Genomic DNA, 57,671 nt, shown 5'->3' with positions numbered 1-57,671 from the left:
ACCAGCCGTTGCTGCAGGGCATGGTGACGGACTGCCTGATCGACGGGAAGCCGATCGACGGCGAGTTCCGGATCATCCGGACGGACGGCACGGTCCGCACCGTCCACATGACGGGCGAGCCCGTCCTCGACGCCGACGGCTGCACCGCCTCCATGTGGGCCGTCCTCCGCGACGTCAGCGAACTCCGGCGCAGCCAGCGCGCGGTCCGGGAGAGCCGGGACACCCTGGAGCTCAGCCGCCACATCGAGCAGACCGAGCGGCGGGTCGCCGTCGAGCTCCAGGAGGCCGTTCTGCCGCCGTGGCGCGGCTCGCTGCGGTTCGCGCACGACGGCCCCGCCCCGCTGGACGTCGCCGCCCACTACCTCCCGGCCGCCACCACCAGTCTGATCGGTGGCGACTGGTACGACGCCCTGGCCCTGCCCGACGGGGACGCACTGCTCACCGTCGGTGACCTGACGGGCCACGGGGTCGCCGCGACCTCGTCGATGGCGATGCTCCTCGGCGCGCTGCGTGGCATGGCCGTCGCCGGGATCCGCCCCGCCGCGCTCATGGGGCATCTGAACCAGCTCCTGGAGACCGCCGCGCAGCCCGCGCTCGGGAGCGCGATGTGCTGCCGGTACGACCCGGTGGCCCAGACCCTCGCCTGGTCGCAGTCCGGTCACCCCGCCCCGCTGCTGTTCCGCGACGGGACGGGGCACGTCCTCCGGCGCCCCGAAGGCGTCCTGCTCGGGGCGACGACCGGCGCTGTGTACGGCGAGGCAGAGACCCGGCTGCTCCCCGGGGACGTCCTCGTCCTGCACACCGACGGCCTGACCCGCGGCAGGGCAACGGACGACGACACCGGCGCGCGGCGGCTGCTCGCTCTCGGGCACCGGCTCGCCGACGCACGGGACGCCCAGGACGGGGTCCGCGCCGTGGTCGAGGAGTTCGGCGAGGAAGAGCGCGAGGACGACGCCTGCGTGATGGTGGTACGGGTCGGTTGAGGACGGCACGGATCGGTTGAGGGCGGGCACGCCCGTACTCGACAGGCCCGGCCCCTCAGGCCTCGCCCGTCCTCGGCCGGTTGACCGGGGACATCGGCAGGACCTCCTCCATCTCCTCGCGCAGACCGTCGATCGTCGTGTACCCGGCGTACTGCCCGGTGAGCCGGTACATCTCCCGGAGCCGGTCCCAGGTCCGGTGCGACGAGGTCTTCCCCATCGAGATCAGGGCCAGCCTGGCGTAGCGGTCGGCCTGCTCCGGGTCGTCGGCGATGAAGCAGGCCGAAGCCATCGAGATGTGGTCGAAGAGCTTCGAGCGGTCGTGGCCGCCGCGCCGCAGTTCCAGCGCCAGCTTGGCATGCTGCTGGGCCGGCACCGCGGCGGTCGCGTCGTGATCCGCGAGGGTGCGGTAGGCGAGGGCCTGCATCCCGTGCATGTCCGCCTCGTCGAAGTTCTGCATCCAGCTCGGCGTCTTCTCGTCGTGCCGGTCGGAGACGAACAGCTCCTCGGCCTCGCCGAGGGTGCGGCGCATCGCCTGCCCGCGGCCCATCGAGGCCTGCGCCCAGGCCTCGATCGTGTGGAACATGGCCTGGGTGCGGGGCAGCACCCGCTCACCCGAACCGTCCTTGGCGAGCTTCATGAGGTCGAGGGCGTCGTCGGGACGGCCCAGGTGCACCATCTGCCGGGCCGCCCTGGAGAGCGCCTCGCCGGCCCGGGGCCGGTCGCCGCCCTCGCGGGCCGCGTGGGCGGCGATCACGAAGTACTTCTGGGCCGTGGGTTCGAGGCCCACGTCGTGGGACATCCAGCCCGCGAGGACCGCCAGGTTGGCGGCGACGCCCCACAGGCGCCGCTGGAGGTGGTCGGCGTGGCGATAGGCGAGCATGCCGCCCACCTCGTTGAGCTGGCCCACCACGGCCTTGCGCTGGAGACCGCCGCCCCGGGAGGCGTCCCAGGCGCGGAACACCTCCACCGAGTGCTCCAGGGCCTCGATCTCCTGCGACCCGATGGGGGCCGCCTCGTAGCGGTCGAACCCGGCGGGGTCGGCGTGCAGGGGATCGGTGGCCCGCTGAGGGGAGGACTGGCGTGCGGGGTCGTTCTGCAGCCAGTCGTGCATGGCGTTGCTGAGTACGGAGCCGGCGGCAAGCGCGGCACCCGCGCCCACCAGGCCGCGTCGGTTGAGCATGAGGTCCATTCCCGTGAATTCGGTGAGGACCGCCGCCGTACGATCGGGTGCCCAGGGCAGCCCGTCAGGGTTGTCCGTCTTCCTGACGTCCTGCTGCTTTCCGCTGCGCCCGTGTCGTACGAACCCGAGGTCCTCGATGGTCACGACACGGCCGAGTCGCTCGGTGAACAGTGCAGCCAGCACCCGGGGCACGGGATCGCGCGGGGTCTCGCCCCGGTCGATCCACCGCCGCACCCGCGAGGTGTCCGTCGCCAGCTGGGGGTGGCCCATGGCCGCCGCCTGCCGGTTGACGAGCCTCGCGAGCTCGCCCTTGGACCATCCGGCGAGGCCGAACAGGTCTGCAAGGCGGGTGTTGGTTTGTCCGGTCACGTCTAAGCCCCCAGGTTCTCGGCTGAGTTGACAGTAACCCGCTGTCATAGGCCTGGCGACAATTCGCCAGGGTTCGCCAGGGTGCGCCGGATGTTCCGCCACCCGCGCGCGGGTGTCAGGTAGGAACGCGCCACCCCGCCCCGCCGACCGGCCCTCATTCCCCAGGGTGCGGACCCGGGGGCGGGCGGGGCGACGCACGCAACTCGTCGGCACACGAAGGGATCTGTCACCTCCATGTACACAGCATCGTCCTCCGTGTCCGCCCCGCCCCGGCCGCAGCACCGCATCCTCCCGGCCGGCGCCGGTCCGTACCTCGCCCCCGCCCCGCAGGCCGTCCGGCCGCGGCGCTGGGCCGGCGGCACGGGCACCCAGCCGATCAGCGGGAGACTCGACCTGTCCGGCCCTCAGGGCGCGCAGCTGAAGATGGCGATCGCCTCGGTCCACCGGATCTGCCCGGAGTTCAATCCGGTGCAGGTGCTGCGGCGCAGCGGGCGTTCCGTACTCATCGTCGGGACGACCGGGCGGACCACGGCGGTCGCGAAGTGTTTACTGGACCACTCCCCGGCCTGGGTCGAGCGGTTCCGGCACGAGATAGCGTCCTACCGCTCCTTCGTCCGCCACCGTCCGCCCGTGCGGGCGCCGCGGCTGATCGCGGCGGACCCGGAGAACTGCACGCTGGTGATCGAGCGGATGCCCGGACGGGCGGCGGCGCTCTCGCGCCACCCCGTCGAGGCGCCGCCCCGGGCCGATGTGCGCGCCGCGCTCGGGGCCATCGCCCGGCTCAACGCCTGGCGCCCGCCGGCCGGGACCTTCGACGCGCCGCTCGACTACGGGACGCGGATCGCGCGCTTCCACGAGCTCGGGCTGTTCACGGACCGCGACCGGGACGATCTACAGAAGCTGCTGCACGGTCTGGCGCAGGCGGGCGGCCGTCAGGGCATGGGCCAGTTCTGTCACGGTGACGCCCTGCTCTCCAACATCCTCCTCTCCCCCGCCGGACCGGTCCTCGTCGACTGGGAGCACGCGGGCTGGTACCTGCCCGGCTACGACCTGGCGACGCTGTGGGCGGTGCTCGGTGACGCTCCGCTGGCCCGCCGCCAGATCAGCCAGCTCGCCCAGCAGGCGGGTCCCGCCTCCCGGGACGCCTTCCTGGTGAACCTGATGATCGTCCTGACGCGGGAGATCCGTACCTACGAGACGGCGGTGCAGCGCACCATGAAGGAGGCTCCGCCGGCGGGTTCCGTGCCGGTGCCGACGGGTGCGCTCGCGCCCGGTGAGGAACAGCGGCTGCTCCTGAGGCGGCTGCACGACGACTGCGCCATGGCACGGCGGGCCGTGCGCGCGGCGGTCGGGACGCGCTGAGGCGCGGGAACCGACCGACGACACGGGGGTGGGTGCGCCGTGCGCCCGGTGCCGACACACCGGGCGCACGGCGCATCGTCGCGTCCGCCGTCGAACCGCCGCCGTGACGGAGCCAATGGTCCACTCCACTGACGCGTCCCAGGCCCGGGACCCGTCTCCGCGAAACTCCGCCGGATGGCCTCCATTCCCGCTCTGACGTGGGAACTTCCATGAATGCAGGCGTGATTGACGGATCGTTCGGGAGCCGATACCCCTGTACGGGTTCGGTCCCGCACGCCCCCGTGTCACCCCCTGCCTCTGGAGGCTGCCTTGCTCCGTCCCTCGACCACGAGACGTACGCCGTCTCCCCGTGTCCCGAGGGCGGTGGGCGCGTTCGCGTCCGCCGCCCTACTGCTCCCGCTGCTCTCCGCCGCCCCGCCGGCCGGTGCCGAGGCACCCGAGGCGGGTGTGCTCCAGGGGCAGTTCGCCCGGGCTGCCGCCCACCACGGCGTACCCGAGAGCGTGCTGCTCGCCGTCTCCTACCTCCAGTCCCGCTGGGACACCCACGGTGGTGCGCCGAGCGTGACCGGCGGCTACGGGCCGATGCACCTGACGGACGCGGTGACGGCGCTGGCCTCGGTCGCCCCGCACCACTCGGAGGGCGAGGAGGACGCGCGCGGCGACGACTCCCGTGCCCTGCGCCCTGCGGCCTCCGGCGACCGGGCCGCTCCGGCCGCCTCGGCCTCCTCGCCGGCCCCGGCGTCGCTGCCCCCGCGGCTGCGGACCCTGGAGCGTGCGTCGGAGCTGTCCGGCATTCCGGCCGAGGAGCTGCGCACCGGCACGGAGGCGAACATCGAGGGTGGTGCGGCGCTGCTCGCGGCGGCTCAGCGGGAGTCCGGGCTTCCGGCGAGCCCGGATCCGGCCGACTGGTACGGGGCCGTGGCCCGGTACTCCGGCGCTGACGACTCGGCGACGGCGGCCACGTACGCGAACGACGTCTTCGACGTGATCAGGACCGGGGAGTCCCGGACCACGGACAGCGGTCAGCTGGTGACGCTGCCGGCCGCGCCGTCGGTCGCGCCGGCCACGGAGCAGATGACGGCCCTGGGGCTGCGCCGGCCGGCCGGCGGCCCGGTGGAGTGCCCGCCCACGATCGCGTGCGAGTGGGTCCCGGCGCCGTACGAGGAGTTCGGCGACGGCGACTACGGCAACCACGACAAGGCGAACCGCCCGGCCTCGCAGTCGATCGACTACATCGTCATCCATGACACCGAGGCCGACTGGGGCACCACCCTGAGGCTGGTGCAGGACCCGACGTACGTCTCGTGGCAGTACTCGCTGCGCTCCTCCGACGGGCACGTCGCCCAGCACCTGTCGCTCAAGGACGTCGGCTGGCACGCGGGCAACTGGTTCGTGAACGCCAAGTCGGTGGGGCTGGAGCACGAGGGCTTCCTGACCTCGCCGGACTCCTGGTACACGGAGGCCATGTACCGGTCGTCGGCGCGGCTGGTGCGGTACCTCGCCGCCCGGTACCGCATCCCGCTGGACCGGCAGCACATCCTGGGTCACGACAACGTCCCGGGCACGGTCTCGTCCTCGATCAAGGGCATGCACACGGACCCGGGTCCGTACTGGGACTGGGCGCACTACTTCCGGCTGCTCGGCCGGCCGATCACGCCCAGCGCGGGCCCGGACGCCGGGGTGGTGACGATCCGGCCGGAGTACAGCGGCCACCAGCCGGTCTACACGGGCTGCACGACGGCCGGCACCGCGTGCGTGCCGCACGGCAGCGGGGCGGTGCGGCTGCACACCGCGCCGAGCGCTGACGCGCCCCTGGTGAAGGACATCGGCCTGCGGCCCGGCGGGCAGGACTCGACCACCGGGGTCAACGACACCGGGGCGCGTGCCTCGACCGGGCAGAGCTACGCGGTGGCGGAGCGCCGGGGTGACTGGACGGCGATCTGGTACCTCGGGCAGAAGGCCTGGTTCCACAACCCCGCGAAGGAGCCGGCCGCGGTGAACGCGCGGGGGCTGGTCCTGACGCCCCGCGAGGGTCTGGCGGAGGTGCCGGTGTACGGGCGGGCGTACCCGGAGGCCTCGGCGTACCCGGCGGGCGTGCCGGTGCAGTCGGTGTCGCCGCTGCCGTACAAGCTGCTCGCCGGGCAGCGGTACGTGGTGGGCGACCGGACCCCGGGCGAGTACTTCTTCGCGCCGGTGTTCGATGTCAGTGCGCACCGAGTGGTGCGCGGCCAGGAGGAGTACTACGAGATCCAGTTCGGCCATCGCGTGGCCTTTGTGAAGGCCGCTGACGTGCGGGTTTCCCGGGCCTGACGGGGAGCTGACCGAAAGGCGCGGGGTGGTGCCGGACATCGGGTCCGGCACCACCCCTTCGGCGTTCATAGGACTATTCAGGAGATCGCGTGCGCCGTACGGGCGACGGGTAAAGGTGGGCCGGACAACCTGCGTTCTGCTCACCGGAAGGCCCTTCAGCGCATGCCTCAGCCCTTCGTTATGCCGGATTTCTATGTTCCGTATCCGGCACGGCTCAATCCCCATGTGGAGACCGCCCGCACCCATACCCGGGACTGGGCGCGGGTGATGGGGATGCTGGAGGGCTCGGGGGTCTGGGAGCAGGAGGACCTCGATTCCCATGACTACGCCCTGCTGTGCGCGTACACCCACCCGGACTGCGACGCGGAGGCCCTGGACCTCGTCACGGACTGGTACACGTGGGTGTTCTTCTTCGACGACCACTTCCTGGAGGTCTTCAAGCGCACCCAGGACCGGGCCGGCGGCAAGGCGTATCTGGACCGGCTGCCGACGTTCATGCCGGCGGACCCGGCGGAGGGCATGCCCGAGCCCACCAACCCGGTCGAGGCGGGTCTCGCCGACCTCTGGAGGCGGACCGTTCCCTCGATGTCGGAGGGCTGGCGGGTGCGGTTCGCGGAGGCGACCGAGCACCTGCTCAACGAGTCGCTCTGGGAGCTGGACAACATCAACGAGGGGCGCGTCGCGAACCCCGTCGAGTACATCGAGATGCGGCGCAAGGTGGGCGGAGCACCCTGGTCGGCCGGGCTCGTCGAGTACGCGGCGGGCGCGGAGGTCCCCGGACAGGTGGCGCACTCGCGCCCGTTGCGGGTCCTCAGGGACGCCTTCTCCGACGCCGTGCACCTGCGCAACGACCTCTTCTCCTACCAGCGGGAGGTGGAGGACGAGGGCGAGAACAGCAACGGCGTGCTGGTCCTGGAGCGCTTCCTCGGTTGTACGACGCAGGAGGCGGCCGACGCCGTCAACGATCTGCTGACCTCGCGGATCCAGCAGTTCGAGAACACCGCCCTGACCGAGGTGCCGCCGCTCGCCGTCGAGAAGGGCCTCGGTCCGGACGAGGTCGCGGCCGTCGCGGCGTACGCCAAGGGGCTCCAGGACTGGCAGTCCGGCGGCCACGAGTGGCACATGCGCTCCAGCCGGTACATGAACGAGGGCATGGTCGCCGGGCCCTCGCGGCTCGACGGTGTGATCGGCACCTCCGCGCTCGACATCCGCACCCTCTTCGGCCGCCCCGCCGCGTCCCGGCTGCGGACGCTCACCCACACGCCCCGGTACGTCGGGCCCTCCCTGCTGCCGGAGTTCGACCTGCCGTACCCGCTGGCGCTCAGCCCCCACCACCAGGAGGCGCGGCGGCGCTCCCTGGACTGGGCCGAGCACTGGGGCCTCCTGGACGACATCTGGGACCGGCCGATGGCCGAGGGCTTCGACCTCGCGCTCTGCTCGGCGGGGCTCGACCCGGACGCCACGCCGGAGGAGCTGGAGCTCAACGCCGAGTGGCTGACCTGGGGGACGTACGGGGACGACTACTACCCCTTCGTCTTCGGACGCTCGCGCGACCTCCGGGGGGCCAAGGAGCAGACCGAGCGCTTCAAGACCTGTATGCCGCTGGAGGACACGGCCGCAGGGTCGGCGCTCGCCGTGAACCCGATGGAGCGGTCGCTCGCCGACCTCTGGCACCGCACCGCCGGCCCCATGCCTCCCGAGGCCCGCGCCCGGCTGCGCACGGCCCTCGACGCCATGCTGGACAGCTGGCTGTGGGAACTGCACAACCAGGCGCAGCACCGGGTGCCCGACCCCGTCGACTACATCGAGATGCGCCGGACCACCTTCGGTTCGGAGCTGACGATGCTGCTGTGCCGGCTGCGGCACAGCGGGGCGCTGCCGCCCGAGATCTACCGCACCGGCACCGTCCAGGCCCTTGAGCACTCGGTCATGGACTACGCGACGCTCCTCAACGACCTGTTCTCGTACCAGAAGGAGATCGAGGTCGAGGGCGAGGTGCACAACGGCGTGCTCGTCCTGCAGAAGTTCTTCGACTGCGACTACCCGACGGCGGTGGCGATGGTCGACGACCTGATCCGGGGCCGGCTGCGCCAGTACGAGCACCTGAAGAAGAACGAAGTGCCGCTGCTCTACGCCGACTTCGGGCTGGACCGGGCGGGCCGGGCGGCCTTCGAGGCGTATCTGCGGGAGCTGGAGGACTGGCTCGCGGGAATCCTCAACTGGCACCGGAGCGTACGGCGTTACGGCGCCGAGGATGTCCACGCGGGCAGTGGGACCGCACTGCTGCGGCACGGTCCGACGGGGTTGGGCACCTCGGCCGCGCGGCTGTCCGGGCTGCTCGGCGCCGGGGCGCGCTGACACGGCGGAGGGCCGCCGCCGGGAACTCCCGGCAGCGGCCCTCGTACCCGCAGGGACGGATCGTACGGGTCAGGCGCGGCGGCCTCGCAGGTCGTCGAGTTCGCGCCGGTCGCGCTTGGTGGGGCGGCCGGCTCCCCGGTCGCGCACGGCGGCGACGGCGACGTGCTCACGCGGCGGCGGGGGCGGACTGTTGTCCACATAGGCCTCGGCGGCCACGGGCGGGCCGACCCGCTTGGTGTGGAGTTCCTTGACCTCGACGATCCGCTCCCGGCCGCCGTGGAAGAGCCTGACCTCGTCGCCGGGCTTCACCGGCTGGGCGGGTTTGGCCCGCTCGCCGTTGACCTTGACGTGCCCGGCGCGGCAGGCCGCGGCGGACTGGGAGCGGGTCTTGGTGAGACGGACCGCCCAGATCCAGCTGTCGACGCGCGCGCTCATCGGCCCCGCCCCTCCCTCAGCCCTGCTGGAACAGCTCGGCGGGCAGCGGCTTGAGCAGCGCGTACAGGTCGTCGGTGATCGGCCGGTCCCAACTGGCGATCGTCACGAGGACGTTGTCGCTGCGGTCGAACTGGACGCAGGAGATGCGGCTCTCGGAGAGCTTGAGGCGACGGACGATGAGGAGGTTGTCGCCCTGCATCACGGGGACGTCCTCGGCGTCGAGGACCTCGACCGGCTCGTCGTTCTCGAGGGCGGCGAGGAGCTGGGCCACCTCGAAGGGGATCTGGCCGTCCGCGAGCTCGCGCGCCGGGGAGCCCTCCGGGAGATTGCCGATGATCATCGCGGGTCCGCGTCCGCCGAAGAGGTCGTAGCGGAGGAAGACGCCCTGGCAGGAGCCGTCGGGCGCGGGCAGCAGACCGGCGCCGAGGTTGCCGGGCCAGTCCCCCGGATCCATGGCCAGGACGTCGAAGTCCGGGCCCGCGGGTGTGGCGGCGCTGCGGCGGCGGAGGAAGGACATACGGCCATGGTACGTGGCCCGGCGCGCCCCGCGACGCGCCGGGCGGATCCGGCCGGTCAGTCCTGTCCGGCGCGGTCGTCGGGGTCCCGTCCCGTGTTCCGCAGGGCCTGGGCGAGGCCCGTGCGGTCGGTGCCCAGCTTGCGGTAGACGGCGGAGAGGAGCCGGCCGACCGCGGTCGCGTCGACGCCGAGGACGGCTGCCGCGTTCTGGTCGCGGACGGTGAGATCCGCGGCGGCACGCTCACGGGCGGTGAGCGTGTCCGTGCCCGCCGGGTGGAGGGCGCGGGGCCGCAGCCCGGCCGCCGCGAGCTCGGCCCGCGCGACCTCGGCGAGGGCGTCCGCGCCACAGTCCTGGGCGGCCTCGAGGCCCCGGTAGAGGTGCTCGGCGGCCTCCGCCGCGCGCTCGGTGCGGCGCAGTGCCACACCGAGGGCGACGAGGGAGCGGGCCAGCTCGTACGCGGCGGGTGACTGGTCGAGCCAGCCGACGGACTCCTCCAGGAGCTTCACCCGCTCGGAGGGGTCGGACACCTCGGCGGTCACCCGGAGCGCCTGGCCGATCGCGGAGGGCGCGCCGTACTGGCGGGCGCGGGCGACGGCCTCGTGGGCGATGGCCACCGCCTTCGCCGGGGAGGTCTCCGCCTCGGCGAGCGCGAGGTGGAGCTGCCAGGGGCAGCAGGAGGGGTTGCGCTTGCCGCGCGGGTCGAGGCGCCTGCCGACGGCGGCGAGTTCCTCGGCGGCCTCCTTGGTCCGGCCCGTGGCGAGCAGCAGTTCGGCGTGGACGGTCTCGCAGTCGGGGATGGTGACGGCGGCCGGGAACGGTTCGCCGAACTCGTGGTCGCGGGCGACCTGCACGGCCTCTTCGGTACGGCCGCGGGCGATGAGGACCTCGATCATGACGCCGGTCGCGTACCAGAGGGCAGGGGTGCGGGCGCCGACGCGCTCGGCGAGGCGGAGTCCGGAGCGGGCGAAGTCCTCGGCCTCCATCAGACGGCCGCGGCGGAAGCGTATGTAGCCGATGAGGGTGTACGCGAAGGCGAGGTGGGCCCCGCGCCAGCCCTGCTTCTCGAACTCGGCGGTTCCGGCGGCGAAGAGCTCCTCGGCGCGGCCGGGTCGGTCGGCGTAGAGGTGGAGCAGGGCCACGAGGACCGGCACCTCGAAGCCCCGGCTCTCATCGGCCCAGGTCAGGCCGCCTTCGAGGGCGCGCTCGGCATGCTTGAGGGCGACGGAGGCGGGTTCGGCGCGCAGGGTGGCGTCCCAGGCGCGGAGTCCGATGATGTACCGCTCGGTCACGTCCCGGCCGGTGAGCCGGTCGGCGAGGGCCGCGAGGCGCCGGGATCGGGCGGGCGATTCGGGTTCGTCTGCGCGCAGGGCGTCCCACATGAACTTCTCGGCCTGCATCCGCAGCCTGCTGCGGGCGTCGGGGGCCTGCCGGGCCTCGCGGCCGAGGAGTTCGGAGGCCTCCACGAGACGGTCGCTGTGGGCGAGGACCTGGGAGAGGCGGTAGACGATGCCGTGGCGCAGGGCGGGGTCGCTGACGGGCTCTTCCAGGGCGGCGCGCAGATGGTTGACGGTGGTGGCGGGTTCGGTCAGGAGCGAGGAGCAGCCGAGTTCGAAGAGGACGGCGGCCCGGTCGTCGTCGGCGGGCGGTTCGCGCAAGGCGCGGGCGAGGAAGCGGCGGGCGGCGTCGGGGGCTCCGGCGCGGAGGTTCTCGCCGGCGGCGGCGCGCAGCTGGTGCACGACCCAGGGGTCGCTCTCGGGGTGGGTCTCCAGGAGGTGGCGGGCCGCGGCGGTGGGTCCGAGGCCCGCGTCGACGACGCACCAGGCGGCCTGGCCGTGCAGGGCGACGCGGGTGCCGGCCGGGATGGAGCGGTAGACGGTGGTGGCGATGAGGGGGTGGACGAACTGGAGCGGTTCGTCCGGCTCTTCGGCCTCGGCGAGGACGCGGGCCTCGCGGAGTCGGGCGGCGCACTCGGCGACCGCCTCGCTGCCGAGACCGGCGACGGCGCCCGCGAGCTGGGGCGAGATCTCGGTGCCGAGGACGGCGCAGGCCCAGGCGAGCCGGACGGTGGGTGAGCCCAGGCGTTCGAGCCGGGCGACGAGGCCGGTGCCCTTGAGGGCGGCGGCGAGGTCGCGGAGTTCGTGGGCGCCGTCGGCGGTGGGTTCGAGTCCCCGGTCTCGGACCTTGGCGGCGAGTTCGACCGCTTCGAAGGGGTTGCCGGAGGTGACGGTCCAGAAGTCGTGGCAGAAGGTGTCGTCGGCCTGGGTGCCGACGCGGTCGCGGACGAGCCGGGCGACGGCTTCGGAGGTGAGCGGCGCGAGCCCGTGGGGGCGGTGTCCGGACCGGTGGCCGGTGAACTCGGCTCCTTCGTCCGGGAGTTCGTCGGGCCGGTAGGCGACGACGAGGAGCATGGGCAGTTCCTCGGCGCGCGGGGCGAACGCGGCGAGCCAGCCGAGCGATTCGGGGTCGGCCCAGTGGGCGTCGTCGAGGACGACGACCAGCGGTGCGCGGCGTACGGCGAGATGGGTCAGGACCCAGTCGAGTCCGTCACGCAGGCCCTGGGGGTCGGGCGGCGAGCCCTCGGCGGAGGCGCGCAGGCCGAGGGCGGGGCCGACGATGTCGTACCAGGAGCCGAGCCGGTCGCGGAGTTCGGCGTCGGTGGCGTGGGCCAGTTGGGGCTGGAGGAGCTGACGGGCGACGTGGAAGGCGACCCGCTGTTCCTGGTCGCCACCGCGTGCGGAGAGCACGGTGCAGCCCCGGCCGACGGCGCGGCGACGGATCTCGGCGAGCAGTGTGGTCTTGCCGAGCCCGGCGGGAGCGGCGTAGGCGAGGATGCCGCCGCGCGGGACGGACGGGGGACGGTCGCCGTCCTCGGCGGCGAAGCCGCCGGACACGCTGCCGTCGGCGCGGGCGACGCCGAGGTGTCCCCCGTTGGCGAGGCGTACGGGATGCCGGCCGTCGGCGGGCTGCGGGACGTCCGGCCCTCCGCGGCCGGGCAGCGCGACGAGGCGGGGGCCGGGGCGCTCGCGGGGTGCGGAGAAGCGGTCGGGCCACAGGGAATCGTCGGCGAGGCCCGTCAGGAGGTCGAGGGCCTCCTCGGCCGCGCCGATGGCGGCCTCTCGCTCGAAGAGGCCGAAACCCTGACGTGCCGTCCGGCCGTCGTGCTGTGCCACACTCCACCCCCACACCGGGGGCGCACGCCGGGCGCACGATCAGGGCGTCCGGCGGGAGGCCCCGCGAAAACCCCAGCGTACGCCCGATGGAGTGAGCTGTGGCGGCCAAACGTCCAGCTACCTTCACGCGTCTCCGTACCCCGGCGGCGTCCGGCTCAACCCGACGGCGGCGTGTCCCCCACGAGCCACATGGAGAAGAACTGCGCTCCACCCCCGTACGCGTGGCCGAGCGCCCGGCGGGCGCCGTCCACCTGGTGCTCCCCCGCCTCCCCCCGTACCTGGAGGGCCGCTTCGGCGAAGCGGATCATTCCGGAGGCGCCGATGGGGTTGGTGGAGAGCACCCCGCCGGAGGGGTTCACGGGCAGATCCCCGTCGAGTTCGGTCACCCCGGCCTCGGTGAGCTTCCAGCCCTCGCCCTCCTCGGCGAAGCCCAGGTTCTCCAGCCACATGGGTTCGTACCAGGAGAACGGCACGTACATCTCCACCGCGTCGATCTCCCGCCGGGGGTCGGTGATGCCGGCCTGCCGGTAGACGTCGGCGGCGCAGTCCCGGCCCGCGCGGGGCGAGACGAAGTCCTTGCCGGCGAAGAGGGTGGGTTCGCTGCGCATCGCCCCGCCGTGCACCCAGGCGGGCGGGCGGGGCGAACGGGCCGCGCCCGCGCGGTCGGTGAGGACCATGGCGCAGGCTCCGTCCGAGGACGGGCAGGTCTCCGAGTAGCGGATCGGGTCCCAGAGCATCGGGGAGGCCTGCACCTTCTCCAGGGTGAGGTCGTGCTCGTGGAGATGGGCGTACGGGTTCTTCAGCGCGTTGCGCCGGTCCTTGTACGCGACGAGGGAGCCGATGGTGTCGGGGGCGCCGGTGCGGTGCATATAGGCCCGGACGTGCGGGGCGAAGAAGCCCCCGGCGCCGGCGAGCAGCGGCTGCGTGAACGGCACGGGCAGCGAGAGCCCCCACATGGCGTTGGACTCGGACTGCTTCTCGAACGCGAGGGTGAGGACGGTCCCGTGGACGCGCGCGGCGACCAGGTTGGCGGCGACGAGGGCGGTGGAACCGCCGACGGAGCCGGCCGTGTGCACCCGGATCATGGGTTTGCCGACCGCGCCGAGCGCGTCGGCGAGGTACAGCTCCGGCATCATCACGCCCTCGAAGAAGTCGGGGGCCTTGCCGATGACGACGGCGTCGATGTCCGCCCAGGTCAGCTCGGCGTCCGCCAGGGCGCGGAGGGCGGCCTCGCGGACGAGCCCGGCGATCGAGACGTCCCTGCGGGCGGCGACGTGCTTGGTCTGGCCGATCCCGACGACGGCGACGCACTCCTTGGATGTCACGGCCTTAGCCACGGGGCTCCCCTTCCAGGACGGCGACGAGGTTCTGTTGGAGGCAGGGGCCCGAGGTGGCGTGGGCGAGGGCCCGGTCGGAGTCCCCGCGGTGGATGCGGGCGGCGGCCTCGCCGAGCCGGATGAGGCCGGCGGCCATGACGGGGTTGGCGGCGAGCGCTCCGCCGGACGGGTTGACCCTCACGCTCCCGTCGAGGTCGAGGGCCTTGCGCAGGACGACTTCCTGGGAGCTGAAGGGCGCGTGGAGTTCGGCGGTGTCGACGGGCCGCTCGAAGGCTCCGGCCCGTTCGGCGGCGAGGCGGGTGGAGGGCGAGTCGGTGAGGTCGCGGACGCCGAGGGAGTGGGCCTCGATGCGGTGGTCCATCCCGCGGATCCAGGCGGGGCGGGCACAGAGTTCGCGGGCCCGGTCGCCGGCGGCGAGGATCACGGCGGCGGCGCCGTCGCCGACGGGCGGGCAGTCGCCGGTGCGCAGCGGCCGGACGACGTACTCGCCCTGGGGGCGGGCGCCGGGCAGCTGGGCGTGCGGGTTCGCGGCGGCGTCCTCGCGGCTGCGGGCGGCGATCGCGGCGAGGGCGGGTTCGTCGGTGGCCCCGGCGTCGACGAGGGCCTGCGCCTGGAGGGCGGCGAGCGACACGGAGTCGGGCCAGAGCGGGGCGAGGTAGTAGGGGTCGAGCTGGCGGGTGAGGACGTCGCGTACGGAGCCGGGCGAGGACTTGCCGTAGGAGTAGACGAGGGCGGTGTCGGCCTCGCCGGTGAGGATCTTCACCCAGGCCTCGTACAGCGCCCAGGCGCCGTCGGCCTCGACGTGGGACTCGGAGATCGGCGGCCAGGCGCCGACGCCGTCGAGGGCCATCGTGAAGGAGAAGGCGCGCCCGGCCAGGTAGTCGGACGAGCCGGAGCAGGTGAAGCCGATGTCGGCGGTCTTGAGTCCGGTCTGCCGCAGGACGTCGTGGAGGACGGGCATGACCATCTCGACCTCGGAGAGGTCGTCGGTGTTCCGTCGGTGGTCGCTCTGGGCGAAGGCGACGATCGCCACCTCTCGGTCGGGCCTCACAGCAGCTCCTTGAAGGTGTCGTAGTCGGCGTCGGGTTCGCCCGTGGGCCGGTAGTGGTCGGGGTACCGCCCGCCCTCGGTCCACACCGGTTCGACCCGCAGGCCCATCCGGACCTCGTCGTACGGGATGCCCGCGATGCGGCCGTGCAGGGCGAGTCCGGCGCCGTCCAGGGCGATGTGGGCGTAGACGTACGGGACCTCGATCTCGGCGTTCCGTGCCTTGATGTTGACGATGCAGAAGGTGGTGACGGTGCCCTTGGGGCCGACCTCGACCCGGTCGGTGGTGGCGACGCCGCAGGTGGGGCAGGCGCCGCGGGGCGGCACGTACACCTTGGTGCAGGAGGGGCAGCGCTCGCCGACGGTCCTGCGCTCGGCGAGCGCCTGGAGGTAGCGGGTCTGGGCGCCGCCCGGACTGTAGGTGTAGTCGAGGCGGGCGGGGGCGACGATGCCGGTCACGGGCTCGTCGAAGCGGCCGTCGTGCGGGACGGGTTCGTGCTCCGCCGCGCTCTCGTACGGTTCGAAGCAGGCGATGTCCGTGATGGCGCCGGAGCGTTCCGCGGCCCAGCGGACGCGGACCCGCAGTCCGGTGTGGACGGCTTCGGGGCCGGGGGCGTCCAGGGCGTGCAGGAGGGCGGTGTCGGCGCCGTCCAGACGGACGAGCACCCAGGCGAAGGGGGTGTCGAGGGGCTGGCCGGCGCGGGGCTCGGGGTTCCAGGCCCAGGTGGTGACGGTGCCGGTGGCGGCGACCTCGACGAGCTCGCTCAGCTCGGCGGCGGTGACGGGGTCGTACTCGACGGGCGGGACGAGCACGTCGCCGGTCCCGGTACGGACGCCGAGCAGGGTGCGCTCGCGGAGTCCGGTGAGGAAGGCGGACTGGATGGGGCCGAGGGAGCGGGTGAAGGGGAATTCTACGACCAGGGGGGCGCGGAGGGCCTCCGGCGGGGGTGCGGCGGCGGTCATGGGACGGCTCCTTCGTGGTGGGTGAGCGGAGGGCGGGCGGGGGCCGCTGCGCGGGGCTGTCCTCCACCCCGCCCCGGGAAGGGGCGGGGTGGGGAAAGGTCACTCCCGGCGGTACTCCGCCGGCCTCTTCTCGGCGAACGCTCGTGCCCCCTCCTTCGCGTCCGCCGTGTCGAAGATCGGCCAGCCCCGCTTCAGTTCGGCGGCCAGCCCCTCCGTCTCGGTCAGTTCGGCCGTCTCGTAGACGGAGGCCTTGACGGCCTCGACGGCGAGCGGGCCGCAGGCGTTGACGCGTTCGGCGAGGTCGAGGGCCGCGTCGAGGGCGGTGCCGTCGGGCACGACCCGGCCGACGAGTCCGATGCGGGCGGCTTCCTCGGCGGTGTACGGGCGGCCGGTGAGGAGCATTTCGAGGGCGTGGGTGCGGGCGATCTGGCGGGGCAGCCGGACGGTGGAGCCGCCGATGGGGAAGAGCCCGCGCCGGACCTCGAAGAGGCCGAAGGTGGCGGAGGCGCCCGCGACCCTGATGTCGGTGCCCTGGAGGATCTCCGTACCGCCGGCGACGCAGTACCCCTCGACGGCGGCGATGACGGGTTTGCGCGGGCGGTGGTGGCGCAGCATGGCCTTCCAGTGCAGGTCGGGGTCGGCCTTGAGCCGGTCCCGGTACCGCTCGCCCTCCATGCCCTTGCCGGCCAGGGCCTTGAGGTCCATGCCGGCGCAGAAGGATCCTCCCGCGCCGGTGAGGACGACGGAGCGGACGCTGTCGTCCGCGTCGGCCTCCAGCCAGCCGTCGTAGAGGCCGACGAGCATCGGCAGCGAGAGGGCGTTCTTGGCCTCGGGCCGGTTCAAGGTGAGGACGAGCGTGGCGCCTTCGCGCCGCACGCTGAGGTGTTCGGTGCCGCCCATGGGGGTCTCCCGTCTCCAGTTCTGGAACAGGTTGCAGGAGTGGGGGGTCCAGTTCAATAGTTTTCTGACACTCAGTCAGATTCTTCTGCTCACCCTCTTCCCCCTGTCGGCGGACGGCGCTCTAATGACCGCCGAGCCAGTGCGCACCCGTACGAGTCGGTACCAGCCGGGATCTGGAGGAACGGTGGAGTACAACCTTGCCGACCTGTTCGAATCGGTCGTCGACGTGGTCCCCGACCGCGAGGCGCTGGTGTACGTCGATCATCCGGGCACGGGCGAGGAACGCCGGCTCACCTACGCCGCACTCGACGAGGCGGCCAACCGCCTCGCCCACCACCTCGTCGACTCCGGGCTCCGGCCCGGCGAACACCTCGGGCTCCACCTGTACAACGGGGTCGAGTACCTGCAGACCGTCCTCGCCTGCCTCAAGGCGCGGCTCGTACCGGTGAACGTCAACTACCGTTACGTCGAGGAGGAGTTGGTCTACCTCTACCGGGACGCCGACCTGGCCGCGCTCGTCTTCGACGCCGAGTTCACCGACCGGGTCGCGGCGGCACTGCCGCAGACGGAGAAGCTACGGCACCTCGTGCGGGTGGGGACCCCGCCCGAGGACGCGGTCCCCCTGGACTGCGTGCCCTTCACCGAGGCGGAGGCCGCCGGATCGCCGGAGCGCGGCTTCGGACCGCGCTCCGCCGACGACCTCTTCATCATCTACACCGGCGGCACGACCGGGATGCCCAAGGGCGTCCTGTGGCGCCAGGAGGACCTGTTCTTCGCGGGGCTCTTCGGGGGCGACCCGTCGGGCGAGCCGGTGAAGCGCCCCGAGGAACTGGCCGAGCGGGTCGCGGCCGGCGGCGCCGGGATCACCTTCTTCCCCGCGCCTCCCCTGATGCACGGCACGTCCACGCTGACCGCGTTCATCGCCTTCGACTACGGCCAGCGGGTCGTCCTGCACCGCAAGTACGTGCCGGAGGAGGTGCTGCGCACCCTGGAGAAGGAGAAGGTCTCCAGCATCTCCCTCGTCGGGGACGCGATGCTGCGCCCGCTGGTGGACGCGCTGCGCGGGCCGCAGAAGGACACGGACCTCTCGGCCCTGTTCAGCCTGTCCTCGTCCGGGGCGATCATGTCCGAGACCGTACGGGCCCAGCTCCAGGAGCTGATGCCCAACGTGCTCCTGCTCAACAACTTCGGCTCCACCGAGTCCGGTTCCAACGGCCGTGCCACCGACGACTCCGGCCCGGCCAAGGGCTTCCGGCTGCATGTCAACGAACGCACCCAGGTCGTCGACCCGGCGGCCCTCTCCCCCGTCACCCCGGGCGAGATCGGCCGCCTCGCCCAGCGCGGGCACGTACCGCTCGGCTACTACAACGACCCCGCCAAGACCGCCGAGACCTTCTTCGAGCGGGACGGGGTGCGGTGGGTGCTCCTCGGGGACATGGCGACCGTGGACGAGTCCGGGGTGGTCACCGTCCTCGGGCGCGGCTCCCAGTGCATCAACACCGGTGGCGAGAAGGTCTACCCGGAGGAGGTGGAACAGGCCCTGAAGTCCCACCCCGACGTCTACGACGCCCTTGTCGCGGGAGTCCCCGACGCCCGCTGGGGCAACCACGTCGCGGCGGTCGTCCAGCTCCGCGCGGACGCCCCGGCGCTGGACCTGGAAGCCCTCCAGACCCACTGCCGCCCGCGCCTGGCGGGCTACAAGGTCCCCCGCCAGCTGGTCCTCACCGACCGCATCCAGCGCTCCCCCAGCGGCAAGGCGGACTACCGCTGGGCCCGCACGGTGGCGGTGGAGGCGGACGCGCTGGACGCGGGCGGAGAGGCCTAGAAGCCCGACAGGCCGAACTTCCGTACCGCTCCGAGGAACGCGTCCCGCCGTGTGGTGTGGACGAGGTGTCCGGCGTCCTCGATCGTGACCAGGCGGCCGTCGGGAACGTGCTCGGCCAGCCATGTCAGGTGCTCCTGGGGGACGTGGCTGGCCGGACCGCCCGCGAGGACCAGGGTGGGGGCCCCGATCGCCGGGACCTCCGCCCGCCAGGCGGGGTCCGGGGCGTTCAGCTGGGCGTCGGTGGCCGGGACGATCTCCCAGTCGAAGCCGAGCCGCCCCTCGGGCCGCTCGGCCGGCGGGCGCGGCGGGTCGAGCGGGAAGAACACCGGGGGCTCCTCCAGGACGAGCCGGCCGACCAGTTCCGGTGCGCGCTGGGCGAGGAGGTACGCGGCGGCGGCGCCCATCGAGTGGGCGACGACGGTGGCGCGGGTGAGCCCGAGGGCCTCGATGAAGCCGCCGAGTTCGTCGCGGAAGGCGTCGAAGCCGTAGCGGCCGGGCCGGTCGCTGAGTCCGTGGCCGCGCAGGTCGACGGCGTACACCCGGTGGTCGGCGGCGAGTTCCGCCGCGACCTCCGCCCAGGTGGTGCTGTTCTCGCCGCGCCCGTGGACCAGGACGACGGGCGGGGCGCCCTCGGAGCCCCGTACCCGGTAGGCGAGGCGCACGCCGTCCACCGTGACCGTACGCACCTCGGGGTCGAGGAAGGCGGCGACGGTGCGGACGAAGGCGTCCGCGTCGTCCACCCACGGGAAGTGCCCGGCGCCCGGCTGGACGACCAGTTCGGCGTACGGGAAGCGGGCGGCGGCCTGGGCCGCCTTCGCGGGGGTGGGACCGGCGTCGTACTCCCCCGCCAGGACCAGTACGGGAGCGGTGAGCGAGGCGAGCGCGCGACGGGTCCGCCGCGGGTCGTACGCGCCCTCGCCGTGGTGGGCGTCGGCCGCCCGGTGGCTCTCGCGCTCCTCGTCGGTGGCGTCGACGCCGAGCGCGCGGCCCGGGGAGGCCACCAGGACGAGCGAGCGGATCCGTCCGGGGTGCGCGGCGGCGTACAGGGTGGCGAGGTCACCACCCGCCGAGTGGCCGAGGAGGTCTATCCGCTCCAGGCCGAGGTGGACGCGGAGCGCCTCGACGTCGTAGGCCTGCCGGTCGTCGCGGTACGTCCCCGGGTCGGCCGGCGCGGCGCTCGCCCCGGTGCCAAGGGCGTCGAGCAGGACCAGGGTGCGGTGCGCGGAGAGACCGCCGAGGTGGTCGGCGTCGCGCGGCGGGCCACCCGCCAGACACACCAGCGGCTCGCCCTCCCCGCTGACCCGGTAGGCGAGTTCGGTCCCGTCGTAGGTCGTGAAATGCGGCATGGCAGCGATCCTCACCGGCCCGGGACGATCTCCGCAATCGGTTTCGGCGGGACGCGGTACGGTGAGCGGACCGTTCCCGATCAGCGAAGGAACCGTTCCACCGTGCCCGATACCCGGGAAGCCGCGCTGCGCGGCGATTGCGCGAACTGCTTCGGCCTGTGCTGTGTGGCGCTGCCCTTCGCGAAGTCCGCCGACTTCGCCGTGAACAAGGCGCCCGGCGAACCCTGCCGGAACCTGCGGGACGACTTCCGCTGCGGCATCCACACCCGGCTGCGGACGAGCGGTTTCCAGGGCTGCACGGTGTACGACTGCTTCGGCGCCGGTCAGCAGGTCTCCCAGGTGACCTTCGGCGGGGTGTCCTGGCGCGAGGCCCCGGAGACCGCGGGCCGCATGTACGACGTGTTCCATGTGATGCGGCAGCTGCACGAGCTGCTGCGCTATCTGACCGAGGCGGTGGCCCGCCCGGCGGCCCGTCCGGTCCACGCCGAGCTGGGGACGGCGCTCGCCCGTGTCGAGGAGCTGACGGCGGGCTCGGCGGACGCGCTGGAGCAGCTGAGCGTGCCCGAGGTCCGCGCCGATGTGAACCGGCTGCTGCTGCGGACGAGCGAGCTGGTCCGCGCGACGGCCGGCGGGAGGCCGAAGAGCCGGCGCGGGGCGGATCTGGTCGGGAAGCGGCTGCGCGGGGCGAAGCTGCGGGGCACCGACCTGCGCGGGGCGCTGCTGATCGCCGCCGATCTGTCCGGGGCCGATCTGTCGCTCACGGACCTGATCGGCGCCGACCTGCGGGACGCCGACCTGTCGGGAGCGGACCTCAGCGGCGCGCTCTTCCTGACCCAGCCGCAGCTGAACGCGGCGCGCGGGAACGCCGAGACCCGCCTCCCGGAGGGTTTCGAGCGCCCCGCGCACTGGACGTCCTGACCGCCGCGGCGGCATCCCCGTACGGCTACGAGGAGGGCGCGGCGTTGCGCCAGACGGTCACGTCGAGCGTCAGATAGGTGCTGGGCGACTCCTCCGGGGAGATGCCCTTGACGGTGACGAGGCCCATGTGGCCGGTGCCGGTGGTGACGCAGAGCTGGCGGCCCTGGGAGAGCTTGTTGACGTAGACGTTCTGCGTGAAGCGGGTCTCCGCGCGGCAGACGGCGAGGGAGCCCCGCTGCCCCGGGTCGAGGAGCACCAGGTTGCCGCCGACGCTCTCGGCGTCGAGGTACCCGCCGGTGTCGTAGGACAGTTCGTACTCGCCGTCCTCGCCGTCCTGGGGCCGTACGACCTCGTCGCCGAGGGTCAGGTGGTAGCCGGCGGTGAGGTTGATGTTCCGGAAGTCGGCGGGCGTCGGTTCGGGCCGGGCCGAGGGCTTCTCGCTCGGGGCGCCGCCGGTGGTTCCGGTTCCGCCGGTGGTGCCGGAGGTGGTGGCTCCGCCCGTGCCGCTCGGCTTGTCGTTCTCCGACGCGGTCGGTTCCCCCTTGTCCTTCAGCAGGGCGTAGGCGGTCACGCCGCCGACGACGCCGAAGGCGAGTACGGCGGCCAGGGCGACGAGCAGGCCGCGCTTGGCGGAGCCGCGCGGGGCGCCGGGAGGCGTGGGCATCGGCCGGCCGGGGGCACCGGGGTGCTGGAAGTGCGCCGCGGGGACCGGGCCCTGCGTGGGCGCGTAGGCATGGGCCTGCGCGGGGTGGGGCTGTCCGGGGTACGGCTGTCCCGGGTGTCCCTGTCCCGGGTGTCCCTGTCCCGACTGCGGCCCGCCGGTGTGCGGCTGTCCCGCGGGCGGCGTCGGCGGGCCGTAGGGTCCCGGCCGGTGTCCGGCGGCGGGCGGTCCGTACGCGCCGGGCGGGGCGATCGGCGCGGCGACCGGCGGGGTCGGGCCCGAAGGGGCGGTCGGGGCGTAGGCCACGCCGGGGGCGACCGGCCCGGCCGGAGCGGTGGGCGGGTAGCCGGGCGCGGTCTGCGGGGGCGGCGGCGTCTGGAGGGGCGCGGGGGCCGCCGCGCGCGCCGTGATGTCGGCGGAGACGGCGCCGGGCAGCCAGTCCTCGGGCCTGCGGAGCACCGTCGCCGCGTTCGCCGCCTGGCAGAGCGCGATGACCTCGGGGATCGAGGGACGCGCCTCGGGGTCCTTGGAGAGGCACCGGGTGACCAGCTCGGTCAGCCGCTCGGGCACGGCGTTGAGGTCCGGCTCCTCGTGGACGATCCGGTACAGCACGCCGTGCGAGGTTCCCTCGCCGAACGCGGGGACGCCGGTCGACGCGTACGCCGCGACCTGGCCGAGGGCGAAGATGTCCGTCGCCGGGGTCACCTTGCGTCCTGCGGCCTGCTCGGGGGCCATGAAGGACGGGGTGCCGATGGTGACGCCGCTGCCGGTGAGCGAGGTGGCGTCGGCGGCGTGGGCGATGCCGAAGTCGATGACGCGGGGTCCGTCGGCGGCCAGGAGCACGTTGGACGGCTTGAGGTCACGGTGGACGATCCCGGCGCCGTGGATCACGTGCAGGGCCTCGGCCATGCCCGCGACGAGCAGCAGCACCGTCTCCACGGGCAGCGCCCCGTGAGTGACGACCGCGTCGGCGAGCGAGGGGCCCGGGACGTAGGCGGTGGCCAGCCAGGGCTGCGCGCCCTCGGGGTCGGCGTCGATCACGGGGGCCGTGAACAGCCCCTGCACGCGCTGCGCGGAGCGCACCTCCTGGGCGAACCGGCGGCGGAACTCCGCGTCCTCACCGAACTCGGGCCGGATCAGCTTGATCGCGACGGGCCGTCCGCCGGGCGTGTACGACAGGTACACCTTCCCCATGCCGCCGGCCCCGAGCCTGGCGGCCAGCCGGTACCCGGCGACCGTGGTGGGATCGTCCGCCGCGAGCGCCTGGAAGACCTCGCCCGCGCCGCCCCGATCCGACTGCTGACCGCTCATGAACCCGTGTCTCCCCACGCAGACCTCGATTACCGGACGGCACCCTACCGTTCCCGCGCGGCGGGCCGGCCCCACCGGCGAGGGCCCCGCGACCGGCCGTGCTATCCGCCGTACGTATAGGGGGTGGTGGTCGTGAGCGTCAGGAAGCCGAGGCGGTGGAGGATGGGCCGGCTCGTGTCGGCCGCGTCGACCTGGACGTAGCGGTGGCCGCGTTCGGCCGCGATGCGGGCGCGGTGGGAGACGAGGGCGCGGTAGAGGCCGCGGCCCCGCCAGCCCTCGACGGTGCCGCCGCCCCACAGCCCGGCGAAGTCGGTGCCGGGGCAGAGTTCGAGGCGGGCCGCGCTGACGGGTTCCCCGGCGGCGAGGGCGACGACGGCGGTGACGGTGTCAGGGTCGGCCGCGAGCCGATCCAGGAGCTGGCGTCCGATGTGGGCGCTGTCGGTGCCGAAGGCGCGCTCGTGGACCTCGACCACCTGGCGTACGCCGGACTCGTCGGTGACGGCGCGCAGTTCGACGCCCTCGGGCAGCGGGACGTCACCGGGCAGCGCGGCGGCCTCGGCGACCATCAGGGTCTCGGGGTCCTCCGCGGTGAATCCGGCGGCGAGGAGCCGGTCGCCGAGGTCGGCGGGGGTGTCGTGGGCGTACAGCTTCCACTCGAAGGACAGCCCGGCCGCCCGGTAGTGCTCGATCTGCTCGGCGACGGCGCGGTCCGCGTCGCCGTCGCCGAGGCCGGACCAGAGCACGCCGTTCCAGGCGTGCGCGGGTCCGGTCTGGCGGACGACGTCGCCGACGCGGTCGATCCGGCAGCCGGGGCCGTCGGGGCGGGCCTCGCGGCGCAGCTGACGGTCGTACAGGTCACGGAGGTGCTGGGGTTCCATGCGGGTCACTCCAGCACCGGGGGCGGTGGCCGGGCAACGGTATTACCGGGCCGCCGGAACCTCCGTATCCGCCTCCGCATCGGCGGGTGTCCGCCCCGCCCGGCCCGCGCCGGGAGCCGGACCCGGGTGTCGAGCATGAGAGGGGACACTGTCCCACTGACGTCGGGGGCGCTCCGGTCCTTCCCTCCGTGACCGGTGCGGACGGCCGTACCCGCCGGAAGGCATACAAAGGTGTGATGTCGGAGTGAATGCCGTGGTCCGCGCGCGTGGACCGGGCTCCGGACCGATATCCGGTGCACGACCCCTTGCCAACCCCCCGGTACCTCCGGTTTTACTGATCCCGAACGGACAACCGAATGATCGGTCGTCCGTTTTACGACCGTGGAGGAGTGGCGCGATGACGGAACTGCTGGACAGCGGCGAACGGCTCGGACGCGAGGAGCTGGCGGTCCTCCAGCTGGAGCGGCTGCGCGCCACCCTGCGGCACGCGTACGAGAACGTGGACTTCTACCGGCGGTCCTTCGACGCGGCCGGGGTGACCCCGGACGACTGCCGTACGCTCGCCGACCTGGCCCGCTTCCCCTTCACCGCGAAGGCGGACCTCCGCGACCAGTACCCGTTCGGGATGTTCGCCGTCGACCAGTCCGAGGTCCGGCGCATCCACGCCTCCAGCGGCACCACCGGACGGCCGACCGTCGTCGGCTACACCGAGGGCGACCTCGACATGTGGGCCGACATGGTGGCCCGGTCCCTGCGCGCCGCGGGCGCCCACCCCGGACACAAGGTCCACGTGGCGTACGGGTACGGCCTGTTCACCGGCGGACTCGGCGCGCACTACGGCGCGGAGCGCCTTGGCTGCACGGTGATCCCCGCCTCGGGCGGCATGACGGCCCGGCAGGTGCAGCTGATCCAGGACTTCCGGCCCGAGGTGATCATGGTGACGCCCTCGTACATGCTCACCCTCCTCGACGAGTTCGAGCGGCAGGGGGTGGACCCCCGGTCGACCTCCCTGAAGGTGGGCGTCTTCGGCGCCGAGCCGTGGACGGAGGCGATGCGGAAGGAGATCGAGGAGGCCTTCGCGATCGACGCGGTCGACATCTACGGCCTGTCGGAGGTGATCGGCCCCGGCGTGGCGCAGGAGTGCGTGGAGACCAAGGACGGTCTGCACATCTGGGAGGACCACTTCTACCCGGAGGTGGTGGACCCGTTCACCGGCGAGGTCCTGCCCGACGGCGAGGAGGGCGAGCTCGTCTTCACCTCCCTCACCAAGGAGGCCATGCCGATCGTCCGCTACCGGACCAGGGACCTCACCCGGCTGCTGCCGGGGACGGCGCGGGTGTTCCGGCGGATGGAGAAGGTCACCGGGCGGAGCGACGACATGATCATCCTGCGCGGGGTGAACCTCTTCCCGACCCAGATCGAGGAGATCGTGCTCCGCACGCCGGCGGTGGCCCCGCACTTCCAGCTGCGACTGACCCGCGAGGGCCGCCTCGACGCCCTGACGGTCCGCGCCGAGGCCCGCCCGGGGGCGACGGACGAGGACCGAGAGCAGGCGGCCCGGACGATCGCGGCGGCCGTCAAGGACGGCGTCGGGGTTTCGGTCGGCGTCGAGGTGGTCGACCCCGAGACCCTGGAACGCTCGGTGGGCAAGATCAAGCGCATCGTGGACCTGAGGGACCGCACCCCCGAGGGGGCGTCCGAGTAGGACGCGCACCCTCGGTCGCCCGCCCGAGGGGCGGTCGGGGGCTCAGCTCTCCTCGCGGAGCCCCCACGGGGAGCCGTACGCGCCGAGCAGGTCGAGGAACGGGCGGGGCGGCAGCGCCTCGGGGCCGAGGACGCCGCTCGCCTTCCACGTGCCGTCGGCGATCAGCTCCAGGGCGATCACCGGGTTGAGGGCGGTCTGCCAGACCACGGCCTGGGAACCGTACTCGCGCATGGTCCACTCGTTGTCGACCACGTGGTAAAGGTAGACCTCGCGCGCGGCGCCGTCCTTGGTGCCCTTGACCCAGGTGCCCGCGCAGGTCTTGCCCTTCATGCGGTCCCCCAGCGTGGCCGGGTCGGGCAGACAGGCGGCGACCACGTCGCGCGGGGAGACCTGGACCGGCCCGTCCGCGCCGGCGACGCTGACCTTCGCCGTCGAGTCGAGGCCCAGCTCACGGAGGGTCTTCAGCTTGGCGATGAAGTCGTCACCGAGCCCGTACTTGAACGTCACCCGGCCCGCGTCCACCCAGCGGGGCATCAGGAGGACCTCCTCGTGCTCGACGTTCACGCACTCCACCGGGCCGATGCCCTCGGGGAAGTCGAAGACCTCCGGCTCGCTGAACGGTGCCGTGGTGAACCAGCCGCGGTCCTTCTCGTAGACGACCGGCGGGTTGAGGCACTCCTCGATGGTCGTCCAGATGCTGAAGGAGGGCGCGAAGTCGTAGCCCTCGACGGTGAGGTTGGCGCCGTCGCGGACGCCGAGCTCCTCGATCTCGTCGAAGAGCTCGTCGGCGGCGTAGCGGGCGAACACGTCCGACATGCCCGGCTCGACGCCCATGCCGACCAGGGCCAGGCGCTCGGACTTCTCCCAGGCCTCGGCCCGGGCGAACTGCTCGTCGCCGAGCTTGACCCCGCACTGCTCGTAGGGCGCGGTCGGGTGCGGCACGGACAGTGACATCGCCATGTCGACATAGTGCGCGCCCGCGGCCAGCGCGGCGTTGAACAGCGCCATCACGAAGCGGGGGTCCGTCGCGTTCAGCAGCACGTCGCAGTTCTGCTCGGTGAGGAGGCGACGGACCGCCGCCTCGTCGGAGGCGTCCACGCGGTGGGCGCTGAACCGGCTCTCCTCCTCGCCGAGCGCGGCCACGGCGGACTCGGCGCGGGCGAGGTCGTAGTCGGCGACGACCATGTGGGTCAGGAAGTCGCGACGGGCCGCAATACGGGTGACGGCGGTTCCGACGCCGCCCGCACCCACGAGAAGTACACGCATGTCACACACCATTTCGTCGAGTCCGTCCCGGCGGAATGCCCGGGAACGCCTCGATGGAACACGACTCCGGCGGTTAAGGTCTACGGCGTTGGCATAAGGACCGGAGAGGGTGACGGGATGCCGAAGAAGGTGGTGCCGGAGACGGAGCGGCGCAGGCGCAGGCCGACCCGGCAGGGCACCGTCCTGTCGGAGCGGCTGATCGTGCGGACGGCGCTGCGGATGCTGCGCGAGCACGGGAGCGCCGGGCTGACCGCGCGCCGGCTCGGCGCCGCTCTCGGCGCCGACCCGAGCACCGTCTACCGGTACTTCGCCGGCCTGGACGGGCTGACCAGGGCCATCGGCGAGGAGCTGATGGGCCGGGCCCTGGACAGGTGGACGGCCACCGGGGCGTGGCGTGCGGACCTGCGCGCCCTGGGTCTCGCCATCCACGCCTCCTACCTCGCCCACCCCCAGGCCGCCCTGCTCACCGCCAGCCGCGTCACCGGCCGGCCCCGGGAGATCGAGGTGGACGAGACGATCCTCGGCATCCTGCGCGGGGCGGGCTTCGGCGACGCGGACGCGGTGGGCGTCTACCACGCGTTCATCGACCTGGCGCTGGCCTTCGCGGCCCTGGACGCGGGCGCGCTGGCCATCAAGGACGAGCTCAGGGAGGCGGACGAGGAGATGTGGACCTCCACGTACGCCCGGCTGCCCGCCGAGACCCATCCCCACATCGCCGCCACCGCACCGCTGCTGGCGGACCGGATGAACGACAGCGCCTATCCGGTCGTACTGGACACGCTGCTGGGCAGAGCGGAAGGACTCCTGGCCGCGGCGCGGAGGCCCGGGGGCACGCCGTGACGTGGGGGGACCGATGTGGTGTCAGGCGCCTGCCAGGCGATCGCGGAGTTCACGCTTGAGGATCTTGCCGCTCGCGTTGCGCGGGAGTTCCGTGGTGAAGTGGACGCGCTTCGGGGCCTTGAAGTGCGGCAGGTTCTCGCGCGCGTGGGCGAGGAGTTCCGCCTCGGTGACGTCTCCGCGCGGGACGACCACCGCCGTGACCGCCTCGATCCAGCGCTCGTCGGGGAGGCCGATCACGGCCACCTCGGCGACACCGGGGTGGGTGTAGAGCGCGTCCTCGACCTGACGTGAGGCGACCAGGACTCCCCCGGAGTTGATGACGTCCTTCACCCGGTCGACGATCGTGAGGTAGCCCTCGGCGTCGCGGACGGCGAGGTCGCCCGAGTGGAACCAGCCGTCCCTGAAGGCCGCCTTCGTCTCCTCGGGCTTGCGCCAGTAGCCGTCGCACAGCTGCGGTGAGCGGTACACGATCTCGCCGGCCGTGCCGTCGGGCACGTCCTCGCCGTCCTCGTCGACGACCCGGGCCTCGACGTGCCGGACCGGCCGGCCGCAGGAGTCCATCCGGCCCTCGTGCTCGTCGGGGCCGAGGACGGCGGCGAGCGGGCCGATCTCCGACTGGCCGAAGCAGTTGTAGAAGGCGAGTTCGGGCAGCCGGGCGCGCAGTCGTTCCAGAACGGGCACGGGCATGATCGAGGCCCCGTAGTAGGCCTTGCGGAGCGCGGACAGGTCGCGGTCCGCGAAGCCGGGGTGGTTGGCGAGGCCGATCCAGACGGTCGGCGGGGCGAAGACGCTGTCGGCTCGTCCGGCCTCGATCAGGTCGAAGAGGACGGCGGGGTCGGGTCCGTCGACGATGGTGTTCTCGGCGCCGACGGCGAGGTAGGGCAGCAGGAAGACATGCATCTGCGCCGAGTGGTAGAGCGGCAGCGCGTGCACGGGCCGGTCGTCCTCGCTCAGGTCGAGGGCCTCGATCGCGCTCGCGTACTCGTGGACGAGCGCCCGGTGGGTCATCATCGCGCCCTTGGGCAGGGCGGTGGTTCCCGAGGTGTAGAGCAGCTGGACGTACTCGCGGGCGTCGCGGTCGGTGTCGTACGTCTCCGGTGCGGCGAGCGCGTCGAGCAGCGAACCGGGCGCGTCGCGCAGCGCCTTGACCGGGAAACCCTCGGGGACCCGGTCCGCGAGGGCGGGGTCGGCGAGGACGAGCGAGGTGTCCGACTGCTCCAGGAGGTACGTGAGGTCGTCGCCGCTCAGATGGTGGTTGACCGGCACATGGATCAGACCCGCCCGCGCGCAGCCGAGGAACGCGATGAGGTAGGCGTCCGAGTTGTGCCCGTAGGTCGCGACCCGGGCCCCGTCCGCCAGGTCGAGGCCGTGGTGCGGCTCCCGCAGGACGGCGGCGGCGGTGGAGACGGCGGCGTCCAGCTCCGCGTACGTCCAGGTCCGGTCGCCGTACCGGACGGCGATCCGGTCGGGGACGCGCTGGGCGCTCATGCGCAGGACACCGTCGACGGCGCGGCTGAGGAGTCGATCCATGCGGTGATCCTCTGCGCGGACCGGGCGGGAGGTCAAGTAGCTTGCGGCGCGCCGCACATGCCCGGACCTCGGATACCGAACGGCATGTTGACAAGCGGGGTGCCCTGCTGCGTGCATGGTCCGACTCGCAGGAATCACCCTTCCGTTGGGAGGCACGTTGCACCTCCGCACCCGCCTGAAACACCTCGCGCTCGCCGGGGCCGCCCTCGCCGTGGTCACCGCCACGCTGCCCGGCGCCGCCGTCGCCGACTCCGGGGGCCGGGACCACCACCCGTCCGACCGGGGCCTTTCGGCCGTCATCCGGTACACCGAGTACGGCATCCCGCACATCGTGGCCAAGGACTACGCGAACCTCGGCTTCGGTACGGGCTGGGCCCAGGCCGCCGACCAGGTGTGCACGCTCGCGGACGGCTTCCTCACCGTGAACGGTGAGCGCTCCGGCGCCTTCGGCCCGGACGCCGCTCCCGACGGTTCGCTCTCCTCCGCCACCACGAACCTCTCCAGTGACCTGTACTTCCGCGGCGTCAGGGACGCCGGAACGGTCGAGGAGCTGCTGCGGACCCCGGCTCCCGCCGGGCCGAGCCGCGACCTCAAGGAACTCATGCGGGGCTGGGCGGCCGGCTACAACGCCTGGCTGCGGAAGAACCGGATCACAGACCCGGCCTGCGCGGGGGCCGACTGGGTCCGTCCGGTGACCGCGCTCGACGTGGCCCGGCGCGGCTTCGCCGTGTCGGTGCTCGGCGGTCAGGGCCGGGCCGTCGACGGCATCACCGCCGCCCGGCCGCCGGCGGCCTCCCCGGCCGCCGCGCGCGCGGGCGCGGCGACGCCGGAATTCCCCGACCCGGAACGGGCCGCCGAGGCCGCCCGCGCGCTGTTCGCGCCCGAGAACGCCACCATGGGTTCCAACGCCGTCGCGTTCTCCGGCGCCGCGACGGCGAACGGCCGCGGCCTCCTCCTGGGCAACCCGCACTACCCCTGGCAGGGCGGCCGCCGCTTCTGGCAGTCGCAGCAGACCATCCCGGGCGAGCTGAACGTCTCGGGTGCCTCGCTCCTCGGCACGGCCGTCGTCAGCATCGGCTTCAACGACAAGGTGGCCTGGAGCCACACCGTCGCCACCGGTGTCCCGCTCAACCTGCACCAGCTGACGCTCGCCCCGGGCGACCCGACCTCCTATCTGGTGGACGGCCGGCCGGAGCGGATGACGCCGCGCCAGGTGACAGTGGCGGTCAAGGGCGGCGCGCCCGTCTCCCTTACCCAGTGGTGGACCCGGTACGGTCCCGTCGTCGGCGGCCTCGGCGCCCAGCTCCCGCTGCCGTGGACGACGACCACGGCGTACGCGCTCAACGACCCCAACGCGGCCAATCTGCGCGGCTCCGACACCGCGCTCGGTTTCTCCAGGTCCCGGTCCACGCAGGACATCGCCGACACCCTGAAGCGCACCCAGGGACTCCCCTGGGTCAACACGATCGCGGCGGACTCGGCGGGCCACTCGCTCTTCTCGCAGGCGCAGGTGCTCCCCCGGATCACCGACGAACTCGCCGCACGCTGCTCCACCCCGCTCGGCCGGGCCACCTATCCGGCCTCGGGCGTCGCGGTGCTCGACGGCTCCCGGTCGGACTGCGCGCTGGGCTCCGATCCGGACGCGGTGCAGCCGGGCGTCTTCGGCCCGGCGAAGATGCCGGTGCTGCGGGACACCCCGTATGTGGAGAACTCCAACGACAGTGCCTGGCTGGCCAATGCCGACCGGCCGCTGACCGGCTACGAGCGGATCTTCGGGACGGTCGCGACCCCGCGTTCGCTGCGTACCCGGGGCGGTGTCGAGGACGTGTCGGCGATGGCGGCGCGCGGTGGTCTGACGGTGGCCGACCTCCAGCGCCAGCAGTTCGCCAACCGGGCACCGGCCGGTGACCTGGCGGCGGCGGACGTGGCACGGGCCTGCCCGGCGGCGCTGCCGGACGACACCGAGGCCTGCCGGGTGATCGAAGCCTGGGACCGTACGGTCAACACGGACAGCCGGGGGGCGCTGCTCTTCGACCGGTTCTGGCGGAAGTTCACGGCGGCGGTGCCGTCGGCGCAGCAGTGGCTGGTGCCGTTCTCGCCGGCCGACCCGGTCCGTACCCCGCACACCGTGAACACCGCGGCCCCTGGCTTCGCGAAGTCGCTCGCCGACGCGGTGGCGGAGCTGCGGGCCGCGGGCATCCCGCTGGACGCGCCCCTCGGCGCCCACCAGTTCGTCGTACGGAACGGGGAGCGGATCCCGGTCAGCGGCGGCACCGAGTCGCTGGGCATCTGGAACAAGGCCGAGCCCGTGTGGAACGCGGCGGGCGGCGGCTATGTGGAGGTCGCGCACGGCACCAGCCATGTGCAGGCGGTGGGCTGGGACGGCGGGCGCTGCCCGGTGGCCCGCACCGTGCTGTCGTACTCCCAGTCGTCGGACCCGGGGTCGCCGCACTACAGCGACCAGACCCGGCTGTACGGGGCCGAGCGCTGGGTGACCTCCCGGTTCTGCGAGAAGGACATCCTGCGCTCGCCGGCCCTGCGGGTGGTGGTCGTCAGGGGCTGACCGGGTCCGTCACGGGCTGAACGACAGGAAGATGAAGGCGGCGAAGATCGCGAGATGGACGCCGCCCTGGAGGAGGGTGGCCCGTCCGGGCACCACGGTCAGGGCGCTCACCACACCGGTGAGGACGAGCAGGACCATATGGAGCGGGCCGAGGCCCAGCACCAGGGGCCCGGAGAGCCAGATCGAGGCGAGCGCGATCGCCGGAATCGTCAGTCCGATGCTGGCGATCGCGGAGCCGTAGGCGAGGTTGAGGCTGGTCTGTACGCGGTCCCTGCGGGCCGCGCGGACGGCGGCGAGGGTCTCGGGCAGCAGCACCATCAGGGCGATGACGACACCGACGACCGCCTTGGGGAGGCCCGCCGACTCGACGCCGTCCTCGATGGTCGGCGAGATCAGCTTGGCGTTGCCGACGACGGCCAAGAGGGCGACGACGAGCAGGCCGAGGCTGGTCCAGGTGTCGCGCAGGGTCGGCGGGTCCGCGTGGTCGTCGGCGGCCTCGTGGCCGGGACGCGGGACCGGGAGGAAGTAGTCGCGGTGCCGAACCGTCTGGACGCCGACGAACACGCCGTACAGGCAGAGGGAGGCGACGGCGGCGAAGGCCAGCTGGGCGGGGGAGAACTCGGGGCCCTGGTGGCTGGTGGTGAAGGTCGGCAGCACCAGCGTCATGGTGGCCAGGGTGCAGACGGTGGCGAGCGCGCCGCCCGAGCCCTCGGCGTTGAAGACCGCGACGCGGTTGCGGAGCGCGCCGACGAGCAGGGACAGGCCGACGATGCCGTTGCAGGTGATCATCACGGCGGCGAAGACGGTGTCGCGGGCGTAGGTGGAGGTCTTCTCGCCGCCTCCGGCCATCAGTGCGACGATGAGTCCGACCTCGATGACGGTGACGGCCACGGCGAGGACGAGCGAGCCGAAGGGTTCGCCGACGCGGTGGGCGATGACCTCGGCGTGGTGGACCGCCGCGAGGACGGCGGCCATGAGGCAGAGCGCGATGAGCCCGACGGCGAAGCCGGGGAGGTCGCGCCCCCAGGCCGCCACGAGCGCAAGCGCCGCCACCACCGGCCCCCAGGTGGTCCACTGCCGTGTGATTGACGCCGCGCTCGAACTCATGATCCGCATCCTGCCACAAAGGGGCCTTTGACCCGTTTCGCTCAGTCGTCCTGGTCGGCGAGACCGTGCTCGTACGCGGCGAGGGTCTCGACGAACATCCTGCGTTCGGCGGGGCCGAGGGGGGCCAGTGCGGCGCGCCAGGCGCCGGCGCTGCGGCCCAGCCAGCCGTCGATCGCGGGGCGGTGCCCCTCGGCGATGGAGACGATCTTCCGCCGCCGGTCGGCGGGGTCCTCGGCCCGCTCCAGGACCCCCTTCTTGGCGAGGTCGCCGACCATCAGGCTCACGGTGGTCGGGGCGACCTCCAGCCGGGCCGCCAGCTCGTTGACGCCGAGCGGTCCGTCGAAGAGCAGGTAGGCGAGGAGGGAGAGATGGCGCGGCGCGAGGGTGAGGGACTGCAACTCGTCGGGGATCCGGATGCGCTTGACCCGTCCGACCATCCGGGGCATGAGCAGCAGCAGCGTACGGACGGCGTCGTCGACGCCGGGCCCGTCGGCGTCCGCCCCTTCGCCGACCGCTCCTTCGCCGACCGGCCCGTCGGCGTACGGCCCGCCCGCGTCCGGCCCGTCGGCGTACGGCCCGCCCGCGTCCGGCCCGTCGGCGCGCCGGTCCCCCTCGTGTGCGGTTGACACCCTGCACCCCTCAATTTAGCTTTGCTTTCAAAGCAAATAGATCTGTCGTGATCGATGCTATCGAAGGGCACCGTCATGTCCGATTTCAATCAGCGGGTCATCGAGGAGTTCCGTACCAACGGCGGCCGCGTCGGCGGGATGTTCGAAGGGGCCTCCCTCCTTCTCCTCACCACGACCGGCGCCCGCAGCGGACGGCCCCACACCAACCCCGCCGTCTTCGCACGGGAAGGGGCCCGGCTCCTGGTCTTCGCGTCGAACGCCGGCGGGCCGAGACACCCGGCCTGGTTCCACAACCTCCGCGCCGACGCGCACGTCACCGTCGAACTCGGCACCCCCGAAGGGACCGTCGAACGCTTCGCGGCGAGGGCCGAGGTCACGGAGGGCGAGGAACGGGACCGGCTGTACGCGGAGCAGTGCGACCGGGATCCGGCGTTCGCCGCCCACCAGGCCGGCACGGGCCGGCTCATCCCCGTCGTCGCCCTCCACCGGGTGGAGCTCACGGACCCGGCGCGGCACCGGGCCGTCGCTGCCCACCTGGTCAAGGTCCACGACGAGCTCCGCGCCGAACTCGCCACGCTCCGCGAGGGCCTGGGAACCGAGGCGCCCACGCTCGGGCGGCAGCTCGCCCGCCACTGCCTCACCTTCTGCGGCGCGCTCCACGCCCATCACCACAACGAGGACGGCGTCTTCGACCTCCTGGAGCGGCAGTTCCCGGACCTCGCCGACTCACTGGACCGGATGCGCCGGGAGCACCGGGTGGTCGCCCGCACGGTCGAGGAACTGGAGGCCCTGCTGACCTCCGGCACCGCCCCGGAGACCCTGCGCGCCGAGGTCGACCGCCTGGCGACGGCCCTGGAGGAGCACTTCGTCTACGAGGAGTCCCAGCTGCTCCCGGCCCTGGCACCGGAGCCGCGCTAGCGTCGGTGGCACGGCCGGGAGAAGGAGGGACTACAGCGGGCGCTCGTGGCCCTCCCAGTACGGGTCGCGCAGGCGTCGCTTGTACAGCTTGCCGTTCGGGTCGCGGGGCATCAGCGGGACGAAGTCGACCGACTTGGGGCGTTTGAAGCCGGCGAGGCGGTCCTCGCAGTGGGCCAGGATCTCGGCGGCGAGCGCGGGGCCGGGCTCGTACCCCTCGGCCGCCTCGACGACCGCCTTGACCTCCTCGCCCCAGTCGGCGTGCGGGATGCCGAAGGCGGCGGCGTCCGCGACCGACGGGTGGGCGAGCAGCGTGGCCTCGATCTCCGCCGGGTAGATGTTGACCCCACCGGAGATGATCATGTCGATCTTGCGGTCACGCAGGAAGAGATAGCCGTCCTCGTCGAGGACGCCGAGGTCCCCCACGGTGAAGAAGTCCCCGATGCGGTTCTTCGCCGTCTTGGCCTCGTCCTTGTGGTACTGGAAGCCACCGGTGTTCATCTTCAGGTAGACGGTGCCGAGTTCACCCGGCGGCAGCCGCACGCCGTCGTCGTCGAAGACCGCGAGTTCACTGATCGGCCAGGCCCGGCCGACCGTGCCCGGCTTCTTCAGCCACTCCTCGGCGGTGGCGAACGCGCCGCCACCCTCACTGGCCGCGTAGTACTCCTCGACGCACCGCCCCCACCAGTCGATCATCGCCCGCTTGACGTGCTCGGGGCAGGGCGCGGCGCCGTGGATGGCGTGGCGCATCGACGACACGTCGTACCGCTCCCGTACGTCCTCGGGGAGGGAGAGCAGCCGGTGGAACTGGGTGGGGACCATGTGGGTGTGGGTGCAGTCGTACCGGTCGATCAGCCGCAGCATCTCCTCGGGCGTCCACCGGTCCATCAGGACGAGCGGGTGCCCGATGTGCAGGGCGGCGGCGGCGAACTGGAGCACGGCCGTGTGGTAAAGCGGCGAGCAGACCAGATGGACGTTGCCGTCTCCCGGCCGGATGCCGAAGATGCCGAGGAATCCGCCGAGATGAGTCTCCTCCGGAAGCTTCCCCGGGAGCGGGCGGCGGATGCCCCGCGGCCGGCCGGTGGTGCCGGAGGTGTAGTTCATGACCCAGCCGAGGGTGCGGTCGGCGGGCGGTCCCGCGTCCTGGCCTTCGAGCAGTTCCGCGTACGGGCGGAAGCCGGCGATCGTACCGACGGCGTACCGCCGGCCGGCGGCGAGACCGGCCTCGTCGGCGGCGAGGGTCACCGCCTCGGCGAACCGCTCGTGGGCGAGCAGGACCTTGGCGCCGGAGTCGGCGACGATCCAGGCGATCTCGGGGCCGACGAAGTGGTGGTTGACGGGCACGAGGTAGAACCCGGCCTGGGTGGCGGCGAGGTGGGCGGTGAAGAACTCGGGGCCGTTGGGGAGGACGACGGCGAAGGCGTCGCCACGCTCGAGACCGGCGGCGCGCAGGCCGTGGACCAGCCGGTTCGCCTCGGCGTGCAGCCGTCCAGCGGTCCACTCCTCGCCGTCGGGTGCGACCAGGACCGTACGGCCGGGGTCCTCCGCGGCCTGCGCCCAGAATCCGCCGGGCGCCTGGCGCCCGGCCGTGGTTCCCGCGCTCATGACTCGCTCCGTCCGGCGATCCGGTTGATGCGGTCGACGGCCTTCTCGAAGCCCCGGGTCAGCTCGTCCACGACCTGCTGGACGCTGCGCTCGGAGTTCATCCGGCCGACGATCTGGCCGACCGGGGTGCCCAGGAGCGGTTCCACCTCGTGCCGCTGGATACGGGAGACGGCCTCGGCGACCAGGAGCCCCTGGAGCGGCATGGGCAGCGCGCCGGGGCCGGCCGGGTCGTCCCAGGCGTCCGTCCACTCGGTACGGAGCTGGCGGGCGGGCTTGCCCGTGAGGGCGCGGGAGCGGACCGTGTCGCCGGAACCGGCGGCGAGCAGCTTGGCGGTGAGGGCCCGGGAGTGCAGCTCGGCCTCGGTGGTGGTGAGCCAGATCGAACCCAGCCACACACCCTGCGCGCCGAGGGCGAGTCCGGCGGCGATCTGCTCACCGCTGCCGATGCCGCCGGCGGCGAGCACGGGCAGCGGGGACACGGCGTCGACGACCTCGGGGGTGAGGACCATGGAGGCGATCTCGCCGGTGTGGCCGCCGGCCTCGTACCCCTGGGCGACGACGACGTCGATGCCGGCCTCGGCGTGGTGGCGGGCGTGGCGGGCGCTGCCGGCCAGGGCGGCGACGAGGACGCCGTGGTCATGGGCGCGGGCGACGACGTCCGGCGGCGGTGAGCCGAGGGCGTTGGCGAGGAGTTTGATCGGGTAGTCGAAGGCCACGTCGAGCTGGTTGCGGGCGACCTGCTCCATCCAGCCGGTGATCCGCCAGCCGGAGGCCTCGCCCTCGGCGAGTTCGGGCACCCCGTGCTTGGCGAGGGTGGCCCGGACGAACGCCCGGTGCTCCTCGGGGATCATCGCCTCGATCTCGGCCTCGCCGACCCCTTCGACGGCCTTCTTGGCGGGCATCACGACGTCGAGGCCGTAGGGCAGGCCGTCGGTGTGCTCCTGCATCCAGTCGAGGTCGCGGGCGAGGTCGTCGGGGGCGGTGTAGCGGACCGCGCCCAGGACTCCGAACCCGCCGGCTCTGGTGAGTGCGGCGGCGACCGCGGGGAAGGGCGTGAAGCCGAAGATGGCGTGCTCGATCCCCAGTGTGCGACTCAGCTCCGTCTTCATGGGCGGCAGGATGCCGCAGTGACGCGCCGGAGGGAAGAGGTTTTCTGATGCATCGTCAGATTCTTTGCCGGACCGCCCTCGCCCGCCTGTCGCGGTTCCGGGGGCGCCGGGGGTGGGGGAGGGTGGAGGAAGTACACGGCGTGGGAGGTGGGTGCGGTGGCGATGGGGGCCGGGTCGGAGCTGGAGCCGGGGCCGGAGGCCGGGGGCGAGGCTCGGAGCGAGACCGGGGGCGAGGGCGAGGGCAGGGCCCGCAGCTCGGCCGGAGCCGGGTTCGGGGGCGACGCCCGGAGCGCGGCCGGAGCCGGGGGCGAGGCCAGGGCCGAGGCCGAGTCGCGGCGGACCACGCTCCGGTGGGGGTCCGCCCGTGAGGCCGGGCTGCTGACCGTTCCCCTCCGCCGGCTGGTCGCGGAGGCCGAGGCCTTCCTCCGCCCCTCCCCCGACCACCCCTGGTACGCGGGCGCCGTGCTGCTCGCCGGGCGCGGCGGAACCGTCGCCCTGCACCGGGCGATCGGCACGGCCGTGCGGTACGCGGCGTACGACGAGAGGACCGACACCGGCATCGAGCTGCCGCCGGAGCGGCGGATCCCGGTGACCGAGGACACCGTCTTCGACCTGGCCTCGGTCTCCAAGCTCTTCACCTCGATCCTCGCGGTGCAGCAGATCGAACACGGCGCTCTCGACCTGGAGGCGAGGGTCACCGCGTATCTGCCGGAGTTCGGCGGCGGCGGGAAGGGCGAGGTGACGGTCCGGCAGTTGCTCACCCACACCTCCGGGTTCCGGCCCGAGATCCCGCTGTACCGGGAACCGACACGGGAGGGGAAGCTGCGGCTGCTGTGGCAAGAGGCGCCGGTGCGCACGCCGGGTTCCGCGTACCTCTACTCGGACCTGAACATGATCTCGCTCCAGCTGATCCTGGAGGAGATCACCGGTCACGGTCTGGACACCCTGCTCCACGACGAGATCACCGCTCCGCTCGGGATGCACCGCACTCGGTTCGCTCCACCGCTCTCCTGGCGCCCCGAGATCGCCGCCACCGAGGACGCCCGACCGCCGTGGTCCGGGCTCGACCGGGGCATGGTGTGGGGCGAGGTCCACGACGAGAACGCCTACGCCCTGGGCGGGGTCGCCGGCCACGCCGGCGTCTTCTCCCGCGCCCGGGACCTCGCGGTCCTCGCCCGCACCCTGCTCAACGGCGGCGCGTACGGTCCCACCCGCATCCTCTCCCCCGCCTCGGTGGAGCTGATGTTCACCGACTTCAACACCGCCTTCCCCGGCGACGCGCACGGGCTCGGCTTCGAGCTCCAGCAGTACTGGTACATGGGCGCGATGGCCACGCCCAGGACGGCCGGGCACACCGGCTTCACCGGTACCGGCCTCGTCCTCGACGCGACGACCGACACGTTCCTGATCGTCCTGGGCAACTCCGCGCACCCGGTGCGCTCCTGGCGTTCCGGTTCCGCGCCCCGGGTCGCCGCCGCGAACCACCTGGCCAGGGCCGTCCCCGTACGGCCGCCCCGGGGCCGTAGCGCCTGGTTCTCCGGCATGACGCCCGGCGCCACCGGCACGCTCACCCTGCCCCCGGTGCCGGGCGCGGCGCGCGGGGAGTGCGCGCTCTGGTGGGACACGGTGCCGGGCGCGGACGCCGTCTTCCTGGAAGCCTCTCGCGACGGCGGAGGGACATGGGAGCCGTTGCCCTTCGTGACCGAACGCCCGGGAGGGGAGCCGGAACCGCACCCGTCGGGGGCGGTCGGCGGCTGGTCGGGGCGGGTCTGGCACCGGCTGACGGCCGAGGTGCCGACGCCGCTCGCCACCCCCGTACGGCTCCGCTGGCGGTTCACGACGTCCGGGCGGTACGTCGGCCGTGGGGTGTACGTGGCCGGGATGCGATTCCTGGACGCGGAGGGACGCCCGCTGTTCGACGAGGCCACCCCGGCGGACGGCGCCCGGGTCGAGGCGGTGGGCTGGATCCGCTCGGCGGACTGACCCGCATCGCCGGACGAGGGAGCGCGCCAGGAGGGGTGCCGGACGCCCTCCGCCGGTCAGGGCCGGGCGAGATCAGGCAGCCGCGCCCGCGCCCCGCACGAACCGGGCGCCCCACTCCCGTACATGCGCGGCGAACTCCGGCGACCCCAGCACCTCGAACTCCGCACCCAGGTTCCCCAGCGCCTGCGTCGGCCAGTCGAGGCTCGTCGACGTCATGGTGAGCCGACAGCTGTCCTGACCGAGCTCTTCGACCGTGCCCCAGTGGCCGACGACCTGCCGTACCCGCGAGGAGGGCGCGTGGACGAGGACGTCGACCGTGTACGGGGCCGGGGCGCCGCTCGCCGTCCGGACGAAGGCCACGGCGTCCTCGGCCGGGAGCGCGCGTGGCCGGAACCGCGCTCCGGTCGCCCTCGGACCGGTCAGCCGGTCGAGACGGAAGCTGCGCCAGCCGTGCCGGCCCAGGTCGTAGGCGACCAGGTACCAGCGTCCGCCGAGGGCGACGACGCGGTGCGGTTCGACCTCGCGCTCGGTGGATACGGCGCCCCGGGCCGCATAGCCGAACCGCAGCCGCTCCTCGTCGCGGCAGGCCTGGGCGACCGCGGTGAGCACCCCCGCGCCGACGACCGGCCCGGACGTGCCGGCGGAGACGGTCACGGCCCGCAGGGCGTCCACCCTGGTCCTCAGCCGGGGCGGCAGGACCCGCACCAGTTTGGTGAGCGCGCGCAGCGACGCCTCCTCCATCCCCGCGATCCCGCTCTGCGCCGCGTCGCCGACACCCACCGCGAGGGCGACCGCCTCCTCGTCGTCCAGCAGCAGGGGCGGCAGGACTGCGCCGGGCGCGAGCTGGTAGCCGCCGTCTGTGCCCCGTGCGGCACCGACGGGGTAGCCGAGCTCGCGAAGCCGCTCGACGTCGCGGCGCAGCGTCCGCTCGGAGACCCCGAGCCGGTCGGCCAGTTCCAGGCCCGACCAGTGCCGATGGGTCTGCAGCAGCGAGAGCAGTCTGAGCGTCCGTGAGCTGGTGTTCGCCATGCCGACATCCTCCCCCGACTTCCGGCCGGAAACTGACCGGAAGTCTCCCTAGGGTCGATCTCGACGGACGGACGCCACCGACGCAAGGACCGACACATGATCACCCGTGAGATCCAGCTGACCGACCGGATCACCGGCGCCCCCGCGCTCGAGAACTTCACCGTCGCGACGACCGAGGTGGACGGCGAGGTCCTGGTGCGCACCGACCGCGTCGGGCTCGCCGCGACCTACCTGGAGCCGATGCGGGCCGACTGCACCATTCCGGTCCCGGCCTGGCAGCCGGGGCAGCGGGTGGGGGTCGCGGCGATCGGGACCGTGGTGCGGTCCGACAGCCCCGACCTGGAGGCCGGGGACCTTGTCCAGTCGATGACGGGGTGGAGCGAGCACTTCGGCCGCTGGCTGGGCGAGGGCCGTCTCGTCTATCCGGAGACCGTGGTCGACGGTGGCATCGAGGACGTGCCACAGGCGTTCCTCTCCCTGCTGGGCGGTTCCTACCGGGGCAACGTATCGGTGCGGCTGTCGTGACCGCGCTCTCGCACCGGGCCCTGAACCGGGCACTGCTGAAACGCCAGTTCCTGTTGGGGCGCACCGATCGCACTCCCCTGGAGGTGATCGGGCGGCTGGTCGCCGTGCAGGCTCAGGAGCCCAACTGGCCGTACGTCGGGCTGTGGAGCAGGATCGACGGCTTCACGCCGTCCGGGCTCACCGTGCTGATCGAGGACCGGCGGGTGGTCCGCTCCGGTCTGCTCCGCAGTACCCAGCACCTCACGGCGTCCGAGGACTTCCGCCGGCTGCGGCCCCTGCTTCAGCCCGTGCTCGACCGTACGGCCGGCGCGCCGCACTTCACCCGGAACAGGGCGGCCCTGGACCCGGCGGTCCTGGTGGCCGAGGGGCTCGAACTGTTCGCGGGAGGGACTTTGTCGCGCGAGGAGCTGGCCCGGCGGCTCGCGGGGCGCCATCCGGGCCGCGACGGCCGGATCCTGGCCGGGGAGGTGGAGCTGCGCACGCCTCTCGTCCATGACGTGGCCACCGGCGACTGGGGCTCGTGGGGGAACCGGTCGGCGGTGTCGGTCACGCCCGCCGAGGTCTGGCCGGGACGGCCGATGGTCCCGCCGTCCGCCGCCGGGGGCGCGGCGGCGGCGCTGATCCGCCGCTATCTGGCCGCGTTCACCCCGGCCGGGGTGAAGGACGTCCAGGCCTGGTGCGGACTGACCCGGCTCGGTGAGGTCGTCGCGGGGATGGGCGCCGAACTGCGCCGGTACGCCGGTCCCGACGGCAGGGAGCTGATCGATCTGGCCGACGCCGAGCTGCCGGACCCCGAGACGCCCGCTCCCGTACGGCTGCTGCCCGCCTTCGACAACGTCCTGCTCGGCCACGCCGACCGGACCCGGATCATCGGTGACGAGGACCGGAGGAGGGTCATGCCCGGCCAGGCACGGGTGCTGCCCACCTTCCTGGTGGACGGCCGGGTGCACGGCACATGGTCCCTGGCCGCGGGAACGCTCCGGCTGACCCCGTTCCGCCCGCTCGGCGCGGCCGATCGGGCGGCCCTGGAGCAGGAGGCCGACGCGCTGCTGCCGTTCGTGGGAGGAAGGACAGTGGCCTACGGGGACACCGGCGGGACGACCGTCTGAGGGGCGGCGGCCGTGCGCAGTTCCGCGAGGAAGGGGCTGATCAGGGGGTGTTCCTCGGCCCCTCGCCGTACCGCCGCGAACACCCGCCGGGTGGGTGCCACCCCGTCCACCGGGCGGATCTCCACCTCGCTGAGGTCGGTCCCGCGCAGGGCCGAGCGCGGGACCAGGGCCACTCCGGCGGCTGCCGAGGCGAGGGCGACGACGGCGCGGAAGTCGTCGGAGACATGCGCGAAGCGAGGGGCGAAGCCCGCGTACTCGCAGGCCAGGACGGTGACGTCATGGCAGGGGTTGCCGGTGGACTGACCGATCCAGGTGTCCCTGGCGAGGTCGGCGAGCGCGACCCGCTCGTCCCCGGCGAGCGGGTGGCCGGGGGGCAGGACCACGTCGAACGGTTCGGCGTAGAGCGGGAGACGGGTGAGCCGGGCGTCGTCCTCGCCGGGGGCGCCCCGGTACTCGACGGCGACGGCCACGTCCACCTGTCGGTCCAGGACCATGAGCAGGCTCTCGTCGCCCTCGGCGTCCCGCACCCGGACCCGGATGCCGGGCGCGGTGCGGGCCAGGGCCCGCAGGGCGGGGGCCACCACGAGGCCGATGCCGGTGGCGAAGGCCGCGACCGTGACCGTACCGGCGTCGCCGGCGCTGTAGGCGGCGAGTTCGGACTCGGCGCGCTCCAGCTGGGCCAGGACCGCGTTGGCGTGGCTGAGCAGGATCTCGCCGGCCGGGGTGAGGCGTACGCCGCGCGCGCTGCGGTCGACGAGCCGGTGGCCGGTCTCCTGCTCCAGGGCGGCGAGCTGCTGGGAGACGGCGGAAGGGGTGAGGTAGAGCGCGGCGGCCGCCGCCGTGACCGTGCGGTGGTCGGCCACCGCGCGGAGGATGTGCAACCGCCGTGCTTCGATCATCCACCCATTTTCGCAGGCCGTGGGGCCTGCCTCGGCCGAGGCAGGCCCCACGCGCGCGCGTGCGCGCTGTCGCGTCGGTCGGACGCTCAGGCGCTCAGCCCCCCCCGGAGGCTCAGGCGCTCAGCCCCCCGGGTGCTCGGTCACTCAGGCGCTCAGCGCCGCGCGGGCCGCGACGAAGGCGTCCACGGCCCGATTCACGTCCTCCGTGGAGTGGGCGGCGGAGAGCTGGACGCGGATGCGGGCCTGGCCCTGCGGCACGACCGGGTACGAGAAGCCGATCACGTACACACCGCGCTCGAGGAGCAGCTCGGCCATGCGGCCGGCCTCGGACGCGTCGCCGATCATCACGGGGGCGATGGCGTGGTCGCCGGGGAGGATGTCGAAGCCCTCCGCCGTCATCCGGGTCCGGAACAGCTCGGTGTTGGCGCGCAGCCGGTCGCGCAGGTCGCCGGCGGACTCCAGAAGGTCGAGGACCTTGAGGGAGGCGGCGGCGATCACCGGGGCGAGGGTGTTGGAGAAGAGGTACGGGCGGGAGCGCTGGCGCAGCAGGGCGACGATCTCGGCGCGGGCGGCGACGTAGCCGCCGGAGGCGCCGCCGAGGGCCTTGCCGAGGGTGCCGGTGATGATGTCGACGCGGTCCATCACGCCGTACAGCTCGGGGGTGCCGCGCCCGCCGGGGCCGACGAAGCCGACCGCGTGCGAGTCGTCGACCATGACCATGGCGTCGTAGCGCTCGGCCAGGTCGCAGATCTCGTCGAGCGGGGCGACATAGCCGTCCATCGAGAAGACGCCGTCGGTGACGATGAGCTTGCGCCGGGCACCGCCTTCCGTCGCCTCCTTCAGCTGCTGCTCCAGGTCGGCCATGTCGCGGTTGGCGTAACGGAAGCGGCGGGCCTTGCAGAGACGGATGCCGTCGATGATCGAGGCGTGGTTGAGGGCGTCGGAGATGACGGCGTCCTCGGGGCCGAGGATCGTCTCGAAGACACCGCCGTTGGCGTCGAAGCAGGAGGAGTAGAGGATCGTGTCCTCCTGGCCGAGGAAGGAGGACAGGCGCGCCTCCAGCTCCTTGTGCACCTCCTGCGTCCCGCAGATGAAGCGGACGGACGCCATGCCGTAGCCCCAGCGGTCGAGCGCCTCGTGGGCGGCGGCGACCACCTCGGGGTGGTCGGCCAGGCCCAGGTAGTTGTTGGCGCAGAAGTTCAGCACCTCGCCGGGCCGGCCGCCCGAGGTGACCTCGACCGTGGCGGACTGGGGGGTGCCGATCACACGCTCGGGCTTGTGCAGCCCGGCCTGGCGGATCTCTTCGAGGGTGGCACGGACGTCGTCGCGTACGGAATCGAACATGGGTCAGGCTCCCGTGGTCCAGTCGAGGATGATCTTGCCGCTCTTGCCGGAGGCGGCGTCGTCGAACGCGGCCTCGAAGTCGGTGTGGGCGTAGCGCCCGGTGATCACGGGGGCGAGGTCGAGGCCGCCCTCCAGGAGCACCGACATCGCGTACCAGGTCTCGAACATCTCACGGCCGTAGATGCCCTTGACCGTGATCATGGAGGTGACGATCTTCGCCCAGTCGACGGCGAAGTCCTCGCTGGGCAGGCCCAGCATGGCGATCTTGCCGCCGTTGGTCATGTTGGCGACCATGTCGCGCATCGCGTGCGGGTTGCCGGACATCTCCAGACCGACATCGAAGCCCTCCTTGAGCCCGAGGGTGCGCTGTCCGTCGGCGATGGTCTGCTCGGCGACGTTGAGGGCGAGCGTCACGCCCGACTTGCGCGCCAGGGCGAGGCGCTCCTCGCTGACGTCGGTGATCATGACGCTGCGGGCGCCGGCGTGCTTGGCGACGGCGGCGGCCATGATGCCGATCGGGCCCGCGCCGGTGACGAGGACGTCCTCGCCGACCAGCGGGAAGGAGAGCGCCGTGTGCACGGCGTTGCCGAACGGGTCGAAGATCGCGGCGACGTCGAGGTCGACGGGGACGCGGTGCACCCACACGTTGGACGCGGGCAGGGCCACGTACTCGGCGAACGCGCCGTCGCGGCCGACGCCGAGGCCGATCGTGGCGCGGCAGAGGTGGCGGCGGCCGGCCAGGCAGTTGCGGCACTTGCCGCAGACGAGGTGGCCCTCGCCGCTGACCAGGTCGCCGATGCCGATGTCGCTGACGTCACGGCCGACGGAGACGACCTCGCCGACGAACTCGTGGCCGATGGTCAGCGGCGTCGCGATCGTCCGCTGCGCCCAGCCGTCCCAGGAGCGGATGTGCAGATCGGTCCCGCAGATACCGGTCCGCTTGACCTTGATCAGTACGTCCCCGGGGCCGGTCTCCGGCTCGGGCACGTCCGTGAGCCAGAGTCCCGGCTCCGCCTTCAGCTTGACCAACGCCTTCAATGCAACGGCTCCCGACGTGCGTGTCCTGTGATGTGGGGGTGCGGGCACGACTGAGCGCCCAAGATCCCTGGAAGAGAATCTTCCGTACGGAGAGCTCGCGGTCCATCGAGGATTTCTTAAGCGCGCTCGTAGATCAGCTTCACACCGCAGGCGGGGGCGCGGCGACGTCAACGCGTCCGCACGGGGAGCCGCCCCGGTGGCCGTGGGTGTGGGCGGTCGGCCGCGCATCGCCGAGGGGGCGTCGCCGGCGGGGGCGTCGTCGGGGCGCCCTACCGGCCGAGGGCCGCCATCGCCGCGTTGTGGCCGGGGATGCCGCTCACTCCACCGCCCCGGACGGCGCCCGCGCCGCACAGCAGCACGTTGGCATGGCCGGTCTCGACGCCCCACCGGCCCGCGCCCTCCTCGGCGTACGGGAAGGAGAGGTCCCTGTGGAAGATGTGGCCGCCGGGGAGGCGGAGTTCGCGGGCGAGGTCGAGCGGGGTCTTCGCCTCGATGCAGGGGCGGCCGTCCGCGTCGAGGGCGAGGCAGTCGGCGATCGGCTCGTCCAGCTGCGCGTCGAGCTGTTCGAGGGTCGCGGCGAGGAGCGCGGCCCGGGTGCCGTCGTTGTCGGCGGCGAACAGCCGCGCGGGGGTGTGCAGACCGAACAGGGTGAGTGTGTGGTGTCCCGTGGCGGCCAGTTCGGGGCCGAGGATCGTGGGATCCGTCAGGGAGTGGCAGTAGATCTCGGAGGGCGGCACCGAGGGCAGCCGCCCCGCCGCGGCCTCGGCGTGGGCGGTGGCGAGCTGCCCGTACCCCTCGGCGATGTGGAAGGTGCCGGCGAAGGCCTCGTGCGGGTCGACGCTCAGGTCGCGCAGCTTCGGCAGCCGGGTCAGCAGCATGTTGACCTTGAGCTGGGCGCCCTCCGGGGCGGGCGGGGGCGTCTCGCCGAGGAGGGCGGCGAGGTCGGTCGGGGAGGCGTTGACGAGGACGTGGCCGGCGTCGACGGTGCCCTCTCCGTCGGCGGTGCGGTAGGTGATCGCGGCGCGGCGGCCGTCGCTCTCGATCCGGGTGACCTCGTGGCCGGTACGAAGGTGGGCGCCGGCGGCGCGGGCCGCCCCGGCGAGGGCGTCGGTGAGGGCGCCCATGCCGCCGACCGGCACGTCCCAGTCGCCGGTGCCGCCGCCGATCACGTGGTAGAGGAAGCAGCGGTTCTGGAGGAGCGTCGGGTCGTGGGCGTCGGCGAAGGTGCCGATGAGGGCGTCGGTGAGGACGACCCCGCGCACGAGGTCGTCGGCGAACTCCCGCTCGACGGCGACCCCGAGGGGTTCCTCGAAGAGCATCCGCCAGGTGTCGGCGTCGTCCACCCGGGCGCGGAGCGCGTCACGGGTGGGCAGCGGCTCGGTGAGGGTGGGGAAGACACGACGGGCGACCCGGCCGGTCCGGGCGTAGAACGCCTGCCAGGCCTCGTACTCGCGGTCGGAGCCGGTGAGCGCGGCGAAGGAGGCGCGGGTACGGTCGGGGCCGCCGCCGACGAGGAGGCCGCCGTCGCCGCGCGGGGTGTACGAGGAGACGGACCGCTTCCGTACGGCGAAGCGCAGTCCCAGCTCGCGCACGATCTTCTCCGGGAGGAGCGAGACGAGGTACGAGTACCGGGAGAGCCGTGCGTCGACCCCGGCGAAGGGCCGGGTGGACACGGCCGCGCCGCCGGTCGATCCGAGCCGCTCCAGCACGAGCACGCTCCACCCGGCCCGCGCCAGATAGGCGGCGGCGACGAGCCCGTTGTGGCCGCCGCCGACGACGACGGCATCGTAGGAGGCGGAGGCCGCAGCGGAGGCGGACGGTCCGGGAACGCCGGGGAGCGGCGCGGGGTCGGTCATGGCTCATGCTCACACGGGGCCGCCGGACCGGGAAGCCCCCGCGGGTCGGCCGGGAACCCTCTCGTCCCAGGGGCCGCCGGACCGGAAACCCCCTCGCCTCAGGGATCGACCGACATGGCCGCCTTCAGATGGAGGGCGGCGGCCTCGGTCGGCCTGCCGAGGCGTTCCAGGCAGTGGGCCTCGTCGTCGAGGGCGGCGAGGGTGTCGGGGTGGGCGGGGCCGAGGACGCGGGTGCGGGCCTCGCCGATCGCGCGGTACGCCTCCAGGGCCTCCTCCTCGCGGCCGAGCCGCCCGAGGGCGACGGCGGTCTCCCGGCGGCTCAGGAGGGTGTCCGGGTGGTCCGGCCCGAGGACCCGCGCCCGGTCGGCGTGGACGCCCTCGGACTCGGTGCGTGCCTCCGCCCAGCGGCCCAGCCGGCCGAGGTTGACGGCGAGGGCGTGGCGGGCGCGCAGGGTCTCGGGCCTGTCGGCGCCCTGGGCACGGGTCCGGGCGGCGACGAGGTCCCGGCAGACGTCGAGGGCGTCCGCGGCCTGGCCGAGCCGGCCGAGGCAGACGCCGGTCTCGTAGCGGGCGGCGAGGGTGTCAGGGTGGTCGGGGCCCAGGGTCGCCTCGCGCGCGTCGGCCAGGGCGCGGTACTGGGCGAGCGCCTCCTGTCCGCGCCCGAGCCGCCCGAGGGTGTACGCCACCTCATGGAGGGTCAGGAGGGTGTCGGGGTGGTCCGCGCCGAGCAGCCGGGTCCGCGCCTCCGCGACCTCCTGGGCCGTACGGTACGACTCCTCCAGGCGGCCGAGGCGGCCGAGCGTGAACGCAAGGTTGTGGCGGCAGCGCAGGGTGTCGGGGTGGTCGGGCCCGACGGTCCGCTCGCGGGCGGCGAGCACCGTGACGTACCCCTCGTACGCCTCGGGGTGACGGCCGAGGCGCCCGAGCGCGTACGCCCGCTCCTGCCGGGCGGCCAGCGTGTCCGGGTGGTCCTCGCCGAGGACGCGGGAGCGGGTCCCGGCGACGCGGTCGAAGACGCGCAGCGCGTCGGCGGGGCGGTCGAGCCGGGCGAGGGCGAAGCCGACCTCGTAGTGGCTGGCCAGGGTGTCGGGGTGGTCCTCGCCGAGGGCGGCGGCACGGTGCTCCGCGACGGACCGGTGCACGGACTCGGCCTCGTCCCAGCGCCCGAGGCGGCCGAGGCCCATTCCCGCGCGGTAGCGGCCGGCGAGCACCGCGACCAGTTCGGCGGAGGGGGCGCCGGGGGCGGGGGTCCGGTCGGTCGCGGGGGCCGACGCGATACCCGTGGCAAGGGCCGCCCCGGCCCCGGTGGTCACCCCGCTCGGCTCGGCCGCTCGGGTCGACGGGGCCGCCGTGGTCCATTCCGTGGTGAGCACGGCCGCGGTCGGGTCGTGGGAGACCGGCCGGGTCACGGCCCCGGCGTCCGTGGGCCGGTGTCCGCCGGTGATCCCCCGGGCCCACGCGGGTGCGGGTGCGGGCGCGTGGGGTCCGGGCCCGGGGACGACCAGGGGCGCGACGGGTGTCGTCGAGGCGCGTCCGGACACGATCCGGCGGCGCAGATCCCCCGCGTCCGCGGGCCGCTCCTCGGGCACCTTGGCGAGCAGGTCGACGACGATCCGGTCGAAGTAGTCGGGGAGTTCGGCGCGGTGGGCACGCGGCGGACTCGGCACCGTGTCCCGGTGTCCGATGAGGATCGCCCAGGAGTCGCCGAGGTCGAACGGCGGGGCTCCGGTGGCCAGCTCGTACAGCACGCAGCCCAGCGAGTAGAGGTCGCTGCGGTGGTCGATCTCGCCGCCGCCGATCTGCTCGGGCGACATGTAGTGGGGCGTGCCCATGGCGATGCCCGTCCCGGTGAGCTTGGACGTGAACCCCATGTCGGTGCCGAGGCGCGCTATCCCGAAGTCGCAGATCTTCACCGTCCCGTCCCGGAGCCGCATGATGTTCGCGGGTTTCAGGTCGCGGTGCACGATGCCCTGGTGGTGGGTGTACGCGAGGGCGTCCGCGACCTGGTCGGCGATCTCGACGAGGTCGTGGACGGGCAGCGGGTGCTGGGCGTTGGCCGTGAGAAGCTGGCTGAGGTTGCGCCCTTCGAGCAGTTCCATGACGAGGAAGAGCACCCCGTCGTACTCGCCGAAGTCGTGGACCACGGTGATGCCCCGGTGCTGGAGCGCGGCGGCCACCCGGGCCTCGCGCCGGAAGCGCTCGCGGACCACGGTGAGGACCTGGGGGTCCTGCTGCGGTCCGAGCGGTTTGAGGCACTTCACGGCGACGCCCCGCCCGAGTGCCTCGTCGGTGGCGCGCCACACCTCGCCCATGCCGCCACGGCCGATGACCTCGTGCAGGCGGTACCGGCCCTGAATGAGTCTGGACTCCCCCATCGTGTGCTGTCGCCCCCGTCGATCTCCTACGCCTTCCCCGGCCTCTCCAGTATGGACGCCTGCTCGGACAGTGGGTACGGGGCGGGGTACGCGTACGGGTCGGGCCGGGTGTCCGGGCCGAGCCGGTCCATGGCGCGGAGGATGTGCCGGGGCGGCAGCCGCCAGCGCAGCCGGGCGGGGACGCAGCGGAGGAGGTTGGCGGTGGCGACGAGCCGGTGGGTGACGACGTGCGGCGGCGGGGCGGGGTGGCCGTAGAGCGCGTGGGCGTACGGGGGCAGGGTGTCGTACGCGAGTGCCGTCACGCGCCGCCAGATCACCTCGCGCGCCGGTACGAGCACGGGTCGGACGGGCGGACGGCGCAGGAAGTCCTCGACGGTACGGGCGTCGGGGCCGGCGGCGAGCCGCGGGCGCACGGAGTCGAAGTAGGCGGCGAGTTCGGCGACGGACCCCGGAACGCCCGCCGGGTCGAGCCCGACCAGCCGGGCGGAGGTCCGGTGCTCGTCGACGTACCGGTCGGCCAGGGCGTCGCTCAGCGGGATGCCGGAGCGCCGTGCGACGGCGAGGTAGGAGTCGGTCTCGGCGCAGTGCACCCAGAGGAGCAGTTCGGGATCGTCGACGCCGATCCGCCGGTGGATCCCCCGCACCCGCGCGCCGGCCGCCTCCGCGGCTTCGGTGGTGCCGTAGCTCAGGGTCCCGACGAAGTTCGCGGTCCGCATGAGCCGACCCCAGGGATCCTGACGGAAACTGCTGTTGATCATGACTCCGCGCACGGCGACGGGATGCAGAGCCTGGAGCCAGAGGGCCCGCACGCCCGCGATCCACATGACGGGATCGCTGTGCAGCTGCCAGGTCACGGAACGGGGCCCGAGAAGCCCGGGATCGACGTCCTGCCTCATGACGAATCCTCCCTCGCGGCGCCCAGGTTACGCCGGGAGCCGCCCGGTCGGGAGGGTGACGGCCGCGAGGGGCACCGCCACGGCCAGAGCGAGCGGGAGCCCCGTCGTCGCCGCGCCGGTGGATCAGCCGCTGTCGGGGGTGAACTGCGGGTTGAGGACCGGGAAGGTTCCTCCAGCTGGAGGTGGGCGGGGCAGGGTCAGCAGCAGCCGGGGGCGGGCGGGGCTCCGGCACCGATCTGCAGCTCGGTCGGGGGCGCGGTCGCGCAGCAACCGCCGCCGTCGGTCGGGGTGTCGGCTGCCTGGTCGAAGAGGCCGGCGCCTCCGCAGACCCCGGTCTCGGGGAGTACGAGCTCGACGCGTTCGGCGGACTCATGGTCACCTGCGATGGCGGCGACGACCGAGCGGACCTGCTCGTAGCCGGTGAGGGCGAGGAAGGACGGCGCGCGGCCGTAGGACTTCATCCCCACCACGTACACGCCCTCCTCCGGGTGGGCCAGCTCCTTCACACCGTGGGGGTGGACGGTGCCGCAGGAGTGCTGGTTCGGGTCGATGAGCGGAGCGAGTTCGACGGGAGCCTGGAGGCGGTCGTCGAGACCCAGGCGCAGTTCGTCGAGGAAGGTCAGATCGGGGCGGAAGCCGGTCACGACGATGACCTCGTCGACCGGGTCGAGCCGGCGGCCGTCCTCAGCGACCAGGACCAGGCGCTCGCCGTCGCGCTCGATCGCGTCTGTACGGAAGCCGGTGACGGCCTCCGCGTACCCCTGCTCGACCGCGGCCTTCGCGGCGAGTCCGAGGGCACCACGGGCAGGGAGTTGGTCAGCGCTCCCCCCACCAAAAGTGGCACCCGAGATGCTCCGGCGCAGGATCCAGGCGGCTCGTGTGCCGCTTCCGCCTTCGGAAACGGCAAGGGCGGCGAGCGAGGCGAGCGCCGTGAAGGCGGAGGCTCCCGAGCCGATGACGGCAGTGCGCTTGCCGGCATATCGGGCACGCTCGGCGGGGTCCTTGAGGTCAGGAACGCGGTAGGAGATCCGGTCGGCCGCCGCGCGCTCGCCGAGGGCCGGGAGTCCGTCGCCGCCGGCCGGGCTCGGGGTGGACCACGTACCGGAGGCGTCGATCACGGCCCGGGCGAGGACGCGCTCCTCGCGCCCGTCGCCGTAGCGGATGTGCACGGTGAAGGGCTGCCGCTCGCGGTCGGCGTCGACGACACGGTCGCGCCCGGGACGGGAGACGCCGGTGACCCGGGCGTCGAGCCGGATCCTGTCGGCGAGGGCGTCCGCGAGCGGCTGAAGGTAGTCGGCCGCCCAGTCGCCGCCGGTCGGGTACGAGTCCGCGCCGGGCTTCACCCACCCGGCAGGGGCCAGCAGCTTCTCGGCGGCCGGGTCGACGAGCTCGCTCCAGGCGGAGAAGAGCCGCACGTGGGACCACTCCCGTACAGCTGCTCCCGCCTGGGTACCGGCCTCCAGGACCAAGGGCTCCAGGCCCCGGCCGACGAGGTGCGCGGCGGCGGCCAGTCCGACGGGCCCTGCTCCGACGACCACGACGGGCAGCTGGTCGGTGGCGGTGACGTTCACGGATCCTCCCCTTTAGATTCGACGTTCGTCGATCTCTCACACCTCCACCATCGCACCTGATTCGATAAGCGTCAACATAGATGCTTATCGAATTCAGAGGCCACGGGGGGCGTCCACGCGCTCGGCAGACGGGCATCACAAAGGGCGGCTCGCCGACCCTTGGTTCGACATGTGTCAACATAGATACATGTCGAACGCGAAGGTGCTCCCGGTGCTGGAGCCCGAGATGGCACCCTGCTGTCCGCCGCTGAACGAGCGGCCACTGACCGCCGAGGAAGCCGAGCGGACCGCCGTCATGTTCAAGGCGCTGGGCGATCCGGTCCGACTGCGGCTCTTCTCCTCCGTCGCCTCGCACGAGGGCGGCGAGGCATGCGTCTGCGACATCTCCGACGTGGGGGTTTCCCAGCCCACGGTCAGTCACCACTTGAAGAAGCTGAAGGAGGCCGGGCTGCTCTCCTCGGAGCGGCGCGGCACCTGGGTCTACTACCGCGTCGAGCCCGCGGTCCTCGCGGCCATGGGGGCACTTCTCACCAAGGCCGCCTCGGCCTGAACCCGGCCCGAAGACGGCCGGGTCGTACGGGAGCACGGTCCAGTACGCCGACACGCTGAGATCGGGACGCACGGTTCGCTGCCCTCGGGATGCCGTGACCTTCCCCGCGGTCGTCGCGATCCATCAGGCCGGCACGGGAAGTCAGGAGACCTGGGCAGTCAGCGGCGCCTCTCTTCCCCGCCGGCCTTCCCGCTGTGGGCGAGAAGGCGCCCAGCGAGGCTGGAATTCCGGGCGCCGCACGGTAGTACACGCAGCTGCCGCTCCACCAGCAGGGCATCGACGAGGGAAACGCCACGTTCGAGACCACCGCCCCGCCAGGGAACGCCTTCGACACCGCCAAACTGCCGGCGCACCGGCTCGTGGCCCTCGACGGGCAACGCCGGGTCGTCGGCTGGACGGCGGTGTCCCGCGTCTCGGCTCGCCCTGCTCGAATCCGTGGGGTTGCGTGTACCGGGCCGACGGGAACGCGTGGCCCGCCACCACGGCGTCCGGCGCGACGTCCTGTTCGTGGAACGCCCGTAGCCCGGTGGTCGAGTGACCGCCGCTCTGCCGGCTGCGTTCCAGAGTCAGGCCGCGGTGGTGCCGGCCGCCCGCGCGAGAGCGGGCGCCCGCCGGACCGGTGGCCCGAGACACCACCATACGGACGTCGCCCACCTCAGCCCCTGTGGCGGCAAAGAGATGATCAAGGATTCGCTCGCTTTGTCCGTCAGTGAGGTCTAATGCCAGCGTTCGCGGAGCTTTTTTGATCTTCACGCGCGGAACCTGACGTGGCATCGTCGCGGCGTAAGCGGCAGCCGCGTCTCATGGGGGGAGGGGCCGAGCACGCAGGCATTGCCCTGCCCGGATGCTCCATCGCGGCCCGTGACCCTCATAGCCGATGCTGCCGAACAGTCGTAGAGATCGGCAGACATAGAAGTGTCATGGGTTCGAGGCGTCGGTAGACGCAGACATCGCTTCAGAAGCCTGGTGGCCCGGACCACCAGCGCCACAGCCCTCCTCACCGCCTCGGCCGTACTGACCGGACTGGTTCAGGCCGTACCGGCAGCGGCCGACACGGTGCCGGAGGAGGACACCGGCTGGTTCCGCAGCAGCGTCGGCTACCCACGGCGGGTCGATCGCTGTCTGGCCGCCGAGGCGCTGCACTACGGCGGTCCCCTGCAGAAGGCACGCGCCATCCAGGGGTTGACCGGCACACAGGAGGAGCTCCGCGCGACCGTCATCAGCGCGGACACGATCGGGTACGGGCCGCTCGGCCAGGCCTTCGGCGAGGACGGTCGCGCCGCCCAGGCGTACAGCGACATGGTCGTGGGCCGGGGCCTCGCGCTGCAGAGCGCCAATGACCCCTATGTCCGGTCGGCGTGGGAGAGCGACGACATGGAGTGGCACGTGCCGGCGTTCGGCGCCGACGTCACGCGCTTCACCCTCGAGACCCGGGCCAGGATGTCGAATCTCGGCTCGGACGAGCACAGCGTCGCCAACCCCGAGGCGATAGCCAGGGCCAAGGAGTTGGCCAAGGAGAACGAGGGCAAGGACGCCTTCCACGACATGGCGTCGGGCTGGATGCTCTCGGACGACCAGGTCAACGTCAGGGGCTACGCGTACGGGACGACCGCCACCGACGTCGCCGCCTACCTGAAGCGCGGCGGATTCCCGACCCTGGCCCCCCTCAAGGACTCCGCCGAATACCGCGTCGAGGTCGAGGACCAGAAGCAGGCCTGGTCCGCCTGTGACAGCCAGAACCCGTTCGACCCGCGCCGCGTGCTCAACGAGCCCGTGATGACCGCGATGGTCGAGTGGGAGCTGGAGTACGCCGGCCAGGCCGGCCAGCGCGCGAAGATCATGCAGGCGGACGCGGATGCCGCTGCGGCGACCCGCGAGGCCACCGACGACATGATCGAGGCGATCGGCCAGGCATGGGCGGTCGACCAGATCCTGACCTGGCGCAAGTACTGGACGGACAAGCTCGCCCAGGACCCGAACACGATCTTCGAGAAGCCCGACCAGGCCTTCTACGACAAGGCCGACGCCGACCTCGCGCGCTACCGGTCGAGCATCGCTGACCTCGTCACGTCGGCACAGGCCCACGCGGGCACGGCGGCCACGGCCTCGCGGACGGCCGTGACCGCGCAGCAGGAGGCCTGGGCCGTCGCGGACACGACCCATGTGCCGCGTGGCCGAGGTCTGATGTACGCCCAGCAGTCGGTGCAGGTCGCCCGCGCTTCCGCAGCCGCCGCCACGGCCGCCGCGAAGGCGACCGAGACCGCGCTCGCCGCGGCCAACGCGTCCGTCGCCACCAGTGACGCGCTGCTCGCCAAGGCGCAGACCGAGTCACACGCGGTCGGCGCCGAGTTCCGGCGGGTGGCGGCTCAGGAGGCCGCCGCACAGGCGAAGGCCGCCGCCGACAGCGCCGTGGCCAACGCCACGGCCGCCACCGAGAGCGCGAACACCGCGAAGGCCGCCCGTACGACGGCGGAGCAGAAGCGCGACAAGGCCGCCACCGCTGCCTCTTCGGCCGCCGCCGAGCGCGCCAAGGCCCAGACGGAGCAGGCCACGGCCGTCGCCGCGCGGGCGAAGGCCGCGACCGAGCGGGCCAAGGCACAGGATGCCGAGGAGCGGGCCTCGGCCGAGCAGGCCTCGGCCAAGAGCGCCGACACGGCCGCTGGGACCGCCGCCACCGAGGCGGCGACGAAGCGGAAGCTCGCGAACGAGAAGGCGAAGGCCGCCCAGGTCGATCGGGAGCGGGCCGTCGCCACGGCGCAGGCGAAGCAGGCCACAGCGGCCCGTGCGGCGGCGCTGGAGACCGCTGCCGCGGCTGCCGAGGGCACGGCAGCCGCCGCGGAGACCCGTGCGGCAGCGACCGCCGCCCGTACGGCCGCCACCGAGGCCGCACAGGCCGCCGCCGCCGCGCAGACCGCCGCCGACCAGGCCACCGCCGCCGCCGTCAGCGCCCGTTCGGCCGCCACCACCGCGGAGGGCGCGGCCAAGCGGGCCGATGCCGCCGCGAGCAAGGCGTGGTCGGCGTACTACGCCTCCATCAGCGCGGCGTCCACCGCGCGTGTGGCCGCCGCCGTCGCGCTCGACGCGTCCCAGGACGCGGCGATCCGCGCGGGCAACGCCGCCACGGCGTCGAAGAACGCCGACGAACTCGCCAGGAAGGCCCGGCAGGAAGCCGCCGCCGCCGAGAGCGACGCCACGGAAGCGGTGAAGTCGGCGGGCGTCGTCGTGGGCCGTGCCCATGCGGCCGGCCAGGCGGCACTCGCTGCCCGCGACGCCGCCACGAGCGCGGGCGCCGCCGCCGACGAGGTCCTCGCCATCGGTTCCCCGTACAAGGAGAAGGATTCCTCGGCGGCGTTCGCGATGCTGGTCGGCCAGTCGTCGAGGACGATCGCGGAGCAGCAGGCCGCCGCGGCCGAGGCCAAGGCCACCGAGGCGGCCCAGGCCGCGGAGTCCGCTCAGCAGACCGCCGCCCGAGCGACGGGCGACGCGAAGCTCGCCGCCGAGGCCGCCGTCGCGGCGGCGACCGATTCGGTGCGCGCGGTCGAGGCCGTGACGCGCGCCCAGGCATCCGCTGCCGAGGCCTCCGAGGCACGCAAGGGCGCCACCGCCGCCTCCGACGCCGCCGCGGGCCACGCCGAACAGGCAGCGGCCGACGCGGTGAGCGCCGGCCTCGTCGCGAACGCGACGAGCAGCACCGCCTCCGAAGCGGACCGTGAGGCCACGGACGCCGAGCGGCACGCGGCCGAGGCGAACGAGAAGTCCGGGCGTGCGGGCGAGGCCGCCGATGAGGCCGCGAACAAGGCGGCCGGGTCCGAACGGGCGGCCCAGGACGCCGAGTCGAAGGCATCCGACGCCACCGGCGACAGCACGGCCGCCGAAGAAGCCGCCGCACAGGCCGAGCAGGCGCAGCGGACGCGGAACGAGGTGGCACACAAGGAAGCGCTCGCCGAGGGCATCACGCCCATCAAGGGCGGCGCGGACAACTGGCCGGTCCTCGGCGAGCGCGAGGAGAAGATCCTCCTCGACGCCTGCGGCCAGACCTGCGTCGACGACTACCGCAAGGGCCTCGCGGCCGTTTCCGTGAACGTCGTCGAGTGGGCGACCGTCAACGGCGGGCAGATTCTCTTCGAGCAGCTCGACCCCGCCAAGGTGAAGGAGTGTCTGCCGGCCTCGGGCATCGAGCAGTGCCTCTGGTCGCTGGTGGACGTGCCGTCGTCCTCCGTGATCGTGGGCCGTGTCCCCGCGCTCGCGCAGGCGATCGAGAAGGTCTCCGACGGCATGCGGACGATCTTCCGCGACGCCGACAACGCGCTGCGCCGGCTCAACGAGCTGACGGCCGTCATCCGTGACGTGCGAGGCACCCCGCGTCTCAACCGGTGCCTCGTGGGTGTCGCCCTGCACGCGGGCGGCGCGAACATGAAGGCCAGGGCCATCGAGGCCCTGACCGGTACGAACGACGACCTGCAGGCGGTCGTCGGCGATATCGACTGGATCGGGTTCTTCCCCCTGGGGCAGGCCTACGACCAGGACCGGCGGGCCGGTTACGCCTACCGGGACGCCTTCGCTGCACGTGAGGCCCTTCTGGAGGATGCCAACCGCCCGTACGCGATGAGCTCGTTCGACGACGGGATCACGCTGCACGCACCGCGGTTCGGCGCCGACGTCCTCGAGTTCACGCTCTCCACTCAGCCGAAGGTCTCCGCACAGCTCGGCTGGGACGGTCACACCAACGCGAGCCCCGAGGCGGTCGCCAGGGCCCGGGAGATCACTGAGCAGAACCGTGGCAAGGACCCCTGGCGCGACTTCGCCGCGGACTTCATGCTGCTGGATTCCAGTGTGACCAGGACCCAGCACGCGGGCGGCACCACAGCAAGCACCGTCGCGTCCTACCTGCGGCACGGTGGCTTCCTCGACAAGAAACCCGTCGAGGGGACGCCTGAATTCCGTGTCGAGGTGGAGAACCTCAAGCAGGCGTGGTCCGCGTGTGACCACGCGGACCCGGTCGACCCGCGTAACGCCCTGAGCGAGGCCGTCTCGCAGGCCTCGGCCGAGTGGGAGGCGGAGTACGCCGGTCAGGCCGCCCCGCGCGCCGTCATCATGCAGGCGGAGGCCGACGCCGCCGCCGCGACCCGGTCCGCCACCGATGTCATGGTCGAGGCCATCGGCCAGGCGTGGCGCGCGGACCAGATCCTGCGCTGGCAGAAGTACTGGCACGACCGGCTGGAGGCCGATCCGGACAACATCTTCAAGCCGGAGCAGGCCCTGTTCGACAAGGCGAAGACGGACCTCGCGAAGGCCCGGGGCAAGGTCCAGGCGCTGGTCACCGCTTCCAAGGAGCAGGCGACCGCCGCCAATGCCGC

38 protein-coding genes and 2 pseudogenes (1 of these 40 running past the window's edge) are annotated in these 57,671 nt (G+C 73.1%); 15 read left to right on the top strand and 25 right to left on the bottom strand.

Features of this window, described 5'->3' with window-relative positions; all coding sequences use genetic code 11:
- Positions 1-983, top strand: partial view of a PP2C family protein-serine/threonine phosphatase gene (locus tag ABT154_RS08100; RefSeq protein ID WP_351854367.1) — the 3' portion only. 496 nt of this gene lie to the left of the window's left edge; the window shows 983 of its 1,479 coding nt (coding positions 497-1,479); the start codon falls outside the window, past its left edge; the stop codon is at positions 981-983.
- 55 nt (positions 984-1,038) lie between these two features.
- On the opposite strand, the gene ABT154_RS08095 is transcribed toward ABT154_RS08100, so the two are convergent.
- Positions 1,039-2,532 carry a DNA-binding protein NsdB gene (locus ABT154_RS08095; RefSeq protein ID WP_351854365.1) on the bottom strand — a complete coding sequence of 498 codons (1,494 nt, stop codon included), beginning with the start codon at positions 2,530-2,532 and terminating at the stop codon, positions 1,039-1,041.
- 234 nt (positions 2,533-2,766) lie between these two features.
- On the opposite strand from ABT154_RS08095, the gene ABT154_RS08090 reads away from it, so the two are divergent.
- The 3 genes from ABT154_RS08090 (at position 2,767) to ABT154_RS08080 (ending at position 8,562) form a co-directional block, all read left to right on the top strand.
- The gene (locus ABT154_RS08090) at positions 2,767-3,894 is read left to right on the top strand and encodes an aminoglycoside phosphotransferase family protein (RefSeq protein ID WP_351854363.1); all 1,128 of its coding nucleotides are present in this window, start codon (positions 2,767-2,769) and stop codon (positions 3,892-3,894) included.
- A 363-nt stretch (positions 3,895-4,257) separates the two neighbouring features.
- Positions 4,258-6,204 (top strand): N-acetylmuramoyl-L-alanine amidase, encoded by a 1,947-nt coding sequence (locus ABT154_RS08085; protein WP_351854360.1) that lies wholly within the window; start codon positions 4,258-4,260, stop codon positions 6,202-6,204.
- Between the two features lie 162 nt (positions 6,205-6,366).
- Positions 6,367-8,562, top strand: a complete 2,196-nt coding sequence (locus ABT154_RS08080) for a terpene synthase family protein (protein ID WP_351854357.1) — start codon at positions 6,367-6,369, stop codon at positions 8,560-8,562.
- 69 nt (positions 8,563-8,631) lie between these two features.
- On the opposite strand, the gene ABT154_RS08075 is transcribed toward ABT154_RS08080, so the two are convergent.
- From ABT154_RS08075 to ABT154_RS08045, 7 genes are all read right to left on the bottom strand, one after another.
- Positions 8,632-8,997: an RNA-binding S4 domain-containing protein gene (locus ABT154_RS08075; RefSeq protein WP_332433663.1), complete on the bottom strand. Its 366-nt coding sequence runs from the start codon at positions 8,995-8,997 to the stop codon at positions 8,632-8,634.
- A 16-nt stretch (positions 8,998-9,013) separates the two neighbouring features.
- Positions 9,014-9,514 carry a hypothetical protein gene (locus ABT154_RS08070; RefSeq protein WP_033205852.1) on the bottom strand — a complete coding sequence of 167 codons (501 nt, stop codon included), beginning with the start codon at positions 9,512-9,514 and terminating at the stop codon, positions 9,014-9,016.
- Between the two features lie 56 nt (positions 9,515-9,570).
- On the bottom strand, positions 9,571-12,405 hold the full coding sequence (locus ABT154_RS08065) for an ATP-binding protein (RefSeq protein ID WP_351855074.1): 2,835 nt from the start codon (positions 12,403-12,405) through the stop codon (positions 9,571-9,573).
- A 434-nt stretch (positions 12,406-12,839) separates the two neighbouring features.
- Complete coding sequence (locus tag ABT154_RS08060) at positions 12,840-14,021, bottom strand: thiolase family protein (RefSeq protein WP_332433666.1); 1,182 nt, start codon at positions 14,019-14,021, stop codon at positions 12,840-12,842.
- A complete protein-coding gene (locus tag ABT154_RS08055; RefSeq protein ID WP_351854354.1) occupies positions 14,014-15,072 on the bottom strand; it encodes a thiolase family protein in 1,059 nt (352 codons plus the stop codon). Before ABT154_RS08055 ends, ABT154_RS08060 begins: the two co-directional genes overlap by 8 nt.
- On the bottom strand, positions 15,069-16,031 hold the full coding sequence (locus tag ABT154_RS08050; protein ID WP_351854351.1) for a Zn-ribbon domain-containing OB-fold protein: 963 nt from the start codon (positions 16,029-16,031) through the stop codon (positions 15,069-15,071). Before ABT154_RS08050 ends, ABT154_RS08055 begins: the two co-directional genes overlap by 4 nt.
- Positions 16,032-16,130: 99 nt before the next feature.
- The gene (locus tag ABT154_RS08045) at positions 16,131-16,931 is read right to left on the bottom strand and encodes a crotonase/enoyl-CoA hydratase family protein (RefSeq protein ID WP_351854348.1); all 801 of its coding nucleotides are present in this window, start codon (positions 16,929-16,931) and stop codon (positions 16,131-16,133) included.
- Between the two features lie 184 nt (positions 16,932-17,115).
- Between ABT154_RS08045 and ABT154_RS08040 the strand changes: the two genes are divergently transcribed.
- Positions 17,116-18,756, top strand: coding sequence for an acyl-CoA synthetase (locus ABT154_RS08040; RefSeq protein WP_351854345.1), 1,641 nt, complete (start codon positions 17,116-17,118; stop codon positions 18,754-18,756).
- On the opposite strand, the gene ABT154_RS08035 is transcribed toward ABT154_RS08040, so the two are convergent.
- Complete coding sequence (locus tag ABT154_RS08035) at positions 18,753-20,102, bottom strand: alpha/beta fold hydrolase (RefSeq protein ID WP_351854343.1); 1,350 nt, start codon at positions 20,100-20,102, stop codon at positions 18,753-18,755. The two genes, ABT154_RS08040 and ABT154_RS08035, sit on opposite strands and share 4 nt — an antisense overlap.
- A gap of 636 nt (positions 20,103-20,738) precedes the next feature.
- On the opposite strand from ABT154_RS08035, the pseudogene ABT154_RS33910 reads away from it, so the two are divergent.
- Positions 20,739-21,020 (top strand): annotated as a pseudogene (locus tag ABT154_RS33910) (pentapeptide repeat-containing protein); the annotation flags it as partial.
- A 25-nt stretch (positions 21,021-21,045) separates the two neighbouring features.
- Here ABT154_RS33910 and ABT154_RS08025 read toward each other — a convergent pair.
- On the bottom strand, positions 21,046-22,992 hold the full coding sequence (locus ABT154_RS08025) for a serine/threonine-protein kinase (RefSeq protein ID WP_351854337.1): 1,947 nt from the start codon (positions 22,990-22,992) through the stop codon (positions 21,046-21,048).
- 101 nt (positions 22,993-23,093) lie between these two features.
- Positions 23,094-23,870: a GNAT family N-acetyltransferase gene (locus ABT154_RS08020; protein ID WP_351854334.1), complete on the bottom strand. Its 777-nt coding sequence runs from the start codon at positions 23,868-23,870 to the stop codon at positions 23,094-23,096.
- Positions 23,871-24,267: 397 nt separating this feature from the next.
- On the opposite strand from ABT154_RS08020, the gene paaK reads away from it, so the two are divergent.
- Positions 24,268-25,575, top strand: coding sequence for a phenylacetate--CoA ligase PaaK (gene paaK, locus ABT154_RS08015; protein WP_351854331.1), 1,308 nt, complete (start codon positions 24,268-24,270; stop codon positions 25,573-25,575).
- A gap of 42 nt (positions 25,576-25,617) precedes the next feature.
- Here the strand turns inward: paaK and ABT154_RS08010 are convergent, their stop codons facing one another.
- A complete protein-coding gene (locus ABT154_RS08010; protein ID WP_351854328.1) occupies positions 25,618-26,841 on the bottom strand; it encodes a saccharopine dehydrogenase family protein in 1,224 nt (407 codons plus the stop codon).
- A gap of 117 nt (positions 26,842-26,958) precedes the next feature.
- On the opposite strand from ABT154_RS08010, the gene ABT154_RS08005 reads away from it, so the two are divergent.
- Entirely contained in the window at positions 26,959-27,681 is a 723-nt protein-coding gene (locus ABT154_RS08005; RefSeq protein WP_351854325.1) for a TetR/AcrR family transcriptional regulator, read from the top strand.
- A 21-nt stretch (positions 27,682-27,702) separates the two neighbouring features.
- Here ABT154_RS08005 and ABT154_RS08000 read toward each other — a convergent pair whose 3' ends face one another.
- Positions 27,703-29,211, bottom strand: a complete 1,509-nt coding sequence (locus tag ABT154_RS08000) for a fatty acyl-CoA synthetase (RefSeq protein WP_351854323.1) — start codon at positions 29,209-29,211, stop codon at positions 27,703-27,705.
- A 157-nt stretch (positions 29,212-29,368) separates the two neighbouring features.
- On the opposite strand from ABT154_RS08000, the gene ABT154_RS07995 reads away from it, so the two are divergent.
- Positions 29,369-31,774 (top strand): penicillin acylase family protein, encoded by a 2,406-nt coding sequence (locus ABT154_RS07995; protein ID WP_351854320.1) that lies wholly within the window; start codon positions 29,369-29,371, stop codon positions 31,772-31,774.
- A gap of 9 nt (positions 31,775-31,783) precedes the next feature.
- Here ABT154_RS07995 and ABT154_RS07990 read toward each other — a convergent pair whose 3' ends face one another.
- Complete coding sequence (locus ABT154_RS07990; protein ID WP_351854318.1) at positions 31,784-32,881, bottom strand: calcium:cation antiporter; 1,098 nt, start codon at positions 32,879-32,881, stop codon at positions 31,784-31,786.
- Between the two features lie 41 nt (positions 32,882-32,922).
- The gene (locus tag ABT154_RS07985; protein WP_351855071.1) at positions 32,923-33,327 is read right to left on the bottom strand and encodes a MarR family winged helix-turn-helix transcriptional regulator; all 405 of its coding nucleotides are present in this window, start codon (positions 33,325-33,327) and stop codon (positions 32,923-32,925) included.
- Positions 33,328-33,585: 258 nt separating this feature from the next.
- Between ABT154_RS07985 and ABT154_RS07980 the strand changes: the two genes are divergently transcribed.
- Positions 33,586-34,428, top strand: a complete 843-nt coding sequence (locus ABT154_RS07980) for a nitroreductase/quinone reductase family protein (protein WP_351854315.1) — start codon at positions 33,586-33,588, stop codon at positions 34,426-34,428.
- A 30-nt stretch (positions 34,429-34,458) separates the two neighbouring features.
- Here ABT154_RS07980 and ABT154_RS07975 read toward each other — a convergent pair whose 3' ends face one another.
- Both ABT154_RS07975 and ABT154_RS07970 read right to left on the bottom strand, forming a co-directional pair.
- Complete coding sequence (locus tag ABT154_RS07975) at positions 34,459-36,030, bottom strand: acyl-CoA synthetase (protein ID WP_317875794.1); 1,572 nt, start codon at positions 36,028-36,030, stop codon at positions 34,459-34,461.
- Entirely contained in the window at positions 36,027-37,139 is a 1,113-nt protein-coding gene (locus tag ABT154_RS07970) for an NAD(P)H-dependent flavin oxidoreductase (RefSeq protein WP_351854312.1), read from the bottom strand. Before ABT154_RS07970 ends, ABT154_RS07975 begins: the two co-directional genes overlap by 4 nt.
- Positions 37,140-37,301: 162 nt before the next feature.
- Between ABT154_RS07970 and ABT154_RS07965 the strand changes: the two genes are divergently transcribed.
- Positions 37,302-39,122, top strand: coding sequence for a serine hydrolase domain-containing protein (locus ABT154_RS07965; protein WP_351855069.1), 1,821 nt, complete (start codon positions 37,302-37,304; stop codon positions 39,120-39,122).
- Positions 39,123-39,194: 72 nt separating this feature from the next.
- Here the strand turns inward: ABT154_RS07965 and ABT154_RS07960 are convergent, their stop codons facing one another.
- A complete protein-coding gene (locus ABT154_RS07960) occupies positions 39,195-40,151 on the bottom strand; it encodes a helix-turn-helix transcriptional regulator (RefSeq protein WP_351854309.1) in 957 nt (318 codons plus the stop codon).
- 96 nt (positions 40,152-40,247) lie between these two features.
- Between ABT154_RS07960 and ABT154_RS07955 the strand changes: the two genes are divergently transcribed.
- Positions 40,248-40,676 (top strand): hypothetical protein, encoded by a 429-nt coding sequence (locus ABT154_RS07955; RefSeq protein WP_351854306.1) that lies wholly within the window; start codon positions 40,248-40,250, stop codon positions 40,674-40,676.
- Positions 40,673-41,785 carry a winged helix DNA-binding domain-containing protein gene (locus ABT154_RS07950; RefSeq protein WP_351854304.1) on the top strand — a complete coding sequence of 371 codons (1,113 nt, stop codon included), beginning with the start codon at positions 40,673-40,675 and terminating at the stop codon, positions 41,783-41,785. The genes ABT154_RS07955 and ABT154_RS07950 overlap by 4 nt, the downstream gene beginning before the upstream one ends.
- On the opposite strand, the gene ABT154_RS07945 is transcribed toward ABT154_RS07950, so the two are convergent.
- The 7 genes from ABT154_RS07945 to ABT154_RS07915 all read right to left on the bottom strand — a co-directional run bounded on the left by ABT154_RS07945 (position 41,755) and on the right by ABT154_RS07915 (position 51,764).
- Positions 41,755-42,684, bottom strand: coding sequence for a LysR family transcriptional regulator (locus ABT154_RS07945; RefSeq protein ID WP_351854302.1), 930 nt, complete (start codon positions 42,682-42,684; stop codon positions 41,755-41,757). The two genes, ABT154_RS07950 and ABT154_RS07945, sit on opposite strands and share 31 nt — an antisense overlap.
- A gap of 144 nt (positions 42,685-42,828) precedes the next feature.
- Positions 42,829-44,028, bottom strand: a complete 1,200-nt coding sequence (locus ABT154_RS07940) for a glycine C-acetyltransferase (protein ID WP_351854299.1) — start codon at positions 44,026-44,028, stop codon at positions 42,829-42,831.
- 3 nt (positions 44,029-44,031) lie between these two features.
- Positions 44,032-45,066 (bottom strand): L-threonine 3-dehydrogenase, encoded by a 1,035-nt coding sequence (tdh, locus tag ABT154_RS07935; protein WP_351854296.1) that lies wholly within the window; start codon positions 45,064-45,066, stop codon positions 44,032-44,034.
- Between the two features lie 269 nt (positions 45,067-45,335).
- Positions 45,336-46,922 (bottom strand): phytoene desaturase family protein, encoded by a 1,587-nt coding sequence (locus tag ABT154_RS07930; RefSeq protein WP_351854293.1) that lies wholly within the window; start codon positions 46,920-46,922, stop codon positions 45,336-45,338.
- A 98-nt stretch (positions 46,923-47,020) separates the two neighbouring features.
- On the bottom strand, positions 47,021-49,297 hold the full coding sequence (locus ABT154_RS07925; protein WP_351854291.1) for a serine/threonine-protein kinase: 2,277 nt from the start codon (positions 49,295-49,297) through the stop codon (positions 47,021-47,023).
- A 26-nt stretch (positions 49,298-49,323) separates the two neighbouring features.
- Positions 49,324-50,193 (bottom strand): oxygenase MpaB family protein, encoded by an 870-nt coding sequence (locus ABT154_RS07920; protein WP_351854288.1) that lies wholly within the window; start codon positions 50,191-50,193, stop codon positions 49,324-49,326.
- 197 nt (positions 50,194-50,390) lie between these two features.
- Positions 50,391-51,764, bottom strand: a complete 1,374-nt coding sequence (locus ABT154_RS07915; protein ID WP_351854285.1) for an NAD(P)-binding domain-containing protein — start codon at positions 51,762-51,764, stop codon at positions 50,391-50,393.
- Positions 51,765-51,951: 187 nt separating this feature from the next.
- Between ABT154_RS07915 and ABT154_RS07910 the strand changes: the two genes are divergently transcribed.
- Together ABT154_RS07910 and ABT154_RS07905 are read left to right on the top strand one after the other, a co-directional pair.
- Complete coding sequence (locus ABT154_RS07910) at positions 51,952-52,314, top strand: ArsR/SmtB family transcription factor (RefSeq protein ID WP_351854282.1); 363 nt, start codon at positions 51,952-51,954, stop codon at positions 52,312-52,314.
- Positions 52,315-53,280: 966 nt separating this feature from the next.
- Positions 53,281-57,671, top strand: a pseudogene (locus tag ABT154_RS07905) (polymorphic toxin type 27 domain-containing protein); the annotation flags it as partial.

Source organism: Streptomyces sp. NPDC001728, assembly GCF_040297565.1.
GTDB lineage: Bacteria > Actinomycetota > Actinomycetes > Streptomycetales > Streptomycetaceae > Streptomyces.
Note: the sequence above shows the minus strand (reverse complement) of the source record. Positions and strands in the feature narration are given on the sequence as shown.

What these genes read in the sequence shown, in the direction of transcription:
- ABT154_RS08090 (WP_351854363.1), top strand. Translation starts at nt 2,767, where the DNA reads ATGTACACAGCATCGTCCTCCGTGTCCGCCCCGCCCCGGCCGCAGCAC.
- ABT154_RS08080 (WP_351854357.1), top strand. Translation starts at nt 6,367, where the DNA reads ATGCCTCAGCCCTTCGTTATGCCGGATTTCTATGTTCCGTATCCGGCA.
- ABT154_RS08075 (WP_332433663.1), bottom strand. Translation starts at nt 8,997, where the DNA reads ATGAGCGCGCGCGTCGACAGCTGGATCTGGGCGGTCCGTCTCACCAAG.
- ABT154_RS08070 (WP_033205852.1), bottom strand. Translation starts at nt 9,514, where the DNA reads ATGTCCTTCCTCCGCCGCCGCAGCGCCGCCACACCCGCGGGCCCGGAC.
- ABT154_RS08050 (WP_351854351.1), bottom strand. Translation starts at nt 16,031, where the DNA reads ATGACCGCCGCCGCACCCCCGCCGGAGGCCCTCCGCGCCCCCCTGGTC.
- ABT154_RS08045 (WP_351854348.1), bottom strand. Translation starts at nt 16,931, where the DNA reads ATGGGCGGCACCGAACACCTCAGCGTGCGGCGCGAAGGCGCCACGCTC.
- ABT154_RS08035 (WP_351854343.1), bottom strand. Translation starts at nt 20,102, where the DNA reads ATGCCGCATTTCACGACCTACGACGGGACCGAACTCGCCTACCGGGTC.
- ABT154_RS08025 (WP_351854337.1), bottom strand. Translation starts at nt 22,992, where the DNA reads ATGAGCGGTCAGCAGTCGGATCGGGGCGGCGCGGGCGAGGTCTTCCAG.
- ABT154_RS08020 (WP_351854334.1), bottom strand. Translation starts at nt 23,870, where the DNA reads ATGGAACCCCAGCACCTCCGTGACCTGTACGACCGTCAGCTGCGCCGC.
- paaK (WP_351854331.1), top strand. Translation starts at nt 24,268, where the DNA reads ATGACGGAACTGCTGGACAGCGGCGAACGGCTCGGACGCGAGGAGCTG.
- ABT154_RS08010 (WP_351854328.1), bottom strand. Translation starts at nt 26,841, where the DNA reads ATGCGTGTACTTCTCGTGGGTGCGGGCGGCGTCGGAACCGCCGTCACC.
- ABT154_RS08005 (WP_351854325.1), top strand. Translation starts at nt 26,959, where the DNA reads ATGCCGAAGAAGGTGGTGCCGGAGACGGAGCGGCGCAGGCGCAGGCCG.
- ABT154_RS08000 (WP_351854323.1), bottom strand. Translation starts at nt 29,211, where the DNA reads ATGGATCGACTCCTCAGCCGCGCCGTCGACGGTGTCCTGCGCATGAGC.
- ABT154_RS07990 (WP_351854318.1), bottom strand. Translation starts at nt 32,881, where the DNA reads ATGAGTTCGAGCGCGGCGTCAATCACACGGCAGTGGACCACCTGGGGG.
- ABT154_RS07985 (WP_351855071.1), bottom strand. Translation starts at nt 33,327, where the DNA reads ATGCCCCGGATGGTCGGACGGGTCAAGCGCATCCGGATCCCCGACGAG.
- ABT154_RS07980 (WP_351854315.1), top strand. Translation starts at nt 33,586, where the DNA reads ATGTCCGATTTCAATCAGCGGGTCATCGAGGAGTTCCGTACCAACGGC.
- ABT154_RS07975 (WP_317875794.1), bottom strand. Translation starts at nt 36,030, where the DNA reads ATGAGCGCGGGAACCACGGCCGGGCGCCAGGCGCCCGGCGGATTCTGG.
- ABT154_RS07970 (WP_351854312.1), bottom strand. Translation starts at nt 37,139, where the DNA reads ATGAAGACGGAGCTGAGTCGCACACTGGGGATCGAGCACGCCATCTTC.
- ABT154_RS07965 (WP_351855069.1), top strand. Translation starts at nt 37,302, where the DNA reads ATGGGGGCCGGGTCGGAGCTGGAGCCGGGGCCGGAGGCCGGGGGCGAG.
- ABT154_RS07960 (WP_351854309.1), bottom strand. Translation starts at nt 40,151, where the DNA reads ATGGCGAACACCAGCTCACGGACGCTCAGACTGCTCTCGCTGCTGCAG.
- ABT154_RS07955 (WP_351854306.1), top strand. Translation starts at nt 40,248, where the DNA reads ATGATCACCCGTGAGATCCAGCTGACCGACCGGATCACCGGCGCCCCC.
- ABT154_RS07945 (WP_351854302.1), bottom strand. Translation starts at nt 42,684, where the DNA reads ATGATCGAAGCACGGCGGTTGCACATCCTCCGCGCGGTGGCCGACCAC.
- ABT154_RS07940 (WP_351854299.1), bottom strand. Translation starts at nt 44,028, where the DNA reads ATGTTCGATTCCGTACGCGACGACGTCCGTGCCACCCTCGAAGAGATC.
- ABT154_RS07930 (WP_351854293.1), bottom strand. Translation starts at nt 46,922, where the DNA reads ATGACCGACCCCGCGCCGCTCCCCGGCGTTCCCGGACCGTCCGCCTCC.
- ABT154_RS07925 (WP_351854291.1), bottom strand. Translation starts at nt 49,297, where the DNA reads ATGGGGGAGTCCAGACTCATTCAGGGCCGGTACCGCCTGCACGAGGTC.
- ABT154_RS07920 (WP_351854288.1), bottom strand. Translation starts at nt 50,193, where the DNA reads ATGAGGCAGGACGTCGATCCCGGGCTTCTCGGGCCCCGTTCCGTGACC.
- ABT154_RS07910 (WP_351854282.1), top strand. Translation starts at nt 51,952, where the DNA reads ATGTCGAACGCGAAGGTGCTCCCGGTGCTGGAGCCCGAGATGGCACCC.